Source organism: Micromonospora sp. NPDC005174, from assembly GCF_040608495.1.
GTDB lineage: Bacteria > Actinomycetota > Actinomycetes > Mycobacteriales > Micromonosporaceae > Micromonospora.
Window position 1 is genome coordinate 1 of sequence record NZ_JBEXIJ010000006.1, and the last position, 57,427, is coordinate 57,427.

The 57,427-nt window shown below is 72.7% G+C and carries 46 protein-coding genes (1 of these 46 cut by a window edge); 18 read left to right on the plus strand and 28 right to left on the minus strand.

The window, feature by feature from the left end; genetic code table 11:
• Window positions 1-204: 204 nt before the first annotated feature.
• The 3 genes from ABZU91_RS09200 to ABZU91_RS09210 all read right to left on the minus strand — a co-directional run bounded on the left by ABZU91_RS09200 (window position 205) and on the right by ABZU91_RS09210 (window position 4,292).
• On the minus strand, window positions 205-1,500 hold the full coding sequence (locus tag ABZU91_RS09200; RefSeq protein ID WP_355236361.1) for a DUF2314 domain-containing protein: 1,296 nt from the start codon (window positions 1,498-1,500) through the stop codon (window positions 205-207).
• Between the two features lie 67 nt (window positions 1,501-1,567).
• On the minus strand, window positions 1,568-2,341 hold the full coding sequence (locus ABZU91_RS09205) for an adenosylcobinamide-GDP ribazoletransferase (RefSeq protein WP_355236364.1): 774 nt from the start codon (window positions 2,339-2,341) through the stop codon (window positions 1,568-1,570).
• The gene (locus tag ABZU91_RS09210) at window positions 2,331-4,292 is read right to left on the minus strand and encodes a bifunctional adenosylcobinamide kinase/adenosylcobinamide-phosphate guanylyltransferase (protein WP_355236368.1); all 1,962 of its coding nucleotides are present in this window, start codon (window positions 4,290-4,292) and stop codon (window positions 2,331-2,333) included. The genes ABZU91_RS09205 and ABZU91_RS09210 overlap by 11 nt, the downstream gene beginning before the upstream one ends.
• 189 nt (window positions 4,293-4,481) lie before the next feature.
• Between ABZU91_RS09210 and ABZU91_RS09215 the strand changes: the two genes are divergently transcribed.
• Window positions 4,482-4,682, plus strand: a complete 201-nt coding sequence (locus ABZU91_RS09215) for a hypothetical protein (RefSeq protein ID WP_196918986.1) — start codon at window positions 4,482-4,484, stop codon at window positions 4,680-4,682.
• Window positions 4,682-5,479, plus strand: coding sequence for a site-2 protease family protein (locus ABZU91_RS09220; RefSeq protein ID WP_355236371.1), 798 nt, complete (start codon window positions 4,682-4,684; stop codon window positions 5,477-5,479). Before ABZU91_RS09215 ends, ABZU91_RS09220 begins: the two co-directional genes overlap by 1 nt.
• Before the next feature lie 64 nt (window positions 5,480-5,543).
• On the opposite strand, the gene ABZU91_RS09225 is transcribed toward ABZU91_RS09220, so the two are convergent.
• From ABZU91_RS09225 to nadA, 6 genes are all read right to left on the minus strand, one after another.
• Window positions 5,544-6,542, minus strand: a complete 999-nt coding sequence (locus tag ABZU91_RS09225) for an aldo/keto reductase family protein (RefSeq protein WP_355236374.1) — start codon at window positions 6,540-6,542, stop codon at window positions 5,544-5,546.
• A 44-nt stretch (window positions 6,543-6,586) separates the two neighbouring features.
• Window positions 6,587-11,347 (minus strand): WG repeat-containing protein, encoded by a 4,761-nt coding sequence (locus ABZU91_RS09230; protein WP_355236377.1) that lies wholly within the window; start codon window positions 11,345-11,347, stop codon window positions 6,587-6,589.
• A 374-nt stretch (window positions 11,348-11,721) separates the two neighbouring features.
• Window positions 11,722-12,282: a helix-turn-helix domain-containing protein gene (locus ABZU91_RS09235; RefSeq protein WP_355236380.1), complete on the minus strand. Its 561-nt coding sequence runs from the start codon at window positions 12,280-12,282 to the stop codon at window positions 11,722-11,724.
• Between the two features lie 159 nt (window positions 12,283-12,441).
• Window positions 12,442-13,086 carry a DUF3043 domain-containing protein gene (locus ABZU91_RS09240; RefSeq protein ID WP_355236383.1) on the minus strand — a complete coding sequence of 215 codons (645 nt, stop codon included), beginning with the start codon at window positions 13,084-13,086 and terminating at the stop codon, window positions 12,442-12,444.
• A 65-nt stretch (window positions 13,087-13,151) separates the two neighbouring features.
• Window positions 13,152-14,507: a UDP-N-acetylglucosamine 1-carboxyvinyltransferase gene (gene murA / locus ABZU91_RS09245; RefSeq protein ID WP_124820727.1), complete on the minus strand. Its 1,356-nt coding sequence runs from the start codon at window positions 14,505-14,507 to the stop codon at window positions 13,152-13,154.
• 212 nt (window positions 14,508-14,719) lie between these two features.
• Window positions 14,720-15,895 (minus strand): quinolinate synthase NadA, encoded by a 1,176-nt coding sequence (gene nadA, locus ABZU91_RS09250; RefSeq protein ID WP_355236387.1) that lies wholly within the window; start codon window positions 15,893-15,895, stop codon window positions 14,720-14,722.
• Between the two features lie 68 nt (window positions 15,896-15,963).
• Between nadA and ABZU91_RS09255 the strand changes: the two genes are divergently transcribed.
• From ABZU91_RS09255 to ABZU91_RS09270, 4 genes are all read left to right on the plus strand, one after another.
• Window positions 15,964-17,103, plus strand: a complete 1,140-nt coding sequence (locus ABZU91_RS09255; protein WP_355236390.1) for a glycerate kinase — start codon at window positions 15,964-15,966, stop codon at window positions 17,101-17,103.
• Between the two features lie 159 nt (window positions 17,104-17,262).
• Window positions 17,263-17,631: an iron-sulfur cluster insertion protein ErpA gene (gene erpA, locus ABZU91_RS09260; RefSeq protein WP_355236393.1), complete on the plus strand. Its 369-nt coding sequence runs from the start codon at window positions 17,263-17,265 to the stop codon at window positions 17,629-17,631.
• A gap of 176 nt (window positions 17,632-17,807) precedes the next feature.
• Window positions 17,808-18,785 (plus strand): carbohydrate kinase family protein, encoded by a 978-nt coding sequence (locus ABZU91_RS09265; RefSeq protein WP_355236396.1) that lies wholly within the window; start codon window positions 17,808-17,810, stop codon window positions 18,783-18,785.
• A gap of 124 nt (window positions 18,786-18,909) precedes the next feature.
• Window positions 18,910-26,181: a hypothetical protein gene (locus ABZU91_RS09270; RefSeq protein ID WP_355236399.1), complete on the plus strand. Its 7,272-nt coding sequence runs from the start codon at window positions 18,910-18,912 to the stop codon at window positions 26,179-26,181.
• A gap of 12 nt (window positions 26,182-26,193) precedes the next feature.
• Here the strand turns inward: ABZU91_RS09270 and ABZU91_RS09275 are convergent, their stop codons facing one another.
• Window positions 26,194-26,427: a sulfurtransferase TusA family protein gene (locus tag ABZU91_RS09275; protein ID WP_355236402.1), complete on the minus strand. Its 234-nt coding sequence runs from the start codon at window positions 26,425-26,427 to the stop codon at window positions 26,194-26,196.
• Entirely contained in the window at window positions 26,424-27,575 is a 1,152-nt protein-coding gene (locus ABZU91_RS09280) for an aminotransferase class V-fold PLP-dependent enzyme (RefSeq protein ID WP_355236405.1), read from the minus strand. The genes ABZU91_RS09275 and ABZU91_RS09280 overlap by 4 nt, the downstream gene beginning before the upstream one ends.
• A 290-nt stretch (window positions 27,576-27,865) precedes the next feature.
• Between ABZU91_RS09280 and coxB the strand changes: the two genes are divergently transcribed.
• The 3 genes from coxB (at window position 27,866) to ABZU91_RS09295 (ending at window position 29,759) form a co-directional block, all read left to right on the plus strand.
• Complete coding sequence (coxB, locus tag ABZU91_RS09285; RefSeq protein ID WP_355236408.1) at window positions 27,866-28,837, plus strand: cytochrome c oxidase subunit II; 972 nt, start codon at window positions 27,866-27,868, stop codon at window positions 28,835-28,837.
• 9 nt (window positions 28,838-28,846) lie between these two features.
• Window positions 28,847-29,272, plus strand: a complete 426-nt coding sequence (locus ABZU91_RS09290) for a cytochrome c oxidase subunit 4 (RefSeq protein WP_355236411.1) — start codon at window positions 28,847-28,849, stop codon at window positions 29,270-29,272.
• Window positions 29,273-29,552: 280 nt separating this feature from the next.
• Complete coding sequence (locus ABZU91_RS09295; RefSeq protein ID WP_355236414.1) at window positions 29,553-29,759, plus strand: hypothetical protein; 207 nt, start codon at window positions 29,553-29,555, stop codon at window positions 29,757-29,759.
• 473 nt (window positions 29,760-30,232) lie between these two features.
• Here the strand turns inward: ABZU91_RS09295 and trpD are convergent, their stop codons facing one another.
• The 3 genes from trpD to ABZU91_RS09310 all read right to left on the minus strand — a co-directional run bounded on the left by trpD (window position 30,233) and on the right by ABZU91_RS09310 (window position 32,883).
• Window positions 30,233-31,297: an anthranilate phosphoribosyltransferase gene (trpD, locus tag ABZU91_RS09300; RefSeq protein ID WP_355236417.1), complete on the minus strand. Its 1,065-nt coding sequence runs from the start codon at window positions 31,295-31,297 to the stop codon at window positions 30,233-30,235.
• 91 nt (window positions 31,298-31,388) lie between these two features.
• Complete coding sequence (locus ABZU91_RS09305; protein ID WP_355236420.1) at window positions 31,389-31,784, minus strand: hypothetical protein; 396 nt, start codon at window positions 31,782-31,784, stop codon at window positions 31,389-31,391.
• Between the two features lie 109 nt (window positions 31,785-31,893).
• Complete coding sequence (locus ABZU91_RS09310; protein WP_355236423.1) at window positions 31,894-32,883, minus strand: cytochrome c oxidase assembly protein; 990 nt, start codon at window positions 32,881-32,883, stop codon at window positions 31,894-31,896.
• Window positions 32,884-32,991: 108 nt separating this feature from the next.
• Between ABZU91_RS09310 and ABZU91_RS09315 the strand changes: the two genes are divergently transcribed.
• The 5 genes from ABZU91_RS09315 to ABZU91_RS09335 all read left to right on the plus strand — a co-directional run bounded on the left by ABZU91_RS09315 (window position 32,992) and on the right by ABZU91_RS09335 (window position 38,166).
• Complete coding sequence (locus ABZU91_RS09315) at window positions 32,992-33,591, plus strand: heme-copper oxidase subunit III (protein ID WP_355236426.1); 600 nt, start codon at window positions 32,992-32,994, stop codon at window positions 33,589-33,591.
• A gap of 72 nt (window positions 33,592-33,663) precedes the next feature.
• A complete protein-coding gene (locus ABZU91_RS09320) occupies window positions 33,664-34,503 on the plus strand; it encodes a cytochrome c (RefSeq protein ID WP_355236429.1) in 840 nt (279 codons plus the stop codon).
• A 64-nt stretch (window positions 34,504-34,567) separates the two neighbouring features.
• Complete coding sequence (locus ABZU91_RS09325; protein WP_355236432.1) at window positions 34,568-35,662, plus strand: Rieske 2Fe-2S domain-containing protein; 1,095 nt, start codon at window positions 34,568-34,570, stop codon at window positions 35,660-35,662.
• Window positions 35,659-37,290, plus strand: a complete 1,632-nt coding sequence (locus ABZU91_RS09330) for a cytochrome b N-terminal domain-containing protein (protein WP_355236435.1) — start codon at window positions 35,659-35,661, stop codon at window positions 37,288-37,290. Before ABZU91_RS09325 ends, ABZU91_RS09330 begins: the two co-directional genes overlap by 4 nt.
• A gap of 195 nt (window positions 37,291-37,485) precedes the next feature.
• On the plus strand, window positions 37,486-38,166 hold the full coding sequence (locus tag ABZU91_RS09335; protein ID WP_355236438.1) for a DUF4142 domain-containing protein: 681 nt from the start codon (window positions 37,486-37,488) through the stop codon (window positions 38,164-38,166).
• An 86-nt stretch (window positions 38,167-38,252) separates the two neighbouring features.
• Here the strand turns inward: ABZU91_RS09335 and ABZU91_RS09340 are convergent, their stop codons facing one another.
• From ABZU91_RS09340 to ABZU91_RS09360, 5 genes are all read right to left on the minus strand, one after another.
• On the minus strand, window positions 38,253-38,540 hold the full coding sequence (locus ABZU91_RS09340; protein ID WP_355236440.1) for an Lrp/AsnC ligand binding domain-containing protein: 288 nt from the start codon (window positions 38,538-38,540) through the stop codon (window positions 38,253-38,255).
• Between the two features lie 77 nt (window positions 38,541-38,617).
• Window positions 38,618-39,484: a sugar phosphate nucleotidyltransferase gene (locus tag ABZU91_RS09345; protein WP_355236446.1), complete on the minus strand. Its 867-nt coding sequence runs from the start codon at window positions 39,482-39,484 to the stop codon at window positions 38,618-38,620.
• Window positions 39,481-40,023: an NUDIX domain-containing protein gene (locus ABZU91_RS09350; RefSeq protein WP_355236449.1), complete on the minus strand. Its 543-nt coding sequence runs from the start codon at window positions 40,021-40,023 to the stop codon at window positions 39,481-39,483. Before ABZU91_RS09350 ends, ABZU91_RS09345 begins: the two co-directional genes overlap by 4 nt.
• Window positions 40,024-40,077: 54 nt before the next feature.
• Entirely contained in the window at window positions 40,078-41,871 is a 1,794-nt protein-coding gene (locus ABZU91_RS09355; protein ID WP_355236972.1) for an HD domain-containing protein, read from the minus strand.
• Between the two features lie 128 nt (window positions 41,872-41,999).
• On the minus strand, window positions 42,000-43,754 hold the full coding sequence (locus ABZU91_RS09360) for a DEDD exonuclease domain-containing protein (protein ID WP_355236452.1): 1,755 nt from the start codon (window positions 43,752-43,754) through the stop codon (window positions 42,000-42,002).
• A gap of 127 nt (window positions 43,755-43,881) precedes the next feature.
• On the opposite strand from ABZU91_RS09360, the gene ABZU91_RS09365 reads away from it, so the two are divergent.
• Window positions 43,882-45,300, plus strand: coding sequence for an NYN domain-containing protein (locus ABZU91_RS09365; RefSeq protein ID WP_355236455.1), 1,419 nt, complete (start codon window positions 43,882-43,884; stop codon window positions 45,298-45,300).
• A gap of 51 nt (window positions 45,301-45,351) precedes the next feature.
• Here ABZU91_RS09365 and ABZU91_RS09370 read toward each other — a convergent pair whose 3' ends face one another.
• Both ABZU91_RS09370 and ABZU91_RS09375 read right to left on the minus strand, forming a co-directional pair.
• Complete coding sequence (locus ABZU91_RS09370) at window positions 45,352-45,684, minus strand: hypothetical protein (RefSeq protein ID WP_355236458.1); 333 nt, start codon at window positions 45,682-45,684, stop codon at window positions 45,352-45,354.
• Between the two features lie 23 nt (window positions 45,685-45,707).
• Complete coding sequence (locus tag ABZU91_RS09375; RefSeq protein WP_355236461.1) at window positions 45,708-46,100, minus strand: hypothetical protein; 393 nt, start codon at window positions 46,098-46,100, stop codon at window positions 45,708-45,710.
• Window positions 46,101-46,481: 381 nt separating this feature from the next.
• Here ABZU91_RS09375 and ABZU91_RS09380 point away from each other — a divergent pair, with 381 nt between their 5' ends.
• From ABZU91_RS09380 to ABZU91_RS09390, 3 genes are all read left to right on the plus strand, one after another.
• On the plus strand, window positions 46,482-46,733 hold the full coding sequence (locus ABZU91_RS09380) for a hypothetical protein (RefSeq protein WP_355236464.1): 252 nt from the start codon (window positions 46,482-46,484) through the stop codon (window positions 46,731-46,733).
• Window positions 46,734-47,023: 290 nt separating this feature from the next.
• On the plus strand, window positions 47,024-48,283 hold the full coding sequence (locus ABZU91_RS09385) for a M48 family metallopeptidase (RefSeq protein ID WP_355236466.1): 1,260 nt from the start codon (window positions 47,024-47,026) through the stop codon (window positions 48,281-48,283).
• Window positions 48,280-49,404, plus strand: coding sequence for a glycosyltransferase family 4 protein (locus tag ABZU91_RS09390; RefSeq protein ID WP_355236469.1), 1,125 nt, complete (start codon window positions 48,280-48,282; stop codon window positions 49,402-49,404). Before ABZU91_RS09385 ends, ABZU91_RS09390 begins: the two co-directional genes overlap by 4 nt.
• Window positions 49,405-49,417: 13 nt before the next feature.
• On the opposite strand, the gene ABZU91_RS09395 is transcribed toward ABZU91_RS09390, so the two are convergent.
• The 7 genes from ABZU91_RS09395 to ABZU91_RS09425 form a co-directional block, all read right to left on the minus strand.
• Window positions 49,418-50,074 (minus strand): lysophospholipid acyltransferase family protein, encoded by a 657-nt coding sequence (locus ABZU91_RS09395; RefSeq protein WP_355236472.1) that lies wholly within the window; start codon window positions 50,072-50,074, stop codon window positions 49,418-49,420.
• Between the two features lie 12 nt (window positions 50,075-50,086).
• On the minus strand, window positions 50,087-50,668 hold the full coding sequence (locus ABZU91_RS09400) for a TetR/AcrR family transcriptional regulator (RefSeq protein ID WP_355236474.1): 582 nt from the start codon (window positions 50,666-50,668) through the stop codon (window positions 50,087-50,089).
• A gap of 97 nt (window positions 50,669-50,765) precedes the next feature.
• Window positions 50,766-52,424, minus strand: a complete 1,659-nt coding sequence (locus ABZU91_RS09405; protein WP_355236975.1) for a bifunctional diguanylate cyclase/phosphodiesterase — start codon at window positions 52,422-52,424, stop codon at window positions 50,766-50,768.
• Between the two features lie 79 nt (window positions 52,425-52,503).
• The gene (locus tag ABZU91_RS09410; RefSeq protein ID WP_355236477.1) at window positions 52,504-53,313 is read right to left on the minus strand and encodes an SAM-dependent methyltransferase; all 810 of its coding nucleotides are present in this window, start codon (window positions 53,311-53,313) and stop codon (window positions 52,504-52,506) included.
• Window positions 53,314-53,501: 188 nt separating this feature from the next.
• Window positions 53,502-54,170 carry a response regulator transcription factor gene (locus ABZU91_RS09415; RefSeq protein ID WP_007072219.1) on the minus strand — a complete coding sequence of 223 codons (669 nt, stop codon included), beginning with the start codon at window positions 54,168-54,170 and terminating at the stop codon, window positions 53,502-53,504.
• A 7-nt stretch (window positions 54,171-54,177) separates the two neighbouring features.
• Window positions 54,178-55,869, minus strand: a complete 1,692-nt coding sequence (locus tag ABZU91_RS09420; protein ID WP_355236481.1) for a GAF domain-containing sensor histidine kinase — start codon at window positions 55,867-55,869, stop codon at window positions 54,178-54,180.
• A gap of 14 nt (window positions 55,870-55,883) precedes the next feature.
• On the minus strand, window positions 55,884-57,427 hold the 3' portion of the coding sequence (locus tag ABZU91_RS09425; RefSeq protein ID WP_355236484.1) for a long-chain fatty acid--CoA ligase. It continues 271 nt past the right edge of the window; 1,544 of the gene's 1,815 nt are visible here — the last part of the coding sequence; the start codon falls outside the window, past its right edge — the gene reads right to left on this strand; its stop codon occupies window positions 55,884-55,886.

A 57,427-nucleotide genomic window follows, 5' to 3' on the forward strand; every position in this document is an offset into this window, starting at 1 on the left:
CCGCACGGCTCGGAGAAGCTGAACGACCCCTGGTTGCGGTTCGTCACACCGGCCCCGTGGCAGACCGGGCACCCCCGGCCCCCCGCCCCCCACCCGGTTGATCATGAAGTTATTGCCAGGACACGCCGACAGCGGTGGCAATAACTTCATGATCAACGCGCTCGGGGCGGGGGCGGGGGCCGGGGGGCCGGGGGGCCGGGGGGGTTAGGGGGTTGGGGTGGGGGGTTCGCCGGAATCTAGGACTGCTTGGGTCCAGCCGCCTTCGATGACTCCGGTCGCGTCCAGGACCGCCCAGTCGACGACGTCGGTCGACTCGACCACCACCGGGGCGCCGATCCGTACGCTCTCGTCGGTCGCCGCGTCGCTGGCGCTGACGCCGACGATCCGCTCCGGGGTCTCCCACGACGTCACGCCCGCCCAGACGTACTCCGGGCCGTCGTCGCCCGGCAGGCCGTACTTGACCACCAGTTGCGACTCGGCCGGCAGGTGGCCGGCGACGAAGCGGGCCCGGGCGTCGCCCAGCGCGGCGCGGGCGGTGGCTACCGCACGGCTCATCGCGTCACCCGAGCGGGCGTAGCGCACGTCCGGCTGGATGCCGGAGAACAGGGTCGCGCAGGCGGCGGCGTAGTAGCGCCCGTCCGGGCCGGGGTGCCCGGCCGGCGGGCGCAGGCTCAGGAACGAGTCGGCCTCCGGGTCGGTCGCCGGGTCCAGTTCCAGGCGCAGCAGCACCGGGGCCGTCGCGCCGTGCTGCTCCGGGTTGCCGTACGCCACGGCGATGTCGTGCCCGGTGACGGTGGCGAGCACCGGCAGTTGCACGAAGGCCGGCACCTCCTCGCCGTTGAGGCCGTCGGTCCAGTCCCGCAGCAGCCGACGGGCCGCCCCGGTCATCACCGCACCCCAGGCGCGGGTGAGGTGGTCGGGCACACCCTGGGTCTGCAACTCCAGCAGCCCGAAGCGACGCAGCCCCTTCGTGGTGAACCACAGCCCCTCGGCGTCGGACGAGTACGGCACCAGCACCCAGTCGACCAGTCGGATGCGGCCCTGCTCGTCGGGGAGCGAGCGCAGCGCGGTCGCCGGGTCAAGGAACTGGAGGCCGAAGACGTCCACCACGTCGCTGTCGACGGACTCGGCGACCGCCGCCGCCACCGCCCGTGCCGCCCACTCGTGTGCCGGCGGCCAACCGGGCCGGTACTCGGCCTGCACCACCACCAGGTGTGTCGCCGCCGCCAGCCGGGCCAACTGCTCCTCGGTGGCGCCGAACGCGGTGAGCAGGTCCGGCGGCAGCGCCGGGAATTCGGCGATCGGCCGGGTGTCCACACTCATCAGCGGGCTGTCCAGCATCTGCCGGGCGAGCCCGTGCACAGGTTCGGCCAGCCGGCCGGTCAGCGCCGCCACCGCCGTCTTCGCGCTGACCTTCGGTAGCCCTGCCATCGGCACCAGGTAGGTCGCGCTGAGCGACTCCGGCACCGGGACGGGCAGGAAGTCGTCCGTGATGAGCATGTTCGTTTCCCCCGGTGGCCGCGCCGGTGTTGTCGAGCCGAACGCTACCCGGCCGCGCGTGCCAGCTTCAGCCGGACAGCACCACACCCAGGTAGACCAGCGTGGTGACCACCTCGACGGTCGCGCCGAGCACGTCGCCGGTGATGCCGCCGAGCCGGCGTACCACGTGGTTCAGCAGCGGCACCGCGACGGCCAGCGCGGTCACGACGGCGAGTGGCCCCTGCCACGGGCGGCCCGGCACCGCGGGCACCGCCAGCAGCAGGACGGCGACCGCGCCGACGGTCAGGGCCGCCGGGCCGACCGTGCCGGCCACCATGGCGCCCAGGCCGTCCGGCCGGGCCGCGGGCACGCCGCGCCGACACGCCACCGTGACGCCGAGGCGGCCGGCGGCGGTCGCCGCGACCACCGCCGCGAGGCACGCCGGCCACGACCGCCCGGCCAGGTCGGCGAGTGCGGCGGCCTGCACCAGGAGTACGACCACCAGCGCCACGACGCCGAACGGCCCGACGTCCGGCTTCTTCATGATCTCCAGGGCGGCGGCGCCCCGGCGGTACGAGCCGAGCGCGTCCACCGTGTCGGCCAGCCCGTCCAGGTGCAGCCCCCGCGTCAGCACGGCGGCGATGCCCACCGTGACGCCGGCGGCCACCAGCGGGGGCGCGAGCAGACCGGTCAGGAGCAGGACACCACCCAGGAGTACGCCGAGCAGCGCGCCGACGGCCGGGGCGAGCGCCATCGCCGTACCCGCCACCGGGCGGTCGATCCGCCCGGCGTGTACCGGCAGCGTGCTGAAGGTGGTGACGGCGAGCCGGACGCCCGCGACGAACCGCGACTCAGCCGGCACGCCAGCCCGACGCCGGCTCGTCGGCCCCGGTGCGGGTGGGGCCCGGCCCGGCCGGCTCCGGCTCGACGAACTCCGGGTCGGTGTAGTCGGGCCCGGTGTACGCGGGCTCGTCGTCGTACTCGGGTTCCGGCTCGTCGGGCCCGTCCGGGTCGGCGTCGCCGGTGAGCGACGGGTGGACCGGCAGTGCGGCGGCCAGCGCCAGCACCGAGCGCAGCATCGGCAGCGCGACCAGGGCGTTCGCACCCTCGCCGAGGTCCAGCCGGAGGTCGAGCAGGGGCGTGAGGCCGAGCACGTCGGCGGCCAACCGCACCGCGGGGTGCTGGCCGTGGTCGGCCAGCAGGCACCAGTGCCGCGCCTGCCCGGCGAGGTCACGACTGACCATCCCGGCCGCCAACCCGACCGGCCCGTCCAGCAGCACCGGCACCCGGCGGGCGGTCGCGCCCAGCAGCACGCCGGTCGCCACGGCCACGTCGCCGCCACCCAGCTCGGCCAGCACGTCCTTGGCACTGCGTGGCGAGCGGCGGGTGCGATGCAGGGCGTCCCGCACGGCCGCGCAGCGGACCATCCAGGCCGCGTCGTCGATCTCACCGGACTCGGTGATCACCCGACCCAGCACGGAGGGCGGTTCCGCGCCGGCGGTGGCCGCCAGCACGGCCGCCGCCGCCGCCTCGGTGCCCGCCCCGCACGCACCCAGGACCAGCAGTTGTACGCCCGCGTCGGCCGCCTGCTCGGCCAGCCGCCAGCCGTAGCGCAGCGCCGACTCGACCTGCTCGCCGGCGAGCGCGGGCTGGGTCTCCATCGGGGCGGCGGCGGGAGTGTCCACGACCTGGAGGCTCGCGCCGGCCTCGGCGGCCAGCCGGGCCAGTGCGCCCCGGCCGGCGCGGGCCTGCGCGGCGCGCCGAGCCGACTCGCCGGCGACGGTGCCGGCGGAGGCGCCGCCCGCGTGGTCGCCGTTGAGCAGCAGCACCCGCACCGAACCCCAGGCGACCGGCGACGAGGTGCCCTGGGTGGCGGCGGCGAAGCCGACCACCCGGTCCAGGACACCCAGCCCCGCGCCCGGCACGTCCAGCGTCGCCAGCCGGTCCACCGCCTGCGGGCCCGCGTACTCGTCGGGCATCGGCAGCTCCATGCCCGGCTGGATGACCAGCCCGGTGGCCACCATCGGCAGCGCCATGGTCGGCGCGGCCCAGGGGATGCCCGGCTCCTGGTTCGGCGCGGCCGGCGGGGTGTGCGTCAGGACCTCGGGGAGCTGTACCTCGGGCGTGGGCTCCGCGTCGCCGAGGGCCGCGTCAGCCCGACCCGGGGTGCCCTGGCTCGGGGCGGCGTGCCGCGCGGTCGTACGCACCGAGCCGACCGAGGCGGACCCGGTCGGCGCGGCGGGCGCGGCGGCCGGGGTGGCCGGGGTGGCCGGCTTCAACCAGGCGGGTTGGCCGGCGACCACCAGCACCACGGCGTCGCAGGCGTCCGCGACCGCGCGGTTGGCCGCGCCGAGCGCGTCGGTGAACGCCCGCCCCAGCGGGGTGGTCGGCACCAGCGACAGCCCCACCTCGGGGCTGACCAGCACCACCCGCGCCGCGCAGGAGCGGATCGCCTCGGCCAGCTCGGCGATCGTCGCCACGTCGTCGGCGGGCTGGTACTCCGGGTCGAGCAGCACTGTCACCCAGCCACCCAGGTCGTCCACGAGAAGCGTCTCGTTGGGCTCGGCGGACGCGAGCACGTCCGCCAGCCGGCGCGGCTCCCCGGCGGTCTCCTCGGTGGTCCAGCTACCCGGCCGGCGGGCGCGGTGCGTCGCCAGTCGGGTCGCCCACTCGGTGTCCTCCGGGTCGCCCTGCGGCGCGGTGGCGACGTAGCGCACCACCGGCGCGTCGGCGACCAGGGACTCGGCGAACTCGGATTTGCCGGACCGGATACCGCCGAGCACCAGGACCGTGTTCCACCCGTCAACGGACATGCCCGTACCTTAAGGCCGCCCGGGGTCGCTCTGCCTGCCGGCCCGGCGCTCGCGCGAAGGCCGTCCCGATCCCGACGCTCGGCGGACTCCGACGGCCCCGGAGGTGGGCGAGGGGCCGTTGCGCGCCGGGCCGACTACGCTGGCGGGGGTTCGTCCCACCGGGACTTCAGCGGCGAGGGGAGACGCGGCATGGCGTGGAGCTGGCGGTACGAGGGCACGGACGGCCAGACGGTCGAGGGACCGGCGGAGTCGTTCAGCAGCCAGGCCGACGCCGAATCCTGGATCGGTCAGACCTGGCGTGAACTCGCGGCGTCCGGCGTCACCTCGGTCGCGCTCGTGGAGGACGACCGGGTGGAGTACCGGATGAGCCTGCTGCCCACGGCCGAGTGATGGCGTACGACCGGCCGGGCGCCGACAAACTGGTGCTCGGCGTGCCGAGGGCGGCGTTCCGGCCCAGTCCGGTCTTCCTCGGCCTGGTCGCGCTCTTCGCGGTCAGCGGAGTGCTGGCCTGGAACGGCTACGGCAGCGTCCGCTTCGACGTGTTCCTGTTCGTCGTCTCCGGCTGGCTGGTGTCGCTCTGCCTGCACGAGTACGCCCACGCGGTCGTCGCCTACCGCGCCGGCGACCGGGACATCGCCCACCGTGGCTACCTGACGCTCAACCCGTTCAAGTACACCCACCCGCTGCTGTCGATCGTGCTGCCGGTGGTGGTCGTGCTGCTCGGTGGCATCGGCTTGCCCGGCGGCGCGGTGTGGGTGGACCGGCACGCCATCCCGGGACGGCTGCGGCACACCCTGGTGAGCCTCGCCGGTCCGGCGACCAACGTGCTGTTCACGTTGCTGCTCGTGCTCGCGGTACGAATCGGTACCACCTCGGGAGGCCCGGTCGAGTTCTGGGCCGGTGTGGCGCTGCTGGCGTTCCTGCAACTCACCGCGAGCGTGCTCAACCTGCTGCCGGTGCCCGGTCTCGACGGCGGCAACATGATCCAGCCGTGGCTCAACCCGCAGTGGCGCAGGATGTACGACCTGTTCGCCCCGTACGGCTTTCTTCTGCTCTTCGCACTGCTGTGGAACCCGCGTATCGGCGGCTGGTTCTTCGACGCGGTCTTCGCGGTCGGTGACCTGCTCGGTCTGCCGTCCTGGCTGTACGCCGCCGGCCTGGACCTGATCCGCTTCTGGCAGAGCTGAGTCGAGCTGACCTGAGGTGTCCGGTCCGGCCGGCGCGGGCGCGCCGACCGGACCGGTCCTTGGGTCAGGGTCGCTGCGCGGGAGACTCGGTCTTGGCCGGGTCCCGCTCGACGACCGGCTCGACGATCTCGTCGATGGCCTTGAGCAGCTCGGCGTCGAGCGTGACCCCGGCCGCCTTGACGTTGTCGTGCACCTGCTCGGGCCGGGACGCGCCGATGATCGCCGACGAGACGTTCGGGTTCTGCAGAACCCACGCCACGGCGAGCTGGGCCATGCTCAGGCCGGCCTGCTCGGCGAGCGGCTTGAGCCGCTGCACCCGGGTGAGCACGTCGTCGTTCATGAACCGGGCGATGAAGTTCGCGCCGGACTTCTCGTCGGTGGCGCGGGAACCGGCCGGCGGCGGCTGCCCCGGCAGGTACTTGCCGGAGAGCACGCCCTGCGCCATCGGCGACCAGACGATCTGCCCGATGCCCAGCTCCTCGCTGGCCGGTACGACCTCGGCCTCGATGACCCGCCACAGCAACGAATACTGAGGCTGGTTGGAGACCAGCGGGACGTGCAGCTCACGGGCGAGCGGGTGGGCGGCGCGCAGCTGCTCGGCGGTCCACTCGGAGACGCCGATGTAGTGCGCCTTGCCGGAGTGCACGACGTCGGCGAACGCCTCCATCGTCTCCTCCAGCGGCGTGCTGTAGTCGTACCGGTGGGCCTGGTAGAGGTCCACGTAGTCGGTACGCAGCCGGCGCAGCGAGCCGTTGATCGACTCCATGATGTGCTTGCGGGACAGGCCACGGTCGTTGCGACCCGGCCCGGTCGGCCAGTAGACCTTGGTGAAGATCTCCAGGCCCTCGCGACGCTCGCTCTCCAGCGCCCGGCCGAGCACGTCCTCGGCCCGGGTGCCGGCGTACACGTCGGCGGTGTCGAAGGTGGTGATCCCCGCGTCGAGGGCGGCCCGCACACATGCGAACGCCGCGTCCTCCTCGACCTGGGAACCGTGGGTGATCCAGTTGCCGTACGAGATCTCACTGACGAGCAGGCCGGAACGGCCCAGGTGTCGGAATTCCATGTCCCGACCCTAACTCCGGTGGATCACGATCGCCGAGCGGCGACTCAGAGCACGGGATTGGCGTCGGTCAGCAGCCGGTCGATCTCCTCCAGCACCGCCCCGCGATCGGGATGCACCAGGTCGATCAGTGACGCGCCCCGACGGTCGAGAGCGCCCCACCGACCGCCGCCGCTGACGAGGAACGCCACCGGGTGGATGACCACCACCGGGTACGACGGTGGCACCAGCACCGTGCCCGTGCGATCCACCACACCGCGCCGGCCGGCCACGTCGACGACCGCGAGACCCTCGTCGGTGAAACCGTCGACCGGCCCCGCGTCGGTCAACTCGGTGACGAAGGCGTGGTAGCGGGTCGGCACCACGATCCGTCCGGTCCGGTCGACAGCCCCCCAGCCCTCGCGCTTCACCGCGGCCAGGCCGCGGCGGAACGGCCGTACGTCGGCGAAGTTCGGCGGGACCTGCACCGCGCCGGTCGGGTCGATCGCCGTCCAGCCGCCGTCGGTGACCACCCAGGCCAGGCCGTCGCTGAACGGGCGCACCGCCCGGAACGACGGCGGGATCACCGTCGTACCCAGCATGTTGATCAGCGACCACCGGTCGGTGTCCGGCCGCCGGACCCAGGCCAGCCCGTCGTGGAACGGCTGCGCCTCCGCGTACCGGGCGGGGACGACCACCTCGCCGGCCTGGTCGGTGTAGCCCCACAGCGGTCCGTCGCGGTCCGGCTGCGGGGGACGGTCACGGTCGAGCACCTCGTCCCGGCTCCGGAGGTACGGCCCGAAGCCGTCCGCCGATGCCCGCACGGTGACCGCGTCGAGGGCCACCCGCACCCGGTCCAGCAGCTCGGCGTCGGCGGCGCCGCGCAGGTCGAGCGCCCGCTCGAAGTGGTGGCAGGCCTCCATCAGCCGGCCCTGGTCATAGCAGGACCGCCCGGCGTGCTCGTGCAGGGCGGCGCGCAACCGGTCGGGCAGCTCGATCGAGTTGGCCTCCGCGAAGAGCTGGTCGGCCTCGGCGAAGTCACCTCGCCACCGTAGGACGTGAGCCAGTCGCGCCTGTGCCAGCGCGGTTCGGCGCAGCTCACCGGTGGCCTCCGCGTACGTGAGCGCGAGGCGTCCGTCGGCCAACGCGTCGTCGAGGTCGCCGAGGATCCGCGAGGCCACCGCGCGCAGGCTGAGCAGGCGCGCCCGGGCCCGGTTGTCGACGGCCGTGCCCAACTTCCCGGTCAACCGCCGGCGGATGGCGCGCATGCCGTCCGGCTCGGTCAGCTCCTCGCGCAGGGTCACCGGGTCCAGCCGCCAGCGATACGCGGCCAGGACCTGCTCCGGGTCGCCCTCGTCGGCGAGCGAGGGCCGCGCCGGCTTCGTAGCCGTGCTTGGAGGCGCCGACACGGGCGCGTCCGTCTCGGACGGCGCCTCACGCGGCCCGGGGATGACGGCGGCGGGTACGGGGGTGGGTGTTGCTGGCGGTCCGGAGACGGGTTCGGCGGCGGGTGGCGCGGAGACGGGTTCGGTCGCGTCGGGTGGCGAGTCGACGGCCTCGGCCGCTGGCGCGGAGACAGCTCCGGCCTGGGCCGGTGGCGCGGAGACGGGTTCCGCCGCGGCGGGGGGTTCGGGGGCGGCGGGCCGTTCGGCGGCCGTGGTCAACGGGGAGGTCGGTTCGGTGGCGGTCGGCGTGGGGGTGGCGGTTGGCGTGGAGGCGGTCTCCGCCGGTGCATCCGGCGTGGAGTCGGCTGTGGCGGACGGCGCGAGGGCGGGCGCGGGTTCGGCCGGCGGTGCCGACACGGGCGCGGTCGGCGGTGTGACCGCCGTCGACGGGGTGGGCGGGGGCGGCGTGGATGTCGCCACGGGCTCTGCCCCGGCGGACACCTCCGTCGGGGGCCCGGGCGTCGTGTGGGTCGTCCCGGTGACCGGCTCGGGCTCGGAGTCGGTGTCCGGTGTGCCGCTCGACGGGTACGCGCCGGCCGGCCCGGGCACCGCCGACGCCGACCGGTTCGACGAATCCGAGCTGGTGGCGGCGGTCGACGGTGCGTCCGGCGGGCCGGCCACCTCGTACCCGTCGTCCGCAGTGGACTCGCTCTGCCACCCCGGCGTCTCGCCGGAGCCCGGACGCTCATCCTGGTCGGATACCGGGGCGGTAGTCGTCCGTTCGTGGTCCACGTCGTCGAACAGGTCGTCCGACCAGGCGTGCGGTGCGACCGGGGCCGGAGCCGCTGGCGGTCCGGAGACGGGCGCTGCGTCGACGGGTGGTGCCGAGACGGGCCGGGCCGAGACCGGTGGTGCCGAGATGGGCCGTGTGGCGGTCTGGTCGGTTGGCGGTGCGGACACCGGCCGGTTCGACGGTGGCGAGGACGTGTCGGCCGGCGGAGCGGAGACCGACGTCGCGGCAGCCTCGACGGTGACATCGGGCCGCTGTTCGGCCGAAGGGCCGTCGACCGGCGGCTCGGCCGAACCGTCGTGCGCGTCCTCGGTCTGCGGCGGTGCCCCAGCCGGCCGGTCGAGCGGTGTTCGATCCCCCGTCGACCCGGGAACCGTCGCGTCGTCCGTCGACGTCGCGTCCTGATCGGACTCGACCGGCTGCGCGGCGGAACTGAACCAGGCGTCGGGCCCCCGGACCGGCGTCTCCGTCGGCTCCGGTGCGCTGGGCACGGACGCTTCGGAGGGCGTCGGAGGCACGTAGCGACGCGGCACGCCCGGGGCGATCGGGAGCACCGGCTCGACGTCGGGTACGGCCGACGTAGGCGTCTGACGCGCGGCGGGCTCGTCCGGCCGCTGCCACGTGGGCGGCGGCGCGGCAGGTGGACGGCTGTCCGGGCCGGGATAGCGCGGTGGCGTGGTGGGCCGAGCGTCCGTCGTCGACGCTGCTTCGGTCGTCCTGCGAGGCTCGGGCCGGGTCGGCGGCGCCTGCTGTTCGTCGGACGACGGGGGATCCACCGGGGCGGGCAGGAACTCCACCCGCAGCCGGGCGGCGGGCGGCCCGGAGACCGGAACGTCCGCCGCCGGGGACACCGGTGTGGCTGACACCGGCCAGTCGTGCTCGGAGCGCGTGGACGACGTCGAGGGTCGCCGCTCGTGGTCGGCGGGGGCGGGCGAGACGGGCCGGTCCCGTCCGGGAGCGGCGGGGGACACCGGGCGCTCCGGCGGCACCGGGCGAACCGGAGCCGTCCGGCCGGTGCCCGGCGTGGCGGGGGAGACAGGTGTGGGCGGGACCGGTGTGGCCCGACTGTAGGTGGGCGATGCGCTCGCGGCGGGGCGCGCCTGCCGTTCGTCGTACCGGGGCGGTTCCGCCGGTGGCCGCGCGGGGCCGGCCGGGGGCCGCGAGCCGACGCGCGGCTCGGGGTCGCGGTGTGGCTCGGGCCGGTAGCCCGGCTCCCGGGTGCGGTCGGGATGCACCGGGCCGGGCGGCGGCCAGGGCAGACCGCCACCCGAGCGGGAGTCGGGCTGCGGCCGGCCCTCGCGGTACGCCTCGTCGCGGTACGGCTCCGGCCTCGTGGTCTCGCGCGGGCGACGGTCCGGGTACGCCTCGGCGCGGGCCGCCGCCTCGCGGGGTTGCTGGCGGTGCGGGTCGACGTCGGGGCGGCGGCGCTCGTCGTCGCGGCGGGACTGCTCCGGCGGCTCCGGTTCGGGGCGGCGTCGCCGTCCGCCCTCGGAGGTCTGGGGCGGCCCGAATCCGTCCTCCGGCCGACGCTGCCGGTCGGTGGGCGCACCGGGACCACCCTCCACCCGCGACCGGTCATCGGTGACGCCCCGCTCCGACCGGCGAGCCTCGTCGGCCCAGCGTCCCGCGCGGCGGGCGTCGTCGGCGACGACCCGCTCCGGCTGTCGGGTGTCGTCGGAGCGGCGCTCCGGCTGTCGGGTGTCGTCGGAGCGGCGCTCCGGCTGTCGGGTGTCGTCGGAGCGGCGCTCCGAGCGGCGGAGGTCGTCGGGGCGGCGGTCGGGCTGACCGTCGGAGCGGGAGCGGGAGCGGCTGTCGATGGGCGCCCACTGGCCGGCACCCTCGGCGGCCCAGCCGTCGGTGGGGCGGCCGTCGGTGGGGCGGCCGTCGGTCTGGCGGCCGTCGTGGCTCCGGGCCGGTCGGGAGCCGTACCCGTCACCCGGCTGTCGCTCGTGGCCGACGGGCGGTCGATCCGGCGTGCCCCGTCGGCGCGGTGGCTCGTCCGGCTCGGTCACCCAGCCGGGATCGTTGCGCGCGGCCGGGGAGTACGGCCCGGGGGAGACCGGCGGCGCCATCGGGTACGCCTGGTCCCGGTCGGCCGGCTCGGGTCGGCGCCGGCGGCTGTCGTACCCCTCGGAAGCGGGCTGTTCGCGGTGCCAGGCGGCCTCGCGGCCGGGCACCCGGTCGTCGGCGGCGCGTCGGTCGGACCAGGCGGTACGCCGGTCCGACTCGGAGGAGCGGCGCTCCTCCCGACGGGGCGGCTCGGGAAGTGGCCGGCGGTACGGCTCGTGGTCGTAGTACGCGGTCTCGGAGCGGCCGTTGCGGGAGCCGTCGGTCGTCCGCTCGTCGCCACGTGGCCAGCCGTAGGACTCGCCCGGCTCGTCGTCCGCCCGCCAGCGGCCGTCGGGCTCGGCCGGAGGCTCGTCGGCCCAGGATCGGCCGAGGTAGGTGCCGTCCGGACGGGTGGGTGCGAGCGGCGGCACCTCGGCACGACCGATCGCGCTCGCCCGTCCGCGCGGCGGTGGGGGCTGGTGGGTGGCGCCGATGTCGCCGGGATAGCGCTGGCCGGGGAACTGGGGTTGCCATTCGGTGGTCGGTTCGACCACCCAGGACGGTTCGTTCGGGTCCCGCCACCGGTCGGTGTAGCGGCCGTTCATCCGGCGAGCCCGTCGCCACACCCGACCGCTCGGCCGCTCCCCGTCGACGGTGAGGTGTCCGCGCTCCCGCCCTGCTGCCGCCTGGGCGTCCGGTCGCCGCCTGCCACGCTCCGGTGGCCGGCTCGCGTCCGCTCGCTCACGGCGTTGTCACCTCGTTGCACATTGTCGCGCTGGGGCCTCGCGTGCCGGTCGGGTCGCCCGTTCCGGCAGGGCGTGGCTGCGGATGGAGGGTAACGGCGCGGACTCGCTCACCGCCACTGTGGCACCGGCCACGGGCGCAAACGTTATCCCATGGTTCCGGACATTTAGGTCGATAACCGAATCTGAGCTACGACGATACCCCACCCACCGACGGGACGGACCAGGGCATCGGGTCAGGGATGCTCCATGACGAGGACGGCGAAGGTCCCGGCGACCAGCGCCTCGTACCGGTGCGGGGTGTCGCCGGCGAACGTCGCGTAGTCACCCGGACCGAGGTCGACCACGCCGGTCTCGGGTCCCACCCGGAGCCGCCCGGCGGCCACCACCACGTGCTCGACGCTGTGCGGAGTGTGTCCGTCCGCCTCCCGGACCGCGCCGGGCTCCAACTCGATCAGGTAGATGTCCCGGCGGGCCTGCGACGTTCCGGCGCTGAGCAGCGTTCCGGTGAAGTCGGCCTGCTCGGAGCCGACCCGGGGCCCCTGGCCGGCACGGATCACCCGGAAGTCGTCGGCCGTCGGCTCGACGAGCCGGCTGAACGGTACGCCCAGCGCCACGCCAATCGCCCACAGCGTCTCCACGCTCGGGTTGCCGGAGCCCGCCTCCAGTTCGAGGAGCGTGGACTCGGCGACCCCCGCCCGAGCGGCCAACTCGGTCAGCGAGACACCGCCCCGCTCGCGTTCGCGGCGCAGGGCGGCGGCGATGCTGGCCGACGGGGCAGCCGGTTCTCCGGGCATGCGTGTTCGCTCCACTGGATCATCGTTCGCGGTCACGAACAACGGGCGACCTGTGCACAGTGCTGGACTACGCGCACGGTACAACGAACGGCCGCTGCCCGGACGTTTCCCGACGTCCTGTGCCCCCAACGCGGCCAGGGCCGCGCCGGCGCGCCGGGATCAGACCTTGTCGCCGAGCTTCACCGCGGGCGCCGGGGTGCGCATCCGCCGGAAGGTGATCGACCGCATCACGGCGTACAGGTAGAGCGAGCCCATCCGCTGGTCGGTCTTCGGGAAGCGCTCCCGGACCAGCTTGCCGATCTTGCGACAGATCAGCAGCGAGTCGACGACCACACCCAGGGCGAGAGCGCCCCAGAGCACGTTGGAGATCAACCGGACCACCGGCGGCATCGCCGCGTTCGAGCCGATCAGCACGATCAGCGCGCCGCCGAAGAACCAGGTGCCGACGGTACGACGGGAGTCGACCACGTTGCGGGCCAGCAGCCGCTCCGGGCCGCGGTCGCGGGGGCCACCCTCGCGGCGGAAATCCGCCGCGGCTTCCGCCCGCAGTTGGCGACGCCGCTCCCGTTCCTCCTCCTTGGTGAGGGGACGGCTCGGGCCGGCCGGTCGTCGACCGACCGTGGGCCGCTTCGGCGTCTCCCGACCCTTGGCCGGGGTGTAGCCGCGGGAACGATCGGCGGCGGTCTCCTCGGGGGTCACCGAGGAGACGGCCTCGTCGACGAGGTCGGTGGACTTGCGGCGAAAGAGCGACGGCACGGGGCAAGGGTAGCCAACGGTCCGCGCCCGGTGCACATCGCGGTGCATCGGGCGACGGCTCCAGGTCGCAACGCGGACCTGGAGCCGTCGGGCCGAACGATTGGTGCGAGAGGTTACGGGCGCTCGGCGTGCGCGCCCAGGTCGGCGAGCTTCGCCTCGAAGTCCTCGTAGCCCCGGTTGATCAGGTCGACGCCGTACACCCGGGAGGTGCCCTCGGCCGCGAGCGCCGCGATCAGGTGGCTGAAACCGGCCCGCAGGTCCGGGATGACCAGGTCGGCGGCGTGCAGCTTGCTCGGCCCGGCGATGACTGCCGAGTGCTTGAAGTTGCGCCGGCCGAAGCGGCACGGGGTGCCGCCCAGGCAGTCCCGGTAGACCTGGATGTTGGCGCCCATCGAGTTCAGCGCCTCGGTGTAGCCGAGCCGCTGCTCGTAGACCGTCTCGTGCACGATCGACAGGCCGCGGGCCTGGGTCAGGGCCACGACCAGCGGCTGCTGCCAGTCGGTCATGAAGCCCGGGTGTACGTCGGTCTCCAGCGCGACGGCGTTCAGCTCGCCGCCGGGGTGCCAGAAGCGGATGCCACCCTCCTGACCCGGGTCGCCCAGCTTCGGCGCGCGGGCGTCGGTGACCTCGTACTCGCCGCCGACGGACCGGAAGATGTTCAGGAAGGTCATCATGTCGGCCTGCTGCGCGCCGAGCACCTCGACGTGACCACGGGTGGCCAGCGCGGCGGCGGCCCAGCTCGCGGCCTCGATCCGGTCCGGGATCGGCCGGTGGGTGTAGCCGTGCAGCTTCGGTACGCCCTGGATCTCGATCACCCGGTCCGTGTGGACCTTGATGATCGCGCCCATCTTCTGCAGGATGCAGATCAGGTCGATGATCTCCGGCTCCACGGCGGCGTTGCGCAGCTCGGTGACGCCCTCGGCCATGACCGCGGTCAGCAGCACCTGCTCGGTGGCCCCGACACTCGGGTAGGGCAGGGCGAACTTGGTGCCGTGCAGCCCGTTCGGGGCGGACAGGTGCAGACCCTCGGGCCGCTTCTCGACCGTCGCGCCGAACTCCCGCAGTGCCTGCAGGTGGAAGTCGATCGGACGCGGGCCGATGTGGCAGCCGCCCAGGTCCGGGATGAACGCGTGCCCCAGCCGGTGCAGCAGCGGCCCGCAGAACAGGATCGGGATGCGGCTCGAACCGGCGTGCACGTTGATCTGGTCCGTGCTGGCGCTCTCCACGTTCGCCGGGTCGAAGACGAGCTCGCCGTCCTCGGCACCGTCCGTCACCTTGACGCCGTGCAGACCGAGCAGACCCCGGACCACCTCGACGTCTCGGATCTTCGGCACGTCGAACAGCCGGCTCGGGCTGTCGCCCAGCAGTGCGGCGACCATCGCCTTCGAAACCAGGTTCTTCGCGCCGCGCACGCGGATCCGCCCTTCGAGCGGAGTACCTCCGTGCACGACCAGGACGTCGTCGGTCAACGCAACCTCCAGCGCTTCGGTGCTGCTGTGTTGATGGTGGGGAGCGTGAACCTTGTCGCTACCCCGGATGCGGCCATATCGAAACGGCCCGCTCGCGTCGTCGCTTCGGCAGCATAGCCCTCGGTGACGAAAAAGGACTCGGTCAGACCGGCGTGTGTGGCATTAATCGGTGATCCGGCACTTTTGTGTACCAGAGACGTCACTTATCGTGATCACGCTCCGGGGAGGGCGAGCATCTGGTCCAGCGCCACCCGCGCGTGGTGCGCCGTGTCGGCGTCCACCGTGATCTGGTTGGCCACCCGGCCCGCGACCAGCTCCTCCAGCGCCCACACCAGGTGCGGCAGGTCGATCCGGTTCATCGTCGAGCAGTAGCAGACCGCCTTGTCGAGGAACATGATCTGCTTGTCCGGGTGCGCCAGGGCCAGCCGGCGGACCAGGTTCAGCTCGGTGCCCAGCGCCCACGCCGAGCCGGCCGGCGCCGCCTCGATCGTCTTGATGATGTACTCGGTCGAGCCGACGTGGTCGGAGGCCGTGACCACCTCGTGCCGGCACTCCGGGTGGACCAGCACGTTGACCCCGGGCACCCGCTCCCGTACGTCGTTGACGCTCTCCAGGGTGAACCGGCCGTGCACCGAACAGTGCCCCCGCCAGAGGATCATCCTGGCGCCGCGCAGCTGCTCCGGGGTGAGCCCGCCACCGGGCTTGTGCGGGTCGTAGAGCACGCAGTCGTCCAACGACATGCCCATCTCCAGCACCGCCGTGTTGCGGCCCAGGTGCTGATCCGGCAGGAACAGCACCTTCGAGCCCTGCTCGAACGCCCAGTCCAGCGCGCGCTTGGCGTTCGACGACGTACAGACCACGCCGCCGTTGCGGCCCACGAAACCCTTGATGTCCGCCGACGAGTTCATGTACGTCACCGGCACGGTCGCATCCGCGATGCCCAGCTCGGTCAGCGTGTCCCAGGCGGCCTCGACCTGGCCCAACACGGCCATGTCCGCCATCGAACAGCCGGCCGCCAGGTCGGGCAGGATCACCCGCTGGGTGTCCGTGGTGAGGATGTCGGCGCTCTCGGCCATGAAGTGCACGCCGCAGAAGACGATGTACTCCGCCTCCGGACGGGCCGCCGCCTCGCGGGCGAGCTTGAAGGAGTCACCCGTCACGTCGGCGAACTGGATCACCTCGTCGCGCTGGTAGTGGTGCCCCAGCACGAAGACCTTGCTGCCCAGCTCCGCCTTCGCCGCCCTGGCGCGGGCCACCAGGTCGGGATCGCTGGGCGCCGGAAGGTCGCCCGGACACTCGACGCCGCGCTCGGTGTCGGGGTCGCTGCCCCGACCGAGCAGCAGCAGAGCCGTCGCCGTGTTGGAGGGTTCCACCCAGGTCGAAGTCACGTAGCCCATGGTCCCACAGCGCGAGCGCGCCGCAGCTCCGCTCGGTGTGGGCTGCCACACTGCTCGGCATGCGCGTGCTGCTCTGCCCGGACAAGTTCGCCGGCACCCTGCCCGCACCGGAGGTCGCCGCCGCGGTTGCCGCCGGTTGGCGCAGCGTGACCGACGGCGACGATCTGCTGATCCGGCCGCTGGCCGACGGCGGGCCGGGCTTCGTCCAGGTGCTCGCCGAGGCGCTCGGCGGTCGGCGACTGCCGGTGTCGACGGTCGACCCGCTGGGCCGACCGGCGGCCGGTGAGATCCTGCTCACGGCCGACGGCGCGACCGCCTACCTGGAGAGCGCCCAGGCGTGCGGACTGCACCTGCTCGCCGCCGCCGAGCGCGACCCGAAGGCCACCACGTCGTACGGCCTGGGTCTGCTGGTGGCCGCCGCCGTGGAGAGCGGGGCCCGGAGGGTGGTGATCGGGCTGGGCGGCTCCGCGACCAACGACGCCGGCGCCGGCATGCTGGCCGCCCTGGGTGTGACACCGCTCGACACCGCCGGCGCGGCCCTGCCGTACGGCGGCGCGGCGCTCGCCGCCGTCGACGCGTTGGACGGCGTACCCCGGCTGCGGGACGCCCGGCTGGTCGCCGCCACCGACGTGGACAACCCGCTGCTCGGCCTGCACGGCGCGAGCAACGTCTTCGGCCCGCAGAAGGGCGCCGACCGGGCCGACGTGCTGCTGCTCGACGCCGCCCTGGAGCGCTTCGCGGCGGTGCTGGAACGGGACCTGCCCGGCTGCCCGGAGGGGCTGGGCGCGCTGCCCGGCGGCGGGGCGGCCGGCGGACTCGGCGCGGCCATCCTCGCGCTCGGTGGCACCTGCGAGTCGGGCATCGGTCTGGTCACCCGTGCCGTCCGGCTGGACGCCGCCCTGGACACCGCCGATCTGGTGATCACCGGGGAGGGGTCCTTCGACCACCAGTCGCTGCGCGGCAAGGTGGTCGCCGGGGTGGCCGGGGCCGCCCGGGACCGTGGGGTGCCCTGCGTGGTGGTCGCCGGCCAGGTCAGCACCGGCCGGCGGGAGGCTGCCTCGGCCGGTGTGACCGACGCGTACAGCCTGGTGGAGCACTTCGGCGGCGAGGCGGCCGGCGGGCTCGCCGCCGCGCTGAGCCGTCCCGCGGACGGGCTGCGCGAGCTGGGCGCCCGACTGGCCCGGCAGTGGAGCCGCTGAGCGCTCGTCACCGCCCCACCTGGGGCGAGGGTCCCGCCACGCGGGTACGTCCGGCCGGGGCGGCGTACGATCGGAACTGGACCACAACCGGGAATCACTGGACGGCGCGCGACGTTGGCCAGTGCGTCCGGACCCAAGACCGCGCAGGGAGACTTCCACGTGACCACGCCAGCGCAGACCGAGTCGACCGAGGCCCAGGCCCCTACTTCCGTCGTCATCACCGACGTCGCGGCGCAGAAGGTCAAGGCCCTGATCGAGCAGGAGGGCCGCGACGACCTGCGGCTCCGGGTCGCGGTGCAGCCGGGCGGCTGCTCCGGCCTGCGGTACCAGCTCTTCTTCGACGAGCGCTCGCTCGACGGTGACGTCGTCACCGACTTCGGTGGCGTCGAGGTCGTCGTCGACCGGATGAGCGCCCCCTATTTGGCCGGCGCGACGATCGACTTCGCCGACCGGATCGACGCCCAGGGCTTCACCATCGACAACCCCAACGCGGGCAACTCCTGCGCCTGCGGCGACTCGTTCAACTAAGGTCGCGCACCACGCACCACTGACGACGGGGCAGTCCCACGGGACTGCCCCGTCGTCGTGCCCGCCCCCCCGCAACGCTGGTGACCAGCCGGTTGCCGTTGCTCGACCGACCGGACACGTCCGGGTTGCCGGGCCGGTAGGCTGACCGCGCCCTGCTCCCGACCCTGAGGGTTGACATGAAGATCGCCGTGACCGGCTCGATCGCCACCGATCACCTGATGAGCTTCCCGGGTCGCTTCGCCGACCAGCTCATCGCCGATCAACTGCACAAGGTTTCGCTCTCCTTCCTGGTGGACGACCTGGTGCTCCGACGTGGCGGGGTGGCGGCGAACATCTCCTTCGGCATGGGGCAGCTCGGGCTGCGCCCGGTGCTGCTCGGGGCGGTCGGGGCCGACTTCGCCGACTACCGCTCCTGGCTGGAGCGGCACGGCGTCGACTGCGACTCGGTGCACATCAGTGAGGTGGCGCACACGGCGCGGTTCGTCTGCACCACCGACACCGACATGTGCCAGATCGCCTCGTTCTACGCGGGCGCGATGAGCGAGGCGCGCAACATCGAACTGGCCCCCGTCGCCGACCGGCTCGGCGGACTGGACCTGGTGCTGGTCAGCGCCAACGACCCGGCGGCGATGCTCCGGCACTCGGCCGAGTGCCGCACCCGCGGGTACGCCTTCGCCGCCGACCCCTCCCAGCAGCTCGCCCGGATGCCCGGCGAGGACGTGGTCGCGCTGATCGAGGGCGCCGAGTACCTGATGACCAACGACTACGAGAAGTCCCTGCTGCAGAGCAAGGCGCAGCTCAGCGACGAGCAGTTGCTGGACCTGGTCAAGGTGCGGGTCACCACGCTGGGCAAGGACGGCGTGGAGATCGCGGGCCGGGGCATCGACCCCATCCACGTACCCATCGCGCGCGAGATCCGGGCCGTCGACCCCACCGGTGTCGGCGACGGCTTCCGGGCCGGTTTCTTCACCGCGCTCTCCTGGGGCCTCGGCCTGGAGCGGGCCGCCCAGGTCGGCTCGCTGCTGGCCACGCTGGTCCTCGAGACGGTCGGCACCCAGGAGTACGACGTACGCCGCGACCTGTTCGTCAAGCGCCTCGCCGAGTCGTACGGCGACACGGCGGCGGACGAGGTACGCCCCCACCTGCTCCCGTAGTCCCGGATCGGTCTGCCGCGCGAGGGTAATTCGTTGCGCGGACGGCTCGCGGGAACCTCGCGGCCACCTCCCGGTAACTCGACAGCCCGTTGTTGCGGGCGCGAGTGCCGAACGGGAGGTGGTCATGAAGGGCACCCTGGACGCGGGCTGTCCCGAGTTCCTGGTGAGCTGGGTGCCGTCGGGTATGCATCTGAGCCTCGGGCCGGACCCGGTGCCGTCGGAGGTGCTGCTGGCCGCGCCCGTGCCCGGTCTGCACCTCGTTCACCGGGCCGAGGACACGGCCGGCTCGGCGCTGGCGTTCGACATTCTGCTGGCGCAGCCGAGGGCCGTGGTCGAGCAGATGGTGGACGCTCCGCCGGCGTCCGTGCTCGCCGAGATCGATCTCGACCGGGCCATCGCGCGGGCCGACCGGCTGCGCATGCCGGTGCGGGTGCCCCGTGACGTGCTGGCCGGCGGGGGCTCCAGCCGCGTGGTGCCGATCGGGTCGGCTGATCACGGCGTCGACCACGTCCTCGTCCTGCCGGCCAGTCACCTGCTCGAAGGCGCGTCGGCTCTCGCCGGGGACGCGGACGCGAGCGTGCGGACGCCGCAGAAGGTTCTCCCCGACGTGACGGCGGCGGTGCGAGCAGCCGTCCGGGCCGGCGCCGGACAACTGGTGGAGCCGAACCTGCCCATGTTCGTGCTCTCGACGGCCACCAGCGGCTCCTTCGCCGACCGGAACGTGCCCGCTGTGCATCCCGCCGTGGTGCACCAGCTCGTCGAGCGGTTCGGACAGCAGTACCGCGGATCGTCGATCCAGTTGGTCGGTCCGGACCCGGGCGGGCTGCTGCGTGACCGGTATCCGCAGTCCTTCGGCCTGGTCGACGCGCTCCAGGAGGCGGGGCATGGGCAGCTGGACGCCCCGGGTCGGGCCGTCCTGCTGGCCGAACTGGCCGCCGTGGGCGCCACGCTGATCGGTGCCACCGGAGATATCGCCGACGTGTCGGGTCACCGGGGTCTGCGGACGCTGTGGCTCGGCGGCGAGGTGCGGCCCGACGACCCGCTCGGCGACGGGCCGGCCCAGTCGCAGCGCCTCGTCCTGCCGGTCGACTGGCCGGCGGAACGTGACGCCCTGGGTGCGCTGGTGGGCGGTCTACCGGATTCGACAGGTGCGGTGCGAGCGGCACTGAATGACTGGCTGTCGTCGGTGGTGGGCTATCGGGGGCGTATTCATCAGGAACGGGAGGCTCTCGGTCGCGTCGACGAGGTGTTGGCGCTGCGGCTTCGCCTGGCCGGTGACATCGAGGCTCACCTGATGTCGGGACTCGCCGCACTGGACGAGAGCCCGCGTGCGGCGAGTGGGTGGTGGAACGATTTCCGGGGCGATCCGGACTTCGACCTCACGCAGATATTCCAGCTGGCGCCGGTGGAGATCTACGGCCTGCTGCGCCGTTCGGTGGATCTGGACTGGGCCTTCGGGACGACTGTGGTGCCCGAGTCGATCAAGGGGCACGAGTTCGGGCCGGTCCGGGCCGACAAGGTGCCGGGGAGGGACGCGGATGGCCTTCCGATCCGCGTCAACCCGCTGTGGACACCGCTGGCCACGCTGACCGCCGCGCACTTCACCGATGCGCCGGGTGTCGCATGGCAGTTCTCCGTGACGCACGACGGACTGCCGTGGTTCGGCAGTGAGAACACCTCGCAGGTCGTACCCGAGCGCGAGTGGGCGCGGTTGCAGGAGTCTCGGCTCGCGTCGCAGGTTCTGCGCGAGCGGCTCGACGGGCTCGGGCATCCCACCATCGGCGCACGCTTCGGATCCGATGGCGCGTTCGTGGTCGGCGACAACCGCGTCGGCGGGGAGGTCCACTACGACCCCGACGATGACAGCCTGATTTTCAACGACCAGTCGGGCCGGACGATGAGCCCCAAGGTCCGGCCGGCGCTCACCGAGAAGGAATCCGAGACCTGGGTGACGCACGTCGCCCGGATGGTGAGCGCTCAGACGGGGCTGAAGTTCGAGATCGGCCTCTCCAAACAGACCGCGAAGGCAGCGCTCAAGTCGAGTCCAGGCGACCCGGAAGCGCTCGCCAAGGTCGCCATCGTCAAGGCCGGGCTCTCGGACCGTCGGGCGGTCGGGCTGCTCCGCGAGGCCGCCGACCGCCTGGACGCCCGAGTCGCCGCGGCGCTGGATCGCCTGCCGGCCACGGCGGCGAAGATCGAGGCGACCAGGGCGTGGACGGCATTCCGGGACGTCGTGGCGGACACCGCAGGCTCGACCGTCGGTGCCGCGGCCAGGGCCGTCGCGGCGTATCTGACGGCGCTCTCGCAGGTGGCTTCGGCCGTGGGACCGTCGGCCCCCCGGGTGCTCCCGGATCCGGGATACTTCTTTCCCCTCCCCGTCGCGGAGGTGCCGTCGGGCCTCCGGATCGGCGCCGCACAGGTTCCCGACGAAGCGGGCGACGCGGTCCGACGCCCGGGTCCGGAGCGGATCGTGGAGGTGCGCTTCCGCGCGAATCCCGACCTGGGAGACATCGGGCTGGCGCGGTTGGCGCTTCTCCGTCAGCCGGTGGATGTGGTCAACGCCGCAGTGCATCGGCCGGCGGTCGCCGACCTGACGGACGCCTTCGACGCTCAGGCGCGGGCCGACGCGTTCGGCCTCCCCGTGGACCTGGCCAGGGCGGACGCCCCGCAGCGGTATCTGACCCAGCCGCCGACCGGATCGGTCTGGCTCGACGAGCACGGCCGGACGGTCGACCAGCCCGCACAGGCTAACTATCTGCGTATCCGGCCGACCCGTCACCTCGTCGAGCAGCATCTCGACCACAACCACAGCCACGACCACGGGACCGAGTCCGCCGACCGGACGTCCCCGTCGAACGCCGGCGCGCCGCACATCGCGTCGTGGCAGTCCGAGCCGCGACCGCGCTTCGCCAGGGCCAACCGGTCCCGCTGGCAGAACGCGCTCACCCCGCAGGACCGGGCCATGGTCGACGCGGTCGTCGAGGCGGTGCACCGGATCGACTCGACGCCCGGTCCACGGCGGGCCGCAGAACTGGCGGTGGTCGACGCGTTGCGCTCGCTGAACGTGCTGCGGGATCACCACGGCGCGGCGCGGCGCGGCGAGCACCTGCTGGCCACGATGCAGCGCCGGTTCACCCGGGACGGGCGGGCGGACCCCTCGCGGGTCCGTCGGATGATGCTGCACCACCGCACCGACCTCGGCGAAAGCGATCAGGAGGTCCTCCGGTACGCGGCCACGGCGGTGCGACTGGCGCTCGCCCACGGCAGTGCCCTACCCGCCGCGACGATCGACGTGGACTCCGCGACGCTGACCGTCGAATTCGCCGCGCCGGGCGGCGCCAGGCCGGTGCTCTCCGCCGAGCAGCACACCGTGCCCGTCGACGTCGTCCCTGTGGACCAGTGGTCGTACGCGCTCACCGACTCCGCGCTGCTCGTCGACGGTCGACTGAAGATCCGGTCGGACGCGAGCGACAGGTCCCTCGTGCTCGGCCTCGGGGGACTGTTCGCCCAACTCGCCACCGAGGGGGCCGCCGGTCTCGCCCGGACCCTGCTGGCGGGCAGCGCGCAGGCCCTGCACGCCAAGCGGACGATCCTGCGGCGGATCCACTTCGGCGGCAGCGCGTGGGGCACAACGCGACCGAAGCGGTGGCTGAAGAAGCACCTCTCGATGCCGCACACCACCGAGGTGCTGCGGGCGGAACTCCGCGCCATCGACGAGGAACTCGCGGTCGCGGAACCCGGCCACTCCGACACCGCGGTCTGGGGCGTGGACCAGCCCGCCCACCTGACCGGCAGGGCGTCCTTCGCCGACCACTTCGCTCGGCGGTTGGTCTCCGCGTCGTCGGTCGCGACCACCTTCGCCGGTGGGCTGAGCAACGATCCGCCCCGGGCGATGGCGTTGATGGGAGCATCGGTCGCCGGCACGGGAGCGCAGGCCATCGTCCAGGCGGGGTCCGATGCGCTGGCGGCGAGCGTGAGCGGCAGCGCCGCGTCGACGGCGGTGCTGACGGTCCCCAAACGATGGGGCGAACTGGGGCGGCCGGCGAAGACCGTGCTCGGACTGCCCACCGCTCAGGTGACCAAGCGTGCGCCCTCCGCGTTGGCGCTGGCGGCTGCCTCAGGTCTGGTGACCGGTCTGGTGGGCCTCGACGTTCCGGCGGTGCTGGACGCGAACGGGCAGGTTCTCGTCGAGGCGCACAAGGCGCACCGGTGGGATCTGGCTGGCCTCTCGACCGCGCTGCAGGGCGGGCAGGGTCTGCTGGCCGGCGCCGGTTCGGACTGGGTGTTCGACCTGTGGGAGGGGCGGGCGAAGGGCGCTTTCGAGCGCGCCCTGAGCGGCAGCCCGGACCACCGCCGCAATCGGTACGTGGAGGTCGCGTTCCACCACGCGCTGGAGCTGTACCGGCGGTGGGGCGAGTCCCTGAACTCCGGTGCGGCCGTTCCGGAGCACCTGAAGGCCGACCTCGCCGACCTCGTCGGGCAGGTGGACGGGTTGGAGCGGGCGCTCAGCAGGGAGGTGGACAACAAGGTCGCCGACCTGCGGCACCGCCGTCGGCTGGTCAAGCGTTTCGGCGGCATGTTCGGTCGGCAGCAGGGGCGCCAGAGTTACGACCTGGTCGATCGCGGGCTGCCCAACGGGAGGCCGAATATCTGGCACCACATGGTGCGCATCGGCATCCAGTACTCCGCCGCGCAGGTGCCGTCCCAGGTGATCGGTCATCTCGCCGGCAGCGCGGCTGGACTCGCGGACGCCGGTGTCCTGTCCGGCGCGGCGCGCGGACTGGCCTACGGCGCCGGGTTCAGCGCGTTGAAGAACCACGAGTTCCGCGACGCGGTGGCGGTGGCGGCCTGGGACGCCCGGTCCCGGCTGGGTGTCGTCCGGACCCTGCTGGACGCGATCGCCAAAGGCGAGGTCGCGGGCGACGGCGTGCTGCCCCGCGCCGCCGATCCGCAGCGTTACCCGTGGTTGGCGAAGTTCAGCCAGGACACCGCACGGGTACTGGATCAGCGCAGGATCAACCAGCTCGTCGGACGGCCCACCGAGATCTCGGCACGTACCCAGATGATCTACAAGCATGTGCCGTCCACCGCCGCGGGCGCGCTGGGTTACGGCATCGCGGCGGGTGCCGGGATGATCGCCGCTCCGGTGGCGCTGCCCCTGATCCTCACGGTCGTCGGCGTCCTGGCGGTCACCGGCGCGGGGGAGACGTACCTGCGGACCCACGAACCGCGGCACCGCCAGGCGGCGCGGTTCGCCGGCGCCGTCGCCGAGGTGAGCAGCCAGCCCCGCTCCAGCGAGCAGTTCGTGCAGGTTCTCCGGGACAACCTGCGCGAAGCGGCAGCGGCCAACGAGCTGATCAGACCGATCGAGCTGCCGCCCAAGGCCGGGGTGCTCAAGCGGTTCGGTCGTTGGCAACGCGACGGCTTCAGCGACGTGTGGGTCAGCGGGAACCGGCGCGTCCGGCGGGCCGTGGTGTGGGCGCAGGATCAGGCCCGCGCCGGCGAGCCACCGCGCCACCTCACCCGGCAACCGCTCCGGGCGACCGGACCGGTACACCTGACCTCCGCCGACCGCGCCGAGGTCGACGCGTTGCACGAGATCCTCACCGATCTGGACACGCTCAAGAGCTGGGCCGTCGGCGACGACACCGACCGCGAGCTGCTCCGTACGGACCTCGCTCTGCACCTCGACAAGGTCGGTCTCTGGCAGGGACCGGACTGGTCCTGGAGCGATGCGCGCTGGACGGCTGTCGCCGCGGCCCTGCGATCCCGACACGGCCGTGCCGATCCCCTGGTCCGGAGCGACCCGGGCGTCGAATCCGTCGAGTCGATGGCGGCGCTCCGGCGTGCCGAATCGGATCCGCGGTCGCCGTACCGGGTGGCCGTCGACCATGAGCGGGAGAGGACGAACCACCTCTGGGCCGGCATCGCCAGGATGTCGTCGACCGCGGCGCGACCGCGACCCTGGGCGTCCGTGATCTCGCCGACGAAACTGCAGATCGCGGTCGGAGACCTGAAGAGCGCCGAGCTGGACCTCCGGGTCGACACGGCGCTCAACGGGCCCGCCGACATCGTGCTGCGGCCGCGGCACTGGTCGGCGCCGACCTACGAGCTGGTCGTGCGGGACAGCGCGACCCTGCACGATCCGGACGCCCTGGGTCGTCTCCTCGACGGTGCCATCGAGCAGGTCAGGATCAATCGGCCGGGGTTCGGCGCGCGGTCGTGGAACCTGGTCCAGCACGCGTTCCGCACCGAGGACAGGTATCCCGTCCTGCGCCGACAGCTCAATCCGTTCGGCCCGGTGAGGTGGCCGCTCCGGCTCACCCCCGCCATCGCCGCGCACCCCAACCTGCACGTGATCTCGTCGCACGACGGGCCGCGCCCGCACCGGCTCATCGACCACCTGATCCCGGCGGCGGCCCGGGCCGCGTACCCGGTCATCCTGCTGGACGCCCCGAGGATCGGCCACGCCGTACTCGATGCTGACCTTGCCGCGCTGAACTACCTGCTCGAACAGTTCGCCCAGCGTGATCAGCTGCCGGTGGTCGTCACCCGGGGGAGGGTGAGCGGCGACGTGCTCGACGTGGCGGCGAAGTACGGTGCCGCCGTCCTGCATCCGACCCTGGACAAGCCCGTCGGCGGCGGGTTGAACAGCCTCCAGCTGGGCCACCGGTGGAAGGTGACCGCGTCGCGGCAGGTGCCGGGTGCCCGTGCGGACAGCACGGCATGGGACCGCATCACCCCGGCGGTGCTCGACGCGGCCGCCCGACTCGCGCGCCCCACCGAAGCGGTGTCCCGCGTCGACGACGCGCTCGGCGAGTTGATCTGGTCGGTCGACCTGGCGGCCGAACCGGCGGCCGGCCGTACGGTCTTCCGCAACGTGGCGCAGCGGTGGTCGACAGACGGGATGAAGTCCAACCTCGCCCGGGTCAAGAGGATGATCGAGCGCGTGCCCGGCCGACGCGACCTGGGCATCCTCGCGCCGGTGTTGGAGTTCGGTGCCGCCGGCCAGGCCGACGTCGTCTTCGACTACGCGATTGCCGACGAGGCGCGACGACCCCGGGTGCTGCTCGACTCGGTGGGCCGTCTCGACCTGGCGGGGCAGCTCGACGTGCCGACGGGGGCCGGGCTGACCACCGGCGCGCTCGTATCGATGGTGAGCGCCATCGGCGGCGACACGTCGACGCCCGCCGTCGCGGTGTCGGTGCTCGAGGTGCTTCCCGTGATCAGGGCCGGGAAGTTCGAGGACGCCCAGGCATTCATCGAGGACAACCGGGGTCGATTCTCCCCCCAGGAGAAGGGGCGGTGGGTGGATGCGATCGCAGTCCTGTCCGCCAGCATGCCGGGTCGCGCCGAGCAGCTCGAACGGTTGTCGCAGGCGGTGTTGACCTGTTGAGTTCGGCTCTCCTCAGTGGGCGCGGCGGATGTCGTAGGCGGGACCCTCCGGGCCGGTCACCGAGCCCAGGTACTCCTGCCCGCGCATCCGGCACCACGCCGGAATGTCCACGGCCGCGGCCGGATCGTCGGCGAGCACCCGGACGACCGTACCGACCGGCACTTGCGGCATCCGCCGGGCTGCCGCGATCACCGGCAGCGGACAGCGTTGGCCCCGGCAGTCGATCACCTCGTCCGGCATCGTCACAGCCCGACCACCCCGGCGTCGGCCCGCAGCCCGGCGACGATCCCGGGCAGTTCGGCGAGGAACCGCTCGACGTCCTCCTCGGTCGTGTCCCGGTGCAGGCTCACCCGCACGTTGCCGTGCGAGAGCACCCCCATCGCCTCCAGCACGTGCGACGGCCGCAGCGTCGACGACGTACAGGACGAACCGGACGACACGGCGAAACCCCGCCGGTCCAGCGCGTGCAGCAGCGTCTCGCCGTCGACGTACAGGCAGGAGAACGTCACCAGGTGCGGCAGGCGCAGCACCGGGTCGCCGACCACCTCCACGTCGGGCTCCTCCGCCGCCACCCGCTCCCGGATCCGATCCACCAGCGGAAAGAGCCGGGCCTGCTCGGCAGCCGCGTCGGCCGCCGCCGCGCGCAGGCTCGCCGCCGCCGCCACCACCGCGGGCAGGTTCACCACCCCGGGAGTACGTCCACCCTCCCGCTCGTCGGCCGGCCACGGCGACTCCCAGCGGGTGCCCTTGCGCACCGCCAGCAGCCCCACCCCGGGTGGCCCGCCCCACTTGTGGGCGCTGGCGCTGAGCACCGACCAGCCGGCCGGCAGAGGCACCCGCCCGACCGACTGCGCCGCGTCGACGTACAGCGGCACCCCGACATCCGCGCAGACGGCCGCCGCCTCGGCGACCGGCTGCACCGTGCCCACCTCGTGGCTGGCGCTGATCAGCGCGGCCACCGCGACCCCGGGAGCCCGGACGGCGTCCGACCAGGCGGTCAGATCCAACCGGCCCGACCGGTCGACCGGCACTGCGGTGGCGGTGCCGCCGGCCGCCACGTGCCGTTCCGCGGCGTGCAGGACGGCGGAGTGCTCGATCGCCGAGTGCACAAGCGTCGCCCCGACCCGACGCCGTCCCGCCAGCGTCCCGAGCACCGCGCCGTGGGCTGCGGTCGTACCGCTGGAGGTGAAGGACAGCTCGTCGGCGCGGACGCCGAGCGTCTGCGCGGCGGCCTCGCGGGCGGCGTCGAGCAGTTGCCGGGCGCGGCGCGCCTGGCTGTAGAGCTTCCCCGGGTCGGCCCAGCCGTCCTCCAACGCGGCCAACAGCGCCTGCCGGGCGACCGGATGCAGCGGCGCGGCGGTCGCCGCGTCCAGGTAGACCGGGGATGCGCTCACGGGGCCGCCTTCTGTTCGCGACTGCGGGGCTCGCAACCCCGGCTCACTCCTCGCACTCACGGGGCCGCCTTCTGTTCGCGACTGCGGGGCTCGCAACCCCGGCTCACTCCTCGCACTCACGGGGCCCAACGCTATCGCGGCGTTATGCCCAGGATCCCCCCGATGGGGGCGGACAGTGACCCCACCACGGTCGAGTCCGTCATGGTCGAGTAATCTGCGACCGTCGGTGACGCCTTTGCCGCCGGTGCTGACGAACGACGCACCGCGGCGCGCTAGGGAGGCAGGACCAGGTGGTCGCAAGGAGTTCGGAGGTACGGCCGTCGGCCGTACGGCACGGTGCTGTCCCACGGGTCGGTGGACGCCGGGGACGTGGTGCCGGTCGGCTGGCCGGGCTCGGTCTCGGGGGCGTGGCTCTACTGGTTCTGCTCACGGGCTGTGACGTCGGCAAGACGTTCGACGGCTTCGGGTGGCCGCAGGGCGGCATCACCCCCGAGTCGCACCGGATGTACGACCTGTGGATCGCCTCCTGCGTCGCCGCGCTCGCGGTCGGCGTCTTCGTGTGGGGCCTGATCTTCTGGTGTGTCGTGCGCTACCGCAAGCGTGGCAACGCGCTGCCGGTGCAGACCCGCTACAACCTGCCGATGGAGTTCCTCTACACCATCGCGCCGATCCTGATCGTCTCCGTGCTCTTCTACTACACGGCGATCGTGCAGACCGACGTCGACAAGCTGTCGAAGAACCCGGACGTCACGGTCGAGGTCGTCGCGTTCAAGTGGAACTGGCAGTTCAACTACCGCGACGGTCAGGGCACGGAAGCCAAGACCACCGCGTCGACGCTGGGCACCAGTGAGGTCATCCCGGTGCTCGTGCTGCCGACCAACCGGTCCATCCGGTTCGAGGAGACCAGCCGCGACGTCATCCACTCCTTCTGGGTGCCGGAGCTGCTGTTCAAGCGGGACGTCATGCCCGGCAAGATCCGCAACGTCTTCGAGGTCTCCAGCCTCGACGCCGAGGGCGCGTACGTCGGCCGCTGCGCCGAGCTGTGCGGCAGCTACCACGCGTTCATGAACTTCGAGCTGCGGGTCGTCTCGCCGGAGAAGTACGACCAGTTCCTCGCGGCCAAGCAGGGCGGCAAGTCCACCCAGGAGGCGCTGGCCCAGATCGGCGAGGAGCCGTACGCGCAGACCACCCAGCCGTTCGACACTCGCCGGACGCAGAGCAACTTCAACCCGGACAACGCTCCGGCCGGCACGGGAAGCTGAGGCAGCGGCATGAAGACCGAGTGGCGTATCTTCCTGATCATCGCCGGGTTCCTCTTCGGCGCCACCATCCTCTACGGCGCCTGGACGCACGGTGAGTCCGGCAACATCGAGTGGGTGGGCACCGTTGCCCTGGCGCTGTCGTTCCTGCTGTGCTCGATGTGCGGTGGCTTCTTCTGGTTCGTCTCCCGCCGTATCGACCTGCGCCCGGAGGACCGGGCCGACGCCGAGATCTCCGACGGCGCCGGCGAGGTCGGCTTCTTCAGCCCGGGCAGCTACTGGCCGTTCGGTCTGGCGCTGGCCGCCGCGACCGCCGCGCTGGGCATGGTGTTCTGGCAGTTCTGGCTGATCGGCCTCGGCCTGGTGGCGGTCATCTTCGGTGCCTGTGGCCTGCTGTTCGAGTACTACACCGGCACCCGGCGCACCGCCGAGCACTGATCGACCGTTCGCGTACCGCCACGAAGGCCCGCACCCCGACCGGGGGAGCGGGCCTTCGTCGTGATCGACTCGGTTTCCTGGAAATCGGGGTGTCCGAGTGGTCCGGACCCCCCGCCTTCCGTGGTGTCGAGTGGATCACGGATGGCCGGTGCGGTCCGAGGGCGTGCGCGGAGATTTGTCGGACCCGCGTGGGAAACTACAGGCGAGTAGTTCTCCGCTTCCGGTGTGCGTCGTTGTCGCATTCGGGAGCGGCTCGCCCGGAGTGAGAAGGAGACGCCCGATGTCGCACCGCGATCTCTACTGCGACGTCTGCGAGGGCGTGGCGCCGTTCGAGGCGCCGCCCTGCGTCGACGGCCACGGCAGCGACTGTCCCGAGCTGGTCTGCACCGGTTGCGGCGCGGCCGTGGTGATCGCCACGTTCGCCGCTTCCGTCACCCGGTTGGCCGAGCGTCGACGCCGCCAGCCCACCCGCCGCCACGCTGCCTGACGCACGACGCCTCACGCACGACGCCTCACGCACGACGCCTCACGCACGACGCCTGACGCACGCCGCCTCACGCACGCCGCCTCACGCACGACGCCTCACGCACGACGCGTGACCGGCTACACCCTCGGCCGGCCGCACACCGCTGCAACCGACACGCCGCCGTACCCACCTCGCCGATGTGGGGCATCCCGTCGCGCCGACCCTCCCACCTCGCCGATGTGGCGGTATCTCGCCGTGCTGTCGCCCCCATGTCGCGGATGTGGGGGTATCCCGTCGCGTCGACACCCCCGCGTCGCGGATGTGGGGGTATCCCGTCGCGTCGACACCCCCGCGTCGCCGCCCCGGCGGTATCCCGTCGCGTGACAAGCCGCGTCACAGAGGCGGGGGCATCCCGCCGTACTGTCGCACCGCCTCGCGGACCTGGTCAGACGCGGTCGCGCAGGCCGGTTGATCCGGTGGGACGGGCGCGTCGATCAGGCGATGGTGGTGGCCTCGGCGGTGGTGGCGGTCTCGATCCAGCGCTCCAGGACGCCCGCCGCCGCGCCCGAGTCGATCGACTCGGCGGCGCGGTCCAGGCCGGCGCGCAGCGCCTCGGTCAGGTCGCCGTCGAGCGGACCCTGCGTCGCGAGGGCCGCCGCCGCGTTGACCAGGACCGCGTCGCGCACCGGGCCGGTCTCGCCGGCCAGCAGACGACGGGCCACGCCGGCGTTGTACGCCGCGTCACCGCCGCGCAGGTCGGCGAGGGTGGCTCGGGGTACGCCGAGGTCCTCCGCGTCCAGCACGGCCTCGCGTACGGTGCCGTTCTGCGCCGCCCAGACGCGGGTGGGCGCGGCGGTGGTGAACTCGTCCAGCCCGTCCTCGCCGCGCATCACCAGCACCGAGTCGCCCCGGGCGGCGAACACGCCGGCCATCACCGACGCCATCCGGGCGTCAAAGCAGCCGACCGCGCCGGCGCGGGGACGGGCAGGGTTGGTCAGCGGGCCGAGGAAGTTGAACACGGTCGGGACGCCCAGCTCCCGGCGGACCGGCCCGGTGTGCCGCATTCCCGGGTGGAACCGGGCGGCGAAGCAGAAGCCGATGCCGGCCTCGGTGACGCAGCGCACGATGGCCTCGGGGTCGAGGTCGAGCGGGACGCCGAGGAACTCCAGCAGGTCCGCGGTGCCGCAGGAAGAGGACGCGGCCCGGTTGCCGTGCTTGACCACCCGTACGCCCGCGCCCGCGACGACCAGCGCGGCCATGGTGGAGATGTTGACCGTGTGGGCGAGGTCACCGCCGGTGCCGACGACGTCCAGCGCGGTGGAGCGCAGCTCGTCGGGGAGGTCGACCGGGACGGCCCGGCTCAACATCGTCTCCACCAGGCCGGCCAGCTCGGCCGAGGTCTCACCCTTGGCCCGGAGCGCCACCGCGAAGCCGGCCACCTGGGCGGCGCCCGCCGAGCCGGCCATGATCTCGCCCATGGCCCAGGCGGTGTCGCCGGTGGACAGCTCCTCGCCGCGCAGCAGCGAGTTGAGCAGGTGCGGCCAGGTCCGATCGCCCATGGCGGGCCTCCCGAGCGTACGAAAGTGCGGGTGGGCTGGAATCGGCGCGGGCTCGGCCGGCGCCGTGTCGGTGCCGGGTGGCGCTGGGACGTCAGGCGGGTGCGTGCGTCCGCAGCAGCTCGGCCACCGTGCTGCCGGTGGTCACCGGGTCGAGCGGGTGCACCAGCGTCGCGTCGACCTCGGCGTACGCGGCGAGCCATCGGTCCGCGGCGCGGGCGATCACGAGGCAGGTGGGGGGCGCGTCGTCCCGGTCGTCCTTGATCTGCCGGGCGATACCGATGCCGCCGCCGGGGCTGGCTTCGCCGTCCAGCAGCAGCAGGTCGATCTCGTAGTCGTCGACAAGCCGGATGGTCTCGGCGTAGGTCGACGCGTCGACGAACTCGATCTGCAGCCCGGGCGCGGGCCGGGTGCCCACGGCGAGCCGCATCCGGTCACGGACCTGCGGGTCGTCGCTGTAGAGCAGGACGGTGCACAGACGCTCACTCATGCCGACACTCCGCTTCCAACCTCGTAGCTGCCCGCCGATCGTACCGGCCGACGTGACGTACCTGACACGCCGCCCGCTCTCCGCGCGTCCGGGGTACCGTCTGCGCAGCTCAGGCCGTCGTGGCGCCGGCGGCGCGGTCGCGGGCCTCCTGGCGGTCCAGCTCGCGGTCGACGCGGCGGGCCTCCCGCTCGGACTGCTTCACCCACTGCACGACCAGCACCGCGAGCATGGTCACGCTGACGAACTCACCGCCGGCCCAGAGGATGCCGCCGGCGACCACCTGGTCGGCCTTGGGGTCGGACCAGCTCAGGTTGAGCGACGGATACCAGTCGCCGCCGAAGAGCGTGGTGCTCTGCATGATGGTGAGACCGAGCACGGTGTGGAACGGCACGGAGAGCAGCATGAGCAGCGCCCGCGCCGGGTACGGCCAGCGGCCCGGCAGCGGGTCGAGGCCGAGCAGCGGCCAGAAGAACACGCAGCCGGTCATGATGAAGTGCGCGTGCACCAGCTCGTGCGCCCAGGCGTGTTCCAGGGTGAAGCGGTACAGGTCACTGAAGTACAGCGCGAACGGGTTGACCACGAAGATGGCGAACGCCACCAGCGGGAAGCTGTAGACCCGGGCGATGCGACTGTGCACGATCGCCAGGAGGCGCTTGCGGGGTCCGACCGGCAGGGTCCGCAGGGCCAGCGTCATCGGCGCGCCCAGCGCCAGGAAGATCGGCGACACCATGGAGAGCACCATGTGCTGGACCATGTGCACCGACAGCAGCGCGGTGTCGTAGGCGTGCAGTCCGCTGACCGTGACCAGCGCGATGCCGCCGAGGCCGGGCCCGAGGAAGAACACGGTACGGGCGATCGGCCAGCGGTCGCCGCGGATGCGCAGCCGGTACACGCCGTAGAGGTAGAGCCCGGCGGCGAGCACCAGGCCGAGGGCCAGCCAGCTGTCCAGCCGGGTCTCGGTCAGCACCGCGCCGATGGTGAACGGTGGTGGGGTCGCCTCGGCCCCGGCGGCCAGCGCCGACGGACTCGCCGGCGTGGCCGCGAGCACACTGGCCGGGACGGCCGAGGTGGCGGCGAGGATGGGATCGACGTGCAGCACGCTTTTCAGGCTAGGCCAGGCGAACCGGACCCTGACGCTCGGGCCACGGAAGGCGCAGGTTTGCCACCCCGCTGATCGCCTGCCCCGGTCAGGGGCAATAATGACGGCGTGACTGCGGCCCCAGCCATTGACAAGAGCCGGATCCACTCTCTGACGCGACCCAACATGGTCAGCGTGGGGACGATCGTGTGGCTCTCCAGCGAACTCATGTTCTTCGCGGCGCTCTTCGCGATGTACTTCTCGATCCGCGCGGCTGCGCCGGAGCAGTGGGAGAAGCACACCGAGTCGCTGAACATCCCGTACGCGACCACCTTCACGGTGATCCTGGTGCTGTCCTCGGTGACCTGCCAGCTCGGCGTCTTCGCGGCGGAGAAGGGTGACGTGCACGCGCTGCGTCGCTGGTTCACCGTCACCTTCGTGATGGGCCTGATCTTCGTGCTCGGCCAGGTGAACGAGTACCGCCACCTGGTGGAGGACGGCGTCAAGATCAACGCCGACGGCTACGGCTCGATGTTCTACCTGACGACCGGCTTCCACGGCCTGCACGTGACCGGCGGTCTCATCGCCTTCATCATCTTCATGGTCCGCACGACCATGGGCCGGTTCACGCCGGCGCAGGCGACCTCGGCGATCGTCGTGTCGTACTACTGGCACTTCGTCGACGTCGTGTGGATCGGCCTGTACGCCATGATCTACTGGCTTCAGTGATCTTGGCGCGTCACGAACCGCGCCGCTGCTCCGTCCCCTGAGACAAGGTCCAACCGGTTAAGGACACAGCTCATGACTTCTGACAACGACCGCCGACGCGGCCTGCTCGCGCGGTTGCGCGGGCGGCCCGCCGTGCGCAGCAGGGGCCGCCGCCGGCTGGGCGCCGCGGTCCGGCTGATCGCGGCGCTGATGCTCGCCGGCGGCGCCTACACCGTCTTCGCCCCCGGTGCGCAGGCGCAGGACAACCCGCCGCTCACCGGCGCCGCAGCCGAGGGCAAGGCGCTGTTCGACGTGAGCTGTGTGACCTGCCACGGACGCAACGCCCAGGGCGTCGAGGGTCGCGGGCCGAGCCTGATCGGCGTCGGCGCGGCCTCGGTCGAGTTCCAGGTCAGCTCGGGCCGTATGCCGCTGGCCCGCCAGGAGGCCCAGGCGCACCGCAAGCCCCCGGTCTTCACCGACGAGCAGGTTCGTCAGCTCGCCCAGTACGTCCAGGAGCTCGGCGGCGGTCCGGTCGTGCCGGGCACCGACGAGGACCTGCACGAGAACGGCAACGTCGCGGCCGGCGGCGAGCTGTTCCGGATCAACTGCTCGCAGTGCCACGCCTTCGGCGGTGGCGGCGGTGCGCTCTCCTCGGGCAAGTTCGCCCCGAGCCTGCACCCGGCGACCGACCGGCAGATCTACGCGGCGATGCTGAGCGGCCCGCAGAACATGCCGGTGTTCGGCGACAACCAGATCACTCCGGAGCAGAAGGCCGACATCATCGCCTACATCCAGGAGACGCTGAAGACCGACCAGGACCCGGGCGGGTTCAACCTCGGCCGGTACGGGCCGTCCACCGAGGGCCTGGCGATCTTCCTGGTTGGCATCGTGGCGCTCGTATTCGCTAGCCTGTGGATTGCGGGTAAGTCGTGACCGAGCGGATCGTCAGTTTCAGTGCCGTGGTGCCGCTCGGCGCCACCCGTAGCGAGGTGACGGCATGAGCACGCACACCGAGCACCAGGCCCCCCAGGGCCGGGAGCCGCTCGACGTGAACGACCCCCGGCTGAGCCGGTTCGACATCGTTCGTGAGGGCGCGCGTCGAGACGACATCGAGATCGTCCACTACGAGCCGCAGGTGCTGCCGGGCACCAAGGCGGAGCGTCGGCTGACCCGCGTGGTCGCCGGATTCTTCCTGATCACCGGCCTGGCGGCGACCGCCTTCCTGGCCATCTACATCTGGTGGCCGTGGCAGTACGCGCCGGGCCGCGGCGGCGACAAGTTCTACACGCCGTTGCTGGGTGCCACGCTCGGCGTGGCCCTGCTCGCCGTCGGCTTCGGCATCCTGACCTGGGGCAAGAAGTTGCTGCCCAAGGAGGTCTCGATCCAGGACCGGCACGAGGGTCAGGTCGACTCCGAAGGCCGCACCATCACCGGCCAGACCATGCTCTACATGGCCGACGAGCTGGGTGTGAAGCGTCGTCCGCTGCTCGGCATCTCGCTGCTGGCCGGTCTCGCGCCGGTCGCCGCGGTCGCGGCGGCGCCGCTGGTCGGCGGGCTGATCTCCCAGCCGCACAAGAACAACCAGATGTTCACCACCGGGTTCGCCCCGGCCGAGGGTGGGCAGAGGATCCGCCTGGTCCGCGAGGACGGCCGTCCGGTACGCCCGGCGGACGTCAGCGCCGGTGGTCAGCTCACGGTCTTCCCGGGCATCGAGCACGGTGTGAGCAACCGGCACGCCGACTCACCGACGCTGCTGATCCACCTGCGCGACTCGGACGCCCAGAAGTCCCGTGCGGCCAACTCGCGTCCCGACGTGGGTCACGGCGACTACATGTGGGGCAACTACGCGGCGTTCTCCAAGGTCTGTACGCACGCCGGCTGCCCCGCCAGCCTCTACGAGCAGCAGACCAACCGGCTGCTCTGCCCGTGCCACCAGTCCCAGTTCCTGATCACCGACAACGCCCGGCCCGTCTTCGGCCCCGCCAGCCGGCGGCTGCCGCAGCTGCCGATCGAGGTGGACTCCGAGGGCTTCTTCGTGGCGAAGTCCGACTACACCGAGACCGTCGGGCCTGATTTCTGGGAGCGGCCATGAAGCGTCGAAAGTTCGACCTGGCGGCCACGCCGGGCAAGGCCGCGGTGGGGGTGGACGACCGCTTCGCGGTGGCCACTCCGCTGCGCAAGCTGCTGAACAAGGTCTTCCCGGACCACTGGTCGTTCCTGCTGGGCGAGATCGCGCTGTTCTCGTTCATCGTGCTGCTCCTGACCGGTGTGTTCCTCACCCTCTTCTACGAGCCGGCGATGACCGAGGTGGTCTACGACGGCAGCTACGCGCCGTTGCAGGGCACGCCGATGTCCGCCGCGTACGCCTCGAGCCTGGACCTCTCGTTCGACGTCCGTGGCGGCCTGGTGATGCGGCAGATGCACCACTGGGCGGCGCTGCTGTTCATGGCCGCGATCGTCGTGCACATGCTGCGGGTGTTCTTCACCGGCGCCTTCCGCAAGCCGCGCGAGACCAACTGGATCATCGGCTCGCTGCTGTTCTGGGTCGGCTTCCTGGCCGGCTTCACCGGCTACTCGCTGCCGGACGACGGCCTGTCCGGCACCGGCCTGCGGATCGCCTCCGCGATCATGCTGTCCATCCCGGTGGTCGGCTCCTGGGTCACGTCGTCGATCTTCGGTGGCGAGTTCCCCGGGACGATCATCATCAGCCGATTCTTCATCGCCCACGTCCTGCTGATCCCGGGTCTGCTGCTCGCGCTGATCAGCGTCCACCTGGGTCTGGTCTTCAAGCAGAAGCACACCCAGTGGCCCGGCCCCGGCCGGACCAACAACAACGTGGTCGGCGAGCGGATGTTCCCCCGCTACGCGTTGAAGCAGGGCGGCTTCTTCATGGTCGTCTTCGGCGTCATCGCGCTGCTGGGCGGTCTGTTCCAGATCAACCCGATCTGGCTGTTCGGCCCGTACGAGGCGTGGGTGGTCTCGGCCGCCAGCCAGCCCGACTGGTACGTCATGTTCCTCGACGGCTCGACCCGACTCATGCCTGCCTGGGAGCTCAACATCCCGATCGGCGACGGGTACGTCATCCCGCCGCTGTTCTGGCCGACTGTCGTCCTGCCCGGCATCCTGGTCGGCCTGTCGACGATGTACCCGTTCCTCGAGGCGCGGCACCTCAAGGACCGCAAGAGCCACAACCTGCTCCAGCGGCCCCGTGACGTTCCGGCCCGTACGGCCGTGGGTGCCATGGCCGTCGCCTTCTACATCGTGCTGACGCTCTCGGGCGCCAACGACGTGATCGCGGACAAGTTCCAGATCAGCCTGAACGCGATGACCTGGGCGGGCCGGGTGGGTCTGCTCGTGGTCCCGCCGCTGGCGTACTACGTCACCTACCGGCTCTGCCTCGGTCTGCAGCAGCACGACCGGGAGGTGCTCGCGCACGGCGTGGAGACCGGCATCATCCGGCGTCTGCCGGACGGCCGGTTCGTCGAGGTCCACCAGCCGCTCAGCGCGGCGAACGGGCACGCGGACGGCCACGGCGAGCTGGACTACGTCGGCTGGGTGGTGCCGAAGAAGATGAACCGGCTCGGGGCCCTCGGCCCGGCGGTCCGGGGCTTCTTCTACCCGATCGAGAAGCCGGTCGAGGCACCGGTCTCGCCGGGTCACCCGCCGGTCGAGCCCCGGGGAGACCGCGCGGAGATCGGCAGCGGCGAGAGCCGCCACTGACCTCCCGACAGCACCGTCACGTGACGCCCGCCGGACTTCCGGCGGGCGTCACGTCGTTGTCGGTGCTCCGCCGCCCATCCGAGGAGAAGTCGGACGGGTACGGCGGGACCGGTCGACCCCGCGCGCCGGGCGATCGCAGGAATAACCCCCGTGAGCCGGGTATCCGTGCGATCCAACGTCTCAAGGGGGGGAAGCATGTTGGGTCTCAAACGCCTCGGCCTGTTGGCCGCGCTGGTGCTGGTCGGCCTCGCACCGGCCGCGGCCGCCCAGGCGGCGGCACAGCCGTCGACGCAGGACACCCAGTATCTGCAGGCGGTGCACCAGGTGAACCTGTTCGAGATCACCGCCGGTGACCTGGCTCAGCAGAAGGGCCAGAACCAGGGGGTCAAGGACCTGGGTGCGATGTTCAAGACCGACCACACCCAGCTGGACCAGACGGTGCAGCAGACCGCGTCGCAGCTCAACGTCGAACTGCCGAACGAGCCCACGGCCGATCAGCAGGCGGTCATCGACAAGCTGAACAACGCCAGCGGCGCGGACTTCGACCGGCTCTGGGTGACGAGTGAGCTGGCCGGTCACGTCCAGGCCATCCAGGCCACCCAGACGGAGATCTCGCAGGGCTCCGAGCAGTCGGTGGTCCAGTTGGCCCAGACCGCCCTGCCGACGTTGCAGGCGCACTACGACGAGCTGGTCCAGCTCGCCAACCAGTTGGGCATCCCGGTCCCGCAGACCAGCGCCAGCGGCACGCCCAGCCCGGGCACCTCGTCGCCGGCGCCGGGTGGCGTCACCGAGTCGCCGTCTCCGAGTGGTGGCATCACCGAGTCGCCGGAACCGGGCCTCGGCACCACCGAGCGGCCCGCTCCCAGCGAGAGCTGACCTCGCGGTAGCGCGACGGCCGGTCCACCCGCACGGGTGGACCGGCCGCGCCGTCTTGCGGGCCGGCCGCGCACGCGGCCCGCGGGTCAGTCGGCGTCCGCGAGGCCGATCGCGAACGTCTCCTCAAGGTCGAGCTTCGAGTACGCCCGGAACGCGATGTGCGACTCCGTGTTCAGCACACCCGGCACCTTGGAGATGCTGCCCGCGATGACCTGTGCGATCTGGTCGAACTCGCGGACCCGGACGATGGCGATGAGGTCGACGTGCCCGGCCACCGAGTAGACCTCGCTGACACCGGCGACGTTGGCCAGGGCCTCCGCCACCTCGGGGATCGCATCGGTGGCGCAGTCGATCAGCACGATCGCGGTGATCACGGGGCATTTCTCCGTTCGTCGGCGTCGCTGCCCATGCTAGATGTTCCCGACGGGACTCCAGGACGGGTGTACCCGGGTCAGCGGTGGGCGCCGGCGTGCACCGTGCCGTCGTCGCCGAAGCGGATCACGTCCCACAGATGCTCGCCGTGCCACACTGTCGCGCCCGGCCAGATCACGCTGCGTCGCACGTCGCCACCCACCGTGGCGTGGGCGCCGACGACCGACTCGACACAGCTCCCGGTCACCGTTGCGGACGCGTCGACCAGCACGCCGCCGGCCGTCGCGTGCAGGTTGGCCGCCAGGTAGTCGGCGGGGGTGCCGGTGTCGTAGAAGGTGCCCCCGTACGGCACCACGTCGAGCGTCCCGGCCGCCTCCGCCGGGCGCCACATCGCGCGTACCAGGTCCGAGAAGACCACCGGCAGGTCGCGTACCAGTCGCCACGGCAGCAGCGAGAAACCGGTGAAGCAGTGCCCGGCGAAGGTGCCCGGCGCGGCCGGGTCGGCGGCGGGCTGCCCGAGCAGGCGTACGGAATCCTGGTCCCAGCCGTCCAGCAGCGCGGCCACGTCGGGGCCTGGGGCGGTGGTCGGATCGGCCAGGTACGCGTCGGCGTTGCCGACCAGGACCGGCCGACCGTCGATCCAGTCCCGCAGGTTGGCCACCCCGCCGGCCGTGCCGAGCGGGTCGCCGGGCTCCACCGACAGGTGGGCGCGGTCGCCGACGTGTGCGACCACCTGGTCGGCGAGGTAGCAGGCGTTCACCGCGACCCGTGCGGGACCGGTCAGGCCGAGACCGGCCAGCCGGTCCAGCGCCCGGTCCAGCAGGGGTACGTTGCCGACCGGGCACAGCGCCTTGGGCACCCGTTCGGTGAGCGGGCGCAACCGGGTGCCCTCGCCGGCGGCGAGCACGACCGCGCAGAGGTCCTCCGGCCAGCCCGCCCTGGTCATGGCGCGGTGTCGGGCACCGGCGGAGGGAACTGCCCGGCCAGCGGCCCGATGTCGTAATAGGCGAGCAGCCGGGCCGTCGGCCAGGTCAGCTTGGGTAGGTCGTCCAGCGGATGCCAGGCGGCCTCGAAGACCTCGCCGCCGTCCACCACCAGGTCGGTGCTGGACGCCGGCACCTCCGTCTCGAAGACTATGTCCACCCAGCCCTTGGCGTGCACGATCGCGTTCGGCACGGCCGGGCGCAGCCGGGACGGCGGCAGCCGGACGCCGGACTCCTCGAACAGCTCACGGGCCGCGCCCACGACCGGTGGCTCACCCCGGTTGAGCAGGCCGGCGGGGAGCGACCAGCCCTTGCCCGGGGGTTGACGCAGCATCAGCAGCCGACCCGCGCCCGTCGCCTCGGCGTCGCGGACCAGGGTGACCGCGCCGACGATGTACTTCGGCACGGCGAGCCGGACCAGGCGACGGCGCACCGGCAACGGCAGCCGGTAGAAGGCCTGGTAGAACAGGGCCCGACCGGTGGCGCGGGAGCGGGGGATCATGACCCCAGGCTAGTGGTCACGAATGTCGTTCGGACGCGCTGGGGCCTGCCGGAGTCACTGTCGATGGTCGACGAGGTCGATGAGCTGGCGTACCACGGCGTCCGGTTCGATCACCCGGTCGAAGACCGCGACGAGCAGAGTCTCCAGGTCGGGGTAGCCCAACTCCTCGGAGAGCCGCAGCAGGGGCAGGTCGCTGGCGAGGCCACGGTTGTGTTGACGCAGGGCGAGACCGATGGTGGCCCGACCGAGGCGGACCTTGTCGCTGATCGTGATGCCCGGCTCGGTGTGCTCGGCGAACCACCTGTTGATCTGCATCTGCGCGTGCGGCGACTTGACGAAGCCCAGCCACTCCTTGCGCGGGCCGCGCGGCGCGGCGTCGGCCTCGAAGCCGTTGTCGGCGTCGTTCTCGGTGAAGATCTCCACCACGTCGCCCTCGTCCAGCTCCGAACTCAGCGGGGCGAGCCGGCCGTTGATGCGGGCGGCGAGGCAGTGGTCGCCCCGGTGACTGCCCAGCTCGTACGCCAGGTCGACGGGTGTGGCGCCGGCCGGCAGCACCACCTGACGGCCGTCGCCGAAGACCTGGATCTGGCCCTCGGCGAGGTCGCAGCGCAGCGACTCGTAGAACTGTGCCGGGTCGGCGGCCTCCGGCTCCCAGTCGAGCACGCGGCGCAGCCAGTCCAACTGCTCGGCGCGGGCCGCCGCGCCGCCGCCGCCCGAGCGGGGGAAGCGGAAGTCGGCGGCGATGCCGTACTCGGCCGAGCGGTGCATCTCCTCGGTGCGGATCAGCACCTCCACGGTGCGGTCCTGCGGGCCGCAGACGCTCGTGTGCAGCGAGCGGTAGAGGTTGTTCTTGGGCGAGGCGATGAAGTCCTTGAAACGGCCCGGGACCGGCCGCCAGGTGCCGTGGATCGCGCCCAGCGCCGCGTAGCAGTCGGTGGCCGGGCCGTCGACCACCACCGAGATGCGGGGCAGGTCGTACGGCGCGGTGTGGCCGCCGGCGATGGTGTCCTTCCAGATCGAGTAGAGGTGCCGCGGTCGGGGGCTGACCTCGGCGTCGACCCGGCTGCGCTTCAGCGCCATCCGGGCGCGGCTGACCACCGCGTCGAGGTACGCGTCCCAGCCCGGCCGGTCGTGCACGTGGCGGGCCAGTCGGGCGTGCTCGTCGGGCTCCAGGTGCAGCAGCACCACGTCGTCCAGCTCACGCTTGAGGGTCTGGATGCCCAACCGGTCGCAGAGGGGGACCAGGACCTCCTGCGTCTTGCGGGCGATCCGTTCGCGGGAGGCCGCCGAGCGCACACCGAGGGTGCGCATGTTGTGCAGCCGGTCGGCCAGCTTGATGATCAGCACCCGGACGTCCTTGGCGGCCGCGACGATCATCTTGCGGACCGTCTCCGCCTCGGCGGCCTTGCCGTAGAACGCCTTGTCGAACTTGGTCACCCCGTCGACCAGGTGGGCCACCTCGTGGCCGAAGTCCTCGGACAGCGCCTGAAGTGTGTAGCGGGTGTCCTCGACGGTGTCGTGCAGCAGCGCCGCGACCAGCGTGGTGGTGTCCATGCCCAGCTCGGCGCAGATCTGCGCCACCGCGAGTGGATGGGTGATGTACGGCTCGCCGCTCTTGCGGAACTGCCCGCGGTGCATGTTCTCCGCGATCGTGTACGCCCGCCGCAACACCGCCGGATCGGTGCCGGCGTGGATGCCCCGGTGGGTGCGGACCAGGTGCGTGACCGGGTCGGAGTCGTTGGTCGGCCAGGTGAGCAACGACCGCAGTCGGCGGGTCAGTGGCAGCTCACCCGACTGGGTTGGCAGGGCGCCCCCCAGGGCGGCGCCGTGTCCGGCGTCGACGTCCACGAGGGACACCTCCTCACCCCGGCTCCACGACCGCCGGACCGGGCGATCGGGAGCAGGCCCACGAAACGGGCAGGACTGCACTTCTCTAACAGCCTAAGCGAGTCGAGGTAGTCCGATCGGTCAGTTGGTCATGAGCGTTCGGTCGAGAGTTGGTGCGACGCTCCGCTCTCGGCCTTCGTCAGCAGGTCACGGAAGCGGCCCGCGCCGGCTGCCGGTGACGACCAACCGGACGAGATCTCGACCAGCCGGGTCTCCGGCCGCTCCAACCAGGACAGGATCCGCTCGGACTCCTCGGCGGTGGCCGACGGCACCGGCCCGTGTCCTCCGGACACCGTCTCGGCCGTGGCACGGATGGTGTTCAACGTGGGTCGCGGGTGGACGCCCGGCGGGGACACGCCCGCCCCGGCCAGCCGTCCGTGCCGGATCAGGGCCAGCTCCCAGCCGCCTGTCGGGGCTGGCCGGGCCGCGGCCAACTCGACGATCCCGGTCAGCGCCGCCAGCCGCTGCATCCGCACGGTGGCGCGCAGCACCGCGGCCAGCCGGGATCGCACCACGGCGGCCTCCTCGTAGCGCTGATCGGCCGCGAGTACGTCTATCCGGGCCAGCAGCGCGTCCACCACCGGCTGCGGGTCACTGGTGGTGGCGGTGCGGAACGGCCCGACCGCCGCGTCGTCGTACTCCTCGGGGGTGATCCGGTGCTCGCAGGGTGCCGGGCAGCGACCCAGCTCGGCCAGCGCGCAGGCCGGCGTGACGGTGCGCAGCGAGAGCCGGTGCGTGCACTGGCGCAGTGGGACGGCGTCGTGGAAGCCGGCGGCGGCCAACTCGGCGGCCCGCCGGGAGGTGAACGGCCCGAGGTAGGCGGTGTCGGTGGGGGAGATGTCGCGCACGATCGACAACCGGGGGTACGGCCCGTCGGTCAGCTTGAGCCAGACCATCCGCTCCGGGTATTTCGACCGCCTGTTGTACGGAGGCGCGTGCGCGGCGATCAACCGCAGCTCACGGACCTCCGCCTCCAACGAGTGCGCGCACTCCACGGCCTCGACCCGCTCGGCAGCGGCCAGCATCTCGGAGATCCGGGCACGCTTCTCGCCGGCGGTGAAGTAGCTGCGCACCCGGGTGGCGATGTCGCCCGAGGTGCCGACGTAGAGCGGCCGGCCGTCGGCGGCCCGGAAGATGTAGACACCCGGGACCTTGGGCAGCCCCTCGGCCAGGTGTCGCTTGCGACGCTGCGTCGGGGTGACCGCGCGAGCGAACTCGATGGCGTCGCCGACGGTGTCGACGCGGTGCCCGCCGAGACGCCCGATCAGGCCGTGCAGCACGTCGACGGTGGCCTTGGCGTCGTCCAACGCCCGGTGGGAGGGCTGGGTGGCGGTCCGGAAGTATGCCGCCAGGGTGCCCAGCTTGCGGTTGGGCACCTCGTCGCGGGTCAGCACCCGCCGGGCCAGCGCCGCGGTGTCCAGCACGCGGGGGTTGGGCCAGCGGTACCCGTGCTTGGCGCAGGCGGCCTTGAGGAAGCCCACGTCGTACGGGGCGTTGTGGGCCACCAGCACCGCGTCGGCGATGAATTCCAGGAAGCTGGGCAGCACCTGCTCGATCGGCGGGGCCGGCAGCAGCATGGCCTGGGTGATCCCGGTCAGCACGGTGATGAACGGCGGGATCGGCTGCCCCGGGTTGACCAGGGTGGCCAGCACTCCCAGCTCCTCGCCGCCGCGTACCTTGACCGCGCCGATCTCGGTGATGCCGCCGCCGTCCGGCGCGCCGCCGGTGGTCTCGAGGTCGACCACCACGAAGGTCGTCGCGTACAGCGGCAGGGCCGGGTCCACCCCGCCCACCGCCGGGTCGAGACCGGCCAGTGACTCCTGGACGTACTCCGCCTGTGCCATCGGCGGCACGCTAGCGCCCCGGTCCGACACTCCCGTCGCAGCCGTCCCACCAGTCACCATGGGGCTAGGATGAGAGATCGGCTCACTCACCGGGCGGTGGGCCCGCCAGCGGTGGGAGACTTGCCACATGCCCCTCACCGAGCCGCACGACGACCACCTCCCGCAGGAGGATCCGGTCGCGCGAGACGGTGCCGTGGGCGATCCGGACACCGGCGACACTCCCGGCGAATCGGCGATCGAGCCGGAGCCGACACTGCCCGAGCCGGTCCGGCAGCGGATCGTGGCGCTGACCGCTGCCGTGCTGCCGGGGTTGCCCGCCGACGAGGTGCCGGTGCCGCTGCGGCGGGTGGCCAAGTTCGCCCCCAACCGTCGGGCCCGCCTCGGCGCTCCGGCCATCGCCGCCCAGCTCACAGGTGACCCGCTGTTCCGGCAGCGCGTCACCGCCCGGGTGCTGGCCGACGCCGGTGACCTCGGTGCGGCCGTGGTCGAGGGCACCGCGCCGGCCGCCGCCGACCCGGTCGAGGTGGCCGCGCTGGCGTACCTGGCCCGACCGCGCGGCTGGCGGGAGCTGATCGACGCCAGCGGCGCCGCGGTGCGCGCCGAGGCGGACAGCGCCGTCGTCGCCGAACTGGTCCGCGAGGCCGAGCACCGGGCCACCCGCGCCGAACACGACCGCGCGGTGGCCCGGGTCGAGGCCGACAAGCTCCGCGACGAGCTGGCACGGGTCCGGGAGGAGCTGGGTCAGCTCCGCGAGGAGTCCCGTCAGCTGGCCCGTACCCTGCGTGAGACGCAGATCCGCGAGCGCAAGGCTACCGACGTTCTCGCCACCGAGCGGGGTCGCGCGGCCCGGGCCAGCGCCGACGTGGACGCCGAGCTGCGCCGCGCCCGCGCCCGGCTCGCCGAGGCGGAGGCCGCTGCCGGGGTCGCCCGCGCCAGCGCCAAGGAGGCCCGCTCGGTCGACGACGCCCGCCTCTGGCTGCTGCTGGAGACCATCGGCCAGGCCGCCGTCGGGCTGCGCCGGGAGTTGGCGCTCGACCCGGTCGACAAGCTTCCCGCCGACTTCGTCGCGGACGCGTTCGCCGAGCAGCCGGGGAGCGCTCCGGCCGGCCCGGCCGCCCGTGCCCGCGACACCGACGACCCCGCCCGGCTCGACCAGCTCCTCGCCCTGCCCCGGGCGCACCTCGTGGTGGACGGCTACAACGTCACCAAGCGCGGCTTCGGCGAGATGTCCCTGGAGCAGCAGCGCAAGCGCCTCATCACCGGGCTGGGCGGGATCGCCGCGCAGACCGGCGACGAGGTCACCGTGGTGTTCGACGGGGCCGAGCGGATGCACGGGCTGCCCCCCGCGCCGCGCGGCGTACGGGTGCTCTTCTCGCGTAAGGGCGAGACGGCCGACGAGCTGATCCGACGCCTGGTCCGCGCCGAGCCGGCGGGCCGCCCGGTCGTCGTGGTCTCGTCCGACCGCGAGGTCGCCGACGGCGTACGCCGGCACGGCGCGTACCCGCTGGGGGCCGACTCGCTGCTGCGCCGCCTCGCCCGCTCCTGAAGGGCGCGCCGGGGCCGGATCGGCGCAGCGGTGTCGGTGGCTCTGCCGCCGTCAGACGCAGCGGGAGACCGACGGGTTCGGGTCGTGGCCGGTGTACATGTAGTCACCGGCGAGCATGCCGCTCGCGTTTCCGTAGAACGCGTTGTACCAGACGGTGTCGCCGTTGACCGACGATCCGGTCGCCCAGCAGTTCAGGTAGACCGACTGGCCCTTTCCGATGGTGAGGATGACCGAGCACTGCGAGTTGTTCGGCCACTGGCAGTAGCGCAGGTTCAGGTCCGTCTTCGTCGTGAAGTAGCCACCGGCGAAGGCCGGTGTGGCGACCAGGCCGACCGCCGCGGTCACCGCGACGGCGCACGCGGCCAGGAGACGTCGTGGATTCATGTCTTCAACCTCCTTCGATCGGTTCAGTAGGAGCAGTACGGGGAGTCCATGATGTCGATGGCGACCGCGTAGCCGTACGGCTCGAGGTAGGCCAGCTCGCCCGGGGAGACGCACACCCAGTCGTTGTTCGAGTAGAAGATCTTCGCGCCGTCGTCGTTGCGGCTGTTGTAGACCCAGTCCGCGCCCCTGCTGCGGGACCCGAGGGTCTGGTAGTAGGTGTCCTGGAACGACGCGGTCGGCGGCGCGCCGTCGTAGGGGCTGCCGCTCACCCAGAAGCAGACGCGGGGGTAGTTGCAGCCGAGCGCCGAGGTGGCCTGCGCCGGCGTGGCGACGAGTCCGCCCGCGGCTGTCGCGGCGACCGCGAGGAGCGCGACGGCCGAGAGACGGGAGCGTGTGGTCGAGGATGGTCCGCGCATTCGACAACCTCCGTGGGTCAGGGTGGGACGGCCGGTTCCACTCGGCCCGGGGCGTCGTTGGACCTTCGGGCGGCGGTGGATCGGCCGTAGGGCAACGATCGCAGCGGCCACTGTCGACGGAACAGGCGCTTGACCGGCAGTTGACCGGCGATTCGACCGGGCGCGGCGGGTGCGTCCAGCCGGGAGGGGCTTGCTGGTCACGAGGTCGGCGATGTCGTGGTGTCCGGCCGGTCGGGATACCCCGATTTCGCTGATCTGGAGTCGATCTAGCCCTCAACGGGCGGTTCTGTCGTACCCGGTGGATAGCGTCGATGTGACCGACGGTGCTCGGGTGGCGACGACAGCGTGTCGACCGCGCATCGCGAGCGATCAGGAGGCGTGATGCTCATCGACTGCGACGGGTGCGCGAAGCGGGCCGACGGCTGTTCCGGCTGCCCGCTGACCGCCCTGTTCGACGAGACGTCCCCGGCGGCCGGGCTGGTCGCCGCCGAGGTCGAGGCGATCGAGGTGCTCGCCCGGGCTGGCTTCGACGTCGAGGTGCTGGCCGCGCCCGCGCGGCCCGACGTGCCCGTCCGGCCCGACGTGCCCGCCCGGTCCGGTGCCCCCGCGCGCTGGGTCCGCCGAGTGGCCTGAGCCACCGCGTCCGCCGGGTGGCCTGAGCCACCGCGTCCGCCGGGTGGCCTGAGCCGTCGGGTGACCTGAGCCGCCGGCACGAGCCACCCGCGCCCGGTGGCACGGGCCCTCGCCGGGCTGCCCGCCGGCCGGGGCGACGGAGCGCGACACCGCGCCCGAAGCGGACTTTTCGCGGGCCATAGGATGGGCGGTCACGGCGGGAGGAGCGACGGGATGAGCGGGGTACGACGCGAGTGCGACGCGCCCGTCGGTGCGACGCACGCCGGCGACCCGCGGCAGGCGGTGTCCCGGTGAGCCCGCGCGGCTGGGCGGTGCTGATGTTGGCCGCGTTGACGGTGGCCCTGCTGGTGACCGTCGCGGTGTTCATCCCCTGGCACCGGCCCCCGGCGCCCCGTGCCGACCAGCTCGCCGCGCTCCGGGACCTCCCGGCCGACCAGGTGGCCAAGGGGCGTGAGTTCCGTGCTGCCCTGCGCCCCGGCGGCTACGCCGCGCTGGCCGTGGGGCTGCTGATCGCCGTCGCGCTCGGCCTCACCCCGCTGGGCAGTCGCCTGGTCGAGCTGGTGGGCCGGCCGTTCGGTGGGCACTGGATCGCCCAGGCGGTGCTCGGCGGTCTCGCCGTGGTGCTCGTCGCCGACCTGCTCACCCTCCCGTTCGCCGCCTGGCGGCAGAGCGTCCTGACCCGCTACGGGCTGAGCACCAACGGGTGGAGCGGCTGGGCCGTCGACCTGCTCAAGTCGTACGCGGTGAGCGCCGTGATCGGTGCGGTGGCGCTTCTCGGTTTCTATCTGGTCATCCGGCTCGCGCCGCGCTGGTGGTGGGCTCTCGGCGCGGCGGGCGCGGCCCTGCTGGTGGTGCTGCTGTCGTTCGTGCTGCCCGTGCTCGTCGAGCCGGTCTTCAACAAGTTCACCCCGATGGAGCAGGGCCCGTTGCGCACCGAGTTGATGAGCATGGCGGCCCGGGACGGGGTGCCGGTGCGCGACGTGCTCGTCGCCGACGCCTCGCGGCGCACCAGGGCGGTCAACGCGTACGTCTCCGGCCTCGGCCCGACCCGCCGGGTGGTCGTCTACGACACCCTCCTGCGCGAGGCCACCCCCGACGAGGTGACGGCCGTGGTGGCGCACGAGCTGGGCCACGCGAAGGACTCCGACGTGACGGTGGGCACGCTGACCGGGGCGCTGGGCGCCGCCGCCACGGTGGTCGCCCTCTACCTGCTCGGTTCCTGGGGCCTGCTGTTGCGGTTGGCCGGCGTCGACTCGATCGCCCATCCGCGCGCGTTTCCGCTGCTGGTCGCCCTGGTCACGGTGGCCGGCCTGGTCGCCACCCCCGTGCAGGCGCTGGTGTCGCGGCGGGTGGAGGCGCGGGCCGACGCACACGCGCTCGCGCTCACCGGCGACCCGGTGGCCTTCGAGTCGATGCAGCGCCGCCTCGGCTCGGTCAACCTGGGTGACCCCGACCCGCCGCGGTGGGAATACCTCTACTCGGCCTCGCATCCGTCCACCGTGGAGCGGATGGCCGCCGCCCGCGCGTACGCCCGGGAGGCCCGCCGATGAGCCGGACGTTGCTGATCACCAACGACTTCCCACCCCGCCCGGGTGGCATCCAGTCCTTCGTGCACAACCTCGCCGTGCGTCAGCCGGCCGGGTCGGTGGTCGTCTACGCGTCGAGCTGGCGCGGCGCGGAGAAGTTCGACGCCGACCAGCCGTTCGAGGTGATCCGTGAACGCACCCGGGTGCTGCTGCCCACCCCGCTGATCGCCCGTCGGGCGGCCCGGCTCGCCCGCGAGTACGACTGCGACACGGTGTGGTTCGGGGCGGCGGCCCCGCTGGGGCTGCTCGCCGCCGGTCTACGCAGGCGTGCGGGCGTACGGCGGGTGGTGGCGCAGACCCACGGCCACGAGGTCGGTTGGGCGGCGTTGCCGGCCGCCCGGCCGGCGCTGCGGCGCATCGGGCGTGGTGTCGACGTGACCACCTACCTGGGCGAGTACACCCGCACCCGGCTCGCTCGGGTGCTGGGCGGAGTGACCGACCTGCGTCGGCTCGCGCCGGGGGTGGACGTGGACACCTACCACCCGACGGTGGACGGCGAGCCGGTCCGCGCCCGGTTGGGGCTGACCGACCGTCCGGTGGTGGTCTGCGTGTCCCGGCTCGTGCCGCGTAAGGGTCAGGACATGCTGATCCGGGCACTGCCGGAGATCCGCCGTCGGGTGCCCGACGCGGCGCTGCTGATCGTCGGCGGCGGCCCGTACCGGGCGACCCTGGAGAAGCTGGCCCGCCAGGCGGGCGTCGAGCAGGACGTGGTCTTCACCGGCTCGGTGCCGGCGGCCGAGCTGCCAGCGCACTACGCGGCCGGTGACGTCTACGCGATGCCGTGCCGCACCCGCAACCGCGGCCTGGACGTGGAAGGGCTGGGCATCGTCTACCTGGAGGCGTCCGCAACCGGCCTGCCGGTGGTGGCCGGGGACTCCGGCGGCGCGCCGGACGCGGTCCGGGAGGCCGAGACCGGGTACGTGGTGCGGGGCCGGGACGTCGCGCAGCTCGCCGACCGGGTCGCGCGGCTGCTCGCCGACCGTGACCTGGCCCGCCAGCTCGGCGCGGCCGGTCGAGCGTGGGTGGAGCGGGAGTGGCGCTGGGAGGCGCAGGCGCAGCGGATGGCGTCTCTGCTGGCCGGCTGACCGTCGCCCCTGCTCAGGGGCCAGTCTGCCGGGGCGGGGCGTAGCGGGGGACGTACTCCTGGTTGGTGAGCTGTTGGATCGCGGCCATCACCTCGTCGGTGACCGTCCGGACGTCGCGCGGCCCGGTGATACGCCCGGCGACCGGGATCGCCGGCCCGAACCGCAGGGTGACCGGGTGCCGACGGGGAACTCGCGCGTCGACCGGCAGCACCTCGGCGGTGCCGAGCACACCGATCGGGATGATCGGCACCTCGGCGTCGCGGGCCAGCCGGGTCATGCCGACCCGGCCCCGGTAGAGCCGCCCGTCGGGGGAGCGGGTGCCCTCCGGGAAGATGGCGACGAGCCCGCCGGCGCGCAGCACCGGCACGGCCGCGTCGAGGGCCGTGAGGGCGGCCCGGCCACCGGCGCGTTCGACACGGATGGCCCCCATGCCGGCGACGACCTGTCGGCTGAGCCAACTGCCGGTGAAGTACTCGGCCTTGGCCCAGAAGGTGACGTGTCGGGGCGTCAGGCAGCCGAGGAACACCTGGTCGGCGACGGACAGGTGGTTGCTGGCGAGAATCGCGCCACCCTCGCGGGGCAGGTGTTCCAGTCCCTGGACGCGGGGTCGCCAGCCCAGTCGCAGGGCCGATCCGACGGTCAGTTTGCTGAGGTCGTACAGCAGGGGCACGTCGTCTCCGGTTCAGTTCGGTGCGGGGCCGAGGTGCGCGTCGAGGGCGGCCCGCAGCACGTCGTCGTCGTCGTTGTCGCCGGTCGCCAGCGGCAGGCTTCCCCAGGCCCAGAGCTGGGCGATGCCGTGCAGGTTGGCCCAGAGCGCGCCGGCGACCACCGCCGCGGGCGCGTCGGTCGGCCGGCGCGCCTGTGCCACCAGGTCGGTCAGGAGGGTGAACAGCGGCAGGCTCGTCTCGCGTAGCCGCAGGCGACCGCTGGACAGCAGGTCGTGGCGGAACATCAGCTCGAACATGCCGCGGTGCGCCGCGGCGAAGTCCAGGTACGTCCGGGCCAGCGCGACCAATCGGGTACGCGGCTGGGGGTCGGCCGCGCGCATCGTCTGCTCGAGCCGGGTGGTGAGGTCGGCGAAGCCCTCGCGGGCGATGGCCGAGAGCAGGTCGACGTGGGTGGGGAAGTAGCGGCGTGGCGCACCGTGTGACACGCCCGCACGACGGGCGATCTCCCGCAGGGACACGCCGGACTGGCCCTCCCGCAGCACCAGGTCCACCCCGGCCGCCACCAGTCGGGCTCGAACTCCCGCCGCCTGGTTCATAGACACTGTCTACCAGTTCGCCGTAGACGTTGTCTACGCCCCGGGGCGCGTAGACAACCGCTCGACAGCTGGACGCCGTGTCGACGATCGCGGGCGCTCAGCGGATGCGGGCCAGGATGCGGTCGGCGGGGGCCGGGCGGCCGAAGTGCCAGCCCTGTGCGGCGTCGCAGTCGATCGCCCGCAGTCGCTCCGCCTGCCCGGCGGTCTCCACCCCCTCGGCGGTCACCGTGAGGTCGAGCGCGTGCGCCAGCGACACCAGCGAGGCGAGAATCCGTTCGTCGGTACGCCCCACCGCCGGCGAACGCAGGCCGGCCACGAACTCCCCGGCCACCTTCAGCTCGGTGACCGGCAGGTCCCGCAGGTACGCGAGGTTGCTGTAGCCGGTGCCGAAGTCGTCGATGGCGATGCGTACGCCCAGATCGGCCAGCACCCGCAGGGCCCGAACGGGCTCCTTGGCGCTGCTCATCATCGTGCTCTCGGTGATCTCCAACTGGAGTCGTTCGGGCGGCAGACCAGTCTGGCTCAGCAGCGTACGGACCTCCTGCACCAGGCCGGGCCGGTGCACCTGCCGCACGGCAAGGTTGACGCTCACGAACGGCGCGTGGGCACCGCCCGTCGACCACGCCTCCGCCTCGCGGCACGCCTCGGCGAGCACCCACCCGCCCAGTTGCACGATCAGACCGGTCTCCTCGGCCAGCGCGATGAAGCTGTCCGGCCGCAGGACGCCCAACTCCGGGTGTCGCCAGCGGACCAGCGCCTCCACACCGAGCAGTTTGCCGTCGCGCAGCGACGTCAGGGGCTGGTAGTCGAGGTAGAACTCGCCCCGCTCCAGGGCGGCCGGAATGGCTGCCGAGAGGGCGTACCGGGCCAGCTCACGGCGGTTGCGCTCGGCGTCGTAGAGCGCCCAGCGCGCCCCACCGGCCGACTTCGCCCAGTGCAGGGTGCTGTCGGCGGCCCGCATCAGGTCGCTGGGGCTGGCACCGGCCACCTGCCGCTCCACGATGCCGATGCTCGCGGTGACCTGGAGCTCGTGCCCGGCGACCACCACCGGTGTCCGGACCGCGGCCAGAGCGGCCTCGGCGACCTCCACGGCCGCCTCGGTGCCGCCGGTGCCCTCCACCAGGATGACGAACTCGTCCCCACCGAGGCGGGCCACCAGGTGCGCGCCGAGGGTCTGGCGGAGCCGTTCCGCCACCGTGGTCAGCAACTGGTCGCCGACCTGGTGCCCCAGGCTGTCGTTGACGACCTTGAACCGGTCCAGGTCGAGGAAACACACCCCGAGGCGCTGGGCACCCCGGCCCGGCTCGTTGAGCGCGGCGGTGAGCCGCTCGGTGAACAGCGTCCGGTTGGGCAGGCCGGTGAGCGGGTCGTGGGTGGCCTGGTGGCGGAACCGCGCCTCGCTGGCCCGCAGCGCCCGTTCGGCCTGCGTCCGGGCCATCATGGCGGCCCGGCGGATGGACTCCTGCTCGTCGAGCGTGCGGTCCCGCAGCGCGCGGGCGTAGCCGGTCGCCACGGCGGCCAGCAGTCGCGCCATTCGGTCCTCGACGTCCTCGGCCACCAGGCCCAGGTCCCGCACGAGCCGGAGCTGGATCACCTCGACCGTACGACCCAGCCCTTCGGCGGACGCGATGTGCGCGGCGACCAGCTCCGCGCCGACCCGGTGCCCGGCGCGCAGGTCGAACGGCTCGGCGAGCAGCGCCTGAGCCAGCTGGCCGGTGAGCCGGTGCAGCAGCGCCTCGAGCTGGGCCTGTGTCATCGGCAGGTAGCTCGTACCGGAGACCGCCTTGGCCCAGGCGCGGGCGAAGGTGCCGGGGCGGGTGGCCGCCGCAGCCGCCTCAGTCACCGAGTCGCCCGACGCCGCCCATGAACACCGCCCGCTCGGCGGCCTCCGCGCTCTCCGGGCTGTCGGGTCGCCACTGCGGCACCCAGACGACGCCCGGGTCGACCAGCTCGAACCCGTCGAAGAGCGCGGCCAGCTCGGCCTGGCTGCGAATCGTGAGCGGACTGTCGGTACGCCGGTAGACCCGCTCGGCCTCGGCGCGCTCCTCCCCGGCGCGGCCGTCGTCGCTGGCCTGCGACAGCACCAGGTAGCTGCCGGGCGCCAACGCGTCGCGCAGCGTCGCCAGCAGCTCCGCCGGCCGGTCGTCGTCGGGGACGAAGTGCAGGACGGCCACGATCATCACGGCCACCGGCTGACTCAGGTCGAGCAGCCTGCGCGTGTCGGGGTGCGCCAGGATCTCCTCCGGGTGCCGCAGGTCCTCCTGGACGATGGCCGCGCGGTCGTTGCCGGCCAGGATCTCCCGGCTGTGCGCCACCGCAACCGGGTCGACGTCCACGTAGACCACCCGCGACGCCGGGTCGATCCGCTGGGCGATCTCGTGGACGTTGCCGACCGTGGGGATGCCCGAGCCGATGTCCAGGAACTGGCGAATGCCGGTCTCGGCGAGGTGGTGGACCGCCCGGCGCAGGAATGCCCGGTTGGCCTGCGCCGCCAGCGGCGCCTCCGGTACGGCCGCCACCATCGCCTGCGCGGCGGCCCGGTCCGCGGCGAAGTTGTGCGATCCGCCGAGGTAGTAGTCGTACATCCGGGCGACGCTCGGGCGTTCGATGTCGATGGTGTCGGGTGCCCAGTCCGGCCGCTGCATGCGCTCACCCCTTGAGTCCACGACGCGGGCGTCATCGCCCGCGCGGGTATTCTGCCCCCGCGGTACCCGGCAGACCATAGCGTGTCGCGCACTCGCCGCCGACGTCGGTCGATACGCGAAGGTCCGCGCCAGCGGTGCGGCGGCGCGGACCTTCGGTCACGGAATCCCGCTCGACGAGCGGGCGTGGGTTAGAACTTCGGGGCGTCCGGCGCTTCGAGCAGGCCGAGCCGCAGCGCGGTCATCAGGGCCTGTGCCCGGTTGGCGGCACCGAGCTTCTCGTAGAGCTTGGAGATGTGCGTCTTCGCCGTGGACTCGCTGACGAAGAGCTGCTTGGCGATGCCCGCCACGCTCATGCCGTCGGCGAGCAGCCGCAGGACCTGCCCCTCGCGGGGGGAGAGCTGCGGGCCGGAGGGGGCGAGTCGACGCTTCATCGCCTCGGCCAGGTCGGCGGCGGTGAACGCGCTGGGCGACGAGGCGGCGTGCCGTGCGGCGGCCACGACCTCGTCGGCCGGAGCGGTCTTGGGCACGAACGCGCTCGCTCCGGCCTCCAGGGCACCGAAGAGCTGGTCGTCGCCGGCGTACATGGTCAACACCACGATGCCCATGGACGCGCTGGACTTGCGCAGCGCGCGGGTGGCCTCCAGGCCGCTGCCGTCGGGCAGCCGCAGATCCATGATCACCACGTCCGGCTGGAGGGCGCCGGCCTGGCGTACCCCCTCTGCCGCGGTCGCGGCCTCGCCGACGACCTCGAACTGGCGGTCGCGCTCGAAGGCGTGCCGCAGGCCCTTACGAATCAGGTCATGATCGTCGACAAGGAGGACCTTGGTGCGGGTGGCCGGTGTCGGACTTGTGGTCATCCTCGGGTTACTCCCCTTCTGGTGCTGCGCTGTCACGCACGTTATCGCGCCGGGACGAGGTGCCGAGAACCACCGCCACGGTCGTGCCGCTGGGTTGCCGCGGCCTGATCTCCAACCGGCCCCGGATACGTTCCGCCCTCTCGGCCATGATCGCAAGACCGTACCGTCCGTCGGGGCGCTGGTCAGCCATCCCCTGACCGTCATCCGACACTTCAATTTGCGCGTACGGGGGGTCGACCTCGCACGTGACCCACAAATTCGACGCCCCGGCGTGCTTCCGGGCGTTGGTCACCGCCTCCTGCGCGATGCGCAACAGTTCGGCCTCGGTGGCGGCCGGCAGGCGGGCCGTGGACTCGTCCAGCGACAGGTGGACCCGCAACCCACCGGACGCGCCGACGGTGCGGGCGTACTCGGCGATCGCCGCGGCCAGCCCGCCCTGCCGGTCCACCTCGCTGCGCAGCTCGAAGAGGCTCAGCCGCAGCTCCTGGATCACCCGGGTCACCTCGGCGCGCAGCGTCCGCAGCGCCTCGGCGGTCTCGTCCGCGTCGTCGAAGACGGTGGCCATGGCGTTGTCGATGCCGTAGCCGACCATCACCAGTTCCTGCGCCACCCCGTCGTGGATCTCCCGGGCCAGTCGCTGGCGCTCCTCGTTGGTGGCCAGCGAGCGGACCTCGTCGAAGAGCAGCGCCGCCTCCAACCGCAGCGCCGCCGGCCGGGTCAGCGCGGTCACCCGGGACACCACCGGCGGCGGGTACGCCTGCGCGACGTCGGCCTCCAGCACCACCAGACCCACCGTGCGGACCCCGGCGACCAGCGGGACGATCAGCGCGGACACGTCCCCGCGCCGGTGCGAGCGGGCCTGCGAGCGGGCCGCGGTGGTGGCCTGCTGGCTGGCCCAGGCGTCGGCGATCGCCGAGTCCGCGTCCAGCGTCGTCTCCCAGTCGACCCGGTCCGCCCCGGCCTGGGCGAGCACCACGAGCCGGCCCCCGCCGCTGGCCGACAGCACCGCCCCCCGGTCCGCCCGGGCCACCGTGCGCAGCTCCTCGATCAGGTGCTCGGAGATGCCGCCCGGGTCCAGGGTCGCCCCGGGCAGTTGCCGGGCCACCGTCCGCAGTTGGGTCAGCAGGCGGGTGGCCTCGGCGTACGGCTGGGGCTTGCCGTCGGCGCGTACGGCCATCACCCTGTGCAGGGTGCCGGCGGCGTAGAGCCCGAGCGCGGCGAGGATCAGCCACTGGGCGCAGACCGCGAGGTAGCCCACCTGGCCGAGTTGGCGTGTGCCGTCGACCTCGGTCACCGCGCCGCTGACCAGCAGCGTGGCGGCGGTCACCGCGAGCAGCGCCGTGCCCTCGCGGAAGCGGCGGCGCAGAGCGGTGACGGTCACCGGCACCGCCAGGTAGGGCAGCACGGCGGAGGCGCCCAGCCCGTCGACGGTGCCGCCGATCGACGCGACCGCGGCGATCTGGCTCGCGGCCAGCCCCAGCACCACCACCTCGGCCACCCGGCTCAGCGGCCCGATCAGCCGGTGCTGCGGAGCGAGCAGGGAGGGCAGCCCGGCGACCGCCAACAGCGCGATCCACCACAGCTGGGCGACGTCGCGGGTGGCGAACAGGGTCAGGATCGCGACCAGCGCCAGCATCACCAGGCGGGCGGCCGCGGCGAGAGGATGCGGGTGTGGGGCGGCGGTTGTGGATGCGGGCACGTGACGGATCGTAGTCAGCCGCGGTAGATGTCGGCGATTTCCGCCGCGTACGTCTTGTGCACGACCTGGCGTTTGACCTTGAGCGACGGGGTCAGCTCACCGGTGGCCTCGGCGAAGTCCCGGGGCAGGATCCGGAAGACCTTGATCGCCTCGGCCTTGGACACGGCCTGGTTGGCGGTGTCGATGGCGGACTGCACCTCGGCGCGCAGGCCCTCGTGGTCGCGCAGCGCCTCGACAGTGGTGTCCGAGGGCAGTCCGGCGCTCGACAGGAAGGTCGGCAGCGCCTCCTCGTCGATGGTGACCAGCGCCGCGATGAACGGCTTCGCGTCCCCGACGACGACGCACTGACTGATCAACGGGTGCGCCCGGACCTGGTCCTCCAGCACCGCAGGGGCGACGTTCTTGCCGGCGGCGGTCACGATCAACTCCTTCTTGCGGCCGGTGATGCTCAGGTAGCCGTCGGCGTCGAGCTGGCCCAGGTCGCCGGTGCGGAACCAGCCGTCGGTGCTGAGCGCCTCCGCGGTGGCGGTCTCGTTGTGCCAGTAACCCTGGAAGACCAGTTCGCCGGCGATCAGGATCTCGCCGTCGTCCTCGATCCGGACCGTCACACCGGGCAGCGGCCGGCCGACGCTTCCGATCCGGGTGCCGGTGGGCAGGTTCGCGGCGGCGGCGGGAGACGTCTCGGTCAACCCGTACCCCTCCAGGACCGTCACCCCGACGCCGCGGAAGAAGTGGCCGAGCCGCGCGCCCAGGGGCGCGCCGCCGGAGATCGCGTCGCGGCACCGCCCACCGAGCGCGGCGCGCAGCTTGCGGTAGACCAGCCGGTCGAAGACCGCGTGCTGGGCGCGCAGCGCCAGGCCGGGCCCGCGCGGGGTTTCCAGAGCCTCGCTGTACGCGATGGCGACCTGCTCGGCGCGGGCGAAGACGCCGCCCTTGCCGTCGGCCTCGGCCTTCTGCTTGGCCGCGTTGTAGACCTTCTCGAACACCCGGGGTACGGACAGCACGAAGGTGGGCCGGAACGCCTGTAGCTCGCCGACCAGGTTCTCGGTGTCGGCGCAGTGCGCGAGGGTGGCCCGCGCCTGCACGACGCCGATCTGGATGAGCCGGGCGAAGGCGTGCGCCAACGGCAGGAAGAGCAGGGTGCTCGCCCCGGCGTTGAACAGGTTCGGCAGCACCGGCACCGCGTTGGCGACGTCGGCGTACATGTTGCGGTGGGTCAGCACGCAGCCCTTGGGGCGGCCGGTGGTGCCGCTGGTGTAGATGATGGTGGCGAGATCGTCGGCGCGGACGGCCTTGCGGCGCTGCTGCACCTCGGACGCCTCGACGGCCGCGCCCGCGCTGACCAGCTCGTCGACCGCGCTCTGCTCGATCTGCCAGACGTTCGTCAGGTCGGGCAGACGGTCCCGGACGCCGGCGATGAGGTCGGCGTGGGCGCCGGACTCCACCACGGCGGCGACCGCACCGGAGTCGGCGATGATCCAGGCGGTCTGCTCGGCGCTGGAGGTCTCGTAGATCGGTACGGTGACCGCGCCGGCCGCCCAGATGGCGTAGTCGAGCA

What these genes read in the sequence shown, in the direction of transcription:
- ABZU91_RS09375 (WP_355236461.1), bottom strand. Translation starts at nt 46,100, where the DNA reads ATGCGCGGACCATCCTCGACCACACGCTCCCGTCTCTCGGCCGTCGCG.
- ABZU91_RS09350 (WP_355236449.1), bottom strand. Translation starts at nt 40,023, where the DNA reads ATGATCCCCCGCTCCCGCGCCACCGGTCGGGCCCTGTTCTACCAGGCC.
- ABZU91_RS09405 (WP_355236975.1), bottom strand. Translation starts at nt 52,424, where the DNA reads ATGACACAGGCCCAGCTCGAGGCGCTGCTGCACCGGCTCACCGGCCAG.
- ABZU91_RS09270 (WP_355236399.1), top strand. Translation starts at nt 18,910, where the DNA reads ATGAAGGGCACCCTGGACGCGGGCTGTCCCGAGTTCCTGGTGAGCTGG.
- ABZU91_RS09305 (WP_355236420.1), bottom strand. Translation starts at nt 31,784, where the DNA reads ATGAGTGAGCGTCTGTGCACCGTCCTGCTCTACAGCGACGACCCGCAG.
- ABZU91_RS09240 (WP_355236383.1), bottom strand. Translation starts at nt 13,086, where the DNA reads ATGCACCGCGATGTGCACCGGGCGCGGACCGTTGGCTACCCTTGCCCC.
- ABZU91_RS09330 (WP_355236435.1), top strand. Translation starts at nt 35,659, where the DNA reads ATGAAGCGTCGAAAGTTCGACCTGGCGGCCACGCCGGGCAAGGCCGCG.
- ABZU91_RS09200 (WP_355236361.1), bottom strand. Translation starts at nt 1,500, where the DNA reads ATGCTCATCACGGACGACTTCCTGCCCGTCCCGGTGCCGGAGTCGCTC.
- ABZU91_RS09335 (WP_355236438.1), top strand. Translation starts at nt 37,486, where the DNA reads ATGTTGGGTCTCAAACGCCTCGGCCTGTTGGCCGCGCTGGTGCTGGTC.
- ABZU91_RS09345 (WP_355236446.1), bottom strand. Translation starts at nt 39,484, where the DNA reads ATGACCAGGGCGGGCTGGCCGGAGGACCTCTGCGCGGTCGTGCTCGCC.
- ABZU91_RS09255 (WP_355236390.1), top strand. Translation starts at nt 15,964, where the DNA reads ATGCGCGTGCTGCTCTGCCCGGACAAGTTCGCCGGCACCCTGCCCGCA.
- ABZU91_RS09400 (WP_355236474.1), bottom strand. Translation starts at nt 50,668, where the DNA reads ATGAACCAGGCGGCGGGAGTTCGAGCCCGACTGGTGGCGGCCGGGGTG.
- ABZU91_RS09215 (WP_196918986.1), top strand. Translation starts at nt 4,482, where the DNA reads ATGGCGTGGAGCTGGCGGTACGAGGGCACGGACGGCCAGACGGTCGAG.
- ABZU91_RS09325 (WP_355236432.1), top strand. Translation starts at nt 34,568, where the DNA reads ATGAGCACGCACACCGAGCACCAGGCCCCCCAGGGCCGGGAGCCGCTC.
- ABZU91_RS09365 (WP_355236455.1), top strand. Translation starts at nt 43,882, where the DNA reads ATGCCCCTCACCGAGCCGCACGACGACCACCTCCCGCAGGAGGATCCG.
- ABZU91_RS09230 (WP_355236377.1), bottom strand. Translation starts at nt 11,347, where the DNA reads ATGAACGGCCGCTACACCGACCGGTGGCGGGACCCGAACGAACCGTCC.
- ABZU91_RS09220 (WP_355236371.1), top strand. Translation starts at nt 4,682, where the DNA reads ATGGCGTACGACCGGCCGGGCGCCGACAAACTGGTGCTCGGCGTGCCG.
- ABZU91_RS09265 (WP_355236396.1), top strand. Translation starts at nt 17,808, where the DNA reads ATGAAGATCGCCGTGACCGGCTCGATCGCCACCGATCACCTGATGAGC.
- ABZU91_RS09210 (WP_355236368.1), bottom strand. Translation starts at nt 4,292, where the DNA reads ATGTCCGTTGACGGGTGGAACACGGTCCTGGTGCTCGGCGGTATCCGG.
- ABZU91_RS09290 (WP_355236411.1), top strand. Translation starts at nt 28,847, where the DNA reads ATGAAGACCGAGTGGCGTATCTTCCTGATCATCGCCGGGTTCCTCTTC.
- ABZU91_RS09410 (WP_355236477.1), bottom strand. Translation starts at nt 53,313, where the DNA reads ATGCAGCGGCCGGACTGGGCACCCGACACCATCGACATCGAACGCCCG.
- ABZU91_RS09360 (WP_355236452.1), bottom strand. Translation starts at nt 43,754, where the DNA reads ATGGCACAGGCGGAGTACGTCCAGGAGTCACTGGCCGGTCTCGACCCG.
- trpD (WP_355236417.1), bottom strand. Translation starts at nt 31,297, where the DNA reads ATGGGCGATCGGACCTGGCCGCACCTGCTCAACTCGCTGCTGCGCGGC.
- ABZU91_RS09320 (WP_355236429.1), top strand. Translation starts at nt 33,664, where the DNA reads ATGACTTCTGACAACGACCGCCGACGCGGCCTGCTCGCGCGGTTGCGC.
- ABZU91_RS09295 (WP_355236414.1), top strand. Translation starts at nt 29,553, where the DNA reads ATGTCGCACCGCGATCTCTACTGCGACGTCTGCGAGGGCGTGGCGCCG.
- ABZU91_RS09370 (WP_355236458.1), bottom strand. Translation starts at nt 45,684, where the DNA reads ATGAATCCACGACGTCTCCTGGCCGCGTGCGCCGTCGCGGTGACCGCG.
- ABZU91_RS09235 (WP_355236380.1), bottom strand. Translation starts at nt 12,282, where the DNA reads ATGCCCGGAGAACCGGCTGCCCCGTCGGCCAGCATCGCCGCCGCCCTG.
- ABZU91_RS09415 (WP_007072219.1), bottom strand. Translation starts at nt 54,170, where the DNA reads ATGACCACAAGTCCGACACCGGCCACCCGCACCAAGGTCCTCCTTGTC.
- ABZU91_RS09225 (WP_355236374.1), bottom strand. Translation starts at nt 6,542, where the DNA reads ATGGAATTCCGACACCTGGGCCGTTCCGGCCTGCTCGTCAGTGAGATC.
- ABZU91_RS09390 (WP_355236469.1), top strand. Translation starts at nt 48,280, where the DNA reads ATGAGCCGGACGTTGCTGATCACCAACGACTTCCCACCCCGCCCGGGT.
- ABZU91_RS09380 (WP_355236464.1), top strand. Translation starts at nt 46,482, where the DNA reads ATGCTCATCGACTGCGACGGGTGCGCGAAGCGGGCCGACGGCTGTTCC.